The 57135-nt window shown below is 44.2% G+C and carries 64 protein-coding genes, 1 riboswitch and 1 other annotated feature (1 of these 66 only partly in view); of the genes, 45 read left to right on the forward strand and 19 right to left on the reverse strand.

Features of this window, described 5'->3' with window-relative positions:
• The 4 genes from AC07VD_RS06525 to AC07VD_RS06540 all read right to left on the reverse strand — a co-directional run.
• Nucleotides 1-225 carry the beginning of a GNAT family N-acetyltransferase gene (locus AC07VD_RS06525; protein WP_494721654.1) on the reverse strand. Its footprint begins 624 nt before the window's first position, so the window shows 225 of its 849 coding nt (coding positions 1-225); it begins with the start codon at nt 223-225; its stop codon lies off the left edge, out of view.
• 5 nt (nt 226-230) lie between these two features.
• The gene (locus AC07VD_RS06530; RefSeq protein WP_124073124.1) at nt 231-680 is read right to left on the reverse strand and encodes a GNAT family N-acetyltransferase; all 450 of its coding nucleotides are present in this window, start codon (nt 678-680) and stop codon (nt 231-233) included.
• A 90-nt stretch (nt 681-770) separates the two neighbouring features.
• Nucleotides 771-2609 carry a bifunctional homocysteine S-methyltransferase/methylenetetrahydrofolate reductase gene (locus AC07VD_RS06535; RefSeq protein ID WP_003245847.1) on the reverse strand — a complete coding sequence of 613 codons (1839 nt, stop codon included), beginning with the start codon at nt 2607-2609 and terminating at the stop codon, nt 771-773.
• An 89-nt stretch (nt 2610-2698) separates the two neighbouring features.
• Nucleotides 2699-2816, reverse strand: a riboswitch (SAM riboswitch).
• A 106-nt stretch (nt 2817-2922) separates the two neighbouring features.
• Entirely contained in the window at nt 2923-3414 is a 492-nt protein-coding gene (locus AC07VD_RS06540; RefSeq protein WP_024572207.1) for a YajQ family cyclic di-GMP-binding protein, read from the reverse strand.
• Nucleotides 3415-3512: 98 nt separating this feature from the next.
• Here AC07VD_RS06540 and AC07VD_RS06545 point away from each other — a divergent pair, with 98 nt between their 5' ends.
• Nucleotides 3513-4409 (forward strand): CvfB family protein, encoded by an 897-nt coding sequence (locus AC07VD_RS06545; RefSeq protein WP_494721655.1) that lies wholly within the window; start codon nt 3513-3515, stop codon nt 4407-4409.
• 52 nt (nt 4410-4461) lie between these two features.
• Here AC07VD_RS06545 and AC07VD_RS06550 read toward each other — a convergent pair whose 3' ends face one another.
• Genes AC07VD_RS06550 through AC07VD_RS06560 form a run of 3 tightly spaced genes read right to left on the reverse strand, consistent with a single transcriptional unit; the run spans nt 4462 to nt 6493 of the window.
• Nucleotides 4462-5046 carry a sporulation delaying protein family toxin gene (locus tag AC07VD_RS06550; protein ID WP_003244950.1) on the reverse strand — a complete coding sequence of 195 codons (585 nt, stop codon included), beginning with the start codon at nt 5044-5046 and terminating at the stop codon, nt 4462-4464.
• Nucleotides 5043-5972 (reverse strand): sporulation-delaying protein SdpB family protein, encoded by a 930-nt coding sequence (locus AC07VD_RS06555; RefSeq protein WP_124059708.1) that lies wholly within the window; start codon nt 5970-5972, stop codon nt 5043-5045. Before AC07VD_RS06555 ends, AC07VD_RS06550 begins: the two co-directional genes overlap by 4 nt.
• Nucleotides 5957-6493, reverse strand: a complete 537-nt coding sequence (locus AC07VD_RS06560) for an SdpA family antimicrobial peptide system protein (protein ID WP_494721656.1) — start codon at nt 6491-6493, stop codon at nt 5957-5959. The genes AC07VD_RS06555 and AC07VD_RS06560 overlap by 16 nt, the downstream gene beginning before the upstream one ends.
• 177 nt (nt 6494-6670) lie before the next feature.
• Here AC07VD_RS06560 and AC07VD_RS06565 point away from each other — a divergent pair, with 177 nt between their 5' ends.
• The 4 genes from AC07VD_RS06565 (at nt 6671) to nprB (ending at nt 9624) form a co-directional block, all read left to right on the forward strand.
• Nucleotides 6671-7018: a PadR family transcriptional regulator gene (locus AC07VD_RS06565; protein ID WP_494721657.1), complete on the forward strand. Its 348-nt coding sequence runs from the start codon at nt 6671-6673 to the stop codon at nt 7016-7018.
• Nucleotides 7015-7602 carry an HAAS signaling domain-containing protein gene (locus tag AC07VD_RS06570; RefSeq protein ID WP_494721658.1) on the forward strand — a complete coding sequence of 196 codons (588 nt, stop codon included), beginning with the start codon at nt 7015-7017 and terminating at the stop codon, nt 7600-7602. The genes AC07VD_RS06565 and AC07VD_RS06570 overlap by 4 nt, the downstream gene beginning before the upstream one ends.
• A 19-nt stretch (nt 7603-7621) precedes the next feature.
• The gene (locus AC07VD_RS06575) at nt 7622-7915 is read left to right on the forward strand and encodes a DUF3784 domain-containing protein (RefSeq protein WP_003233021.1); all 294 of its coding nucleotides are present in this window, start codon (nt 7622-7624) and stop codon (nt 7913-7915) included.
• A 92-nt stretch (nt 7916-8007) separates the two neighbouring features.
• Complete coding sequence (gene nprB, locus AC07VD_RS06580) at nt 8008-9624, forward strand: neutral protease NprB (RefSeq protein WP_494721659.1); 1617 nt, start codon at nt 8008-8010, stop codon at nt 9622-9624.
• A gap of 46 nt (nt 9625-9670) precedes the next feature.
• Here nprB and AC07VD_RS06585 read toward each other — a convergent pair whose 3' ends face one another.
• Complete coding sequence (locus AC07VD_RS06585) at nt 9671-10522, reverse strand: DegV family protein (RefSeq protein WP_494721660.1); 852 nt, start codon at nt 10520-10522, stop codon at nt 9671-9673.
• A gap of 137 nt (nt 10523-10659) precedes the next feature.
• Between AC07VD_RS06585 and AC07VD_RS06590 the strand changes: the two genes are divergently transcribed.
• Together AC07VD_RS06590 and AC07VD_RS06595 are read left to right on the forward strand one after the other, a co-directional pair.
• Nucleotides 10660-11502, forward strand: coding sequence for a YitT family protein (locus AC07VD_RS06590; RefSeq protein WP_003245017.1), 843 nt, complete (start codon nt 10660-10662; stop codon nt 11500-11502).
• 18 nt (nt 11503-11520) lie between these two features.
• Complete coding sequence (locus tag AC07VD_RS06595) at nt 11521-11976, forward strand: BsuPI-related putative proteinase inhibitor (RefSeq protein ID WP_014479419.1); 456 nt, start codon at nt 11521-11523, stop codon at nt 11974-11976.
• Between the two features lie 30 nt (nt 11977-12006).
• Here AC07VD_RS06595 and AC07VD_RS06600 read toward each other — a convergent pair whose 3' ends face one another.
• The 3 genes from AC07VD_RS06600 to yitU form a co-directional block, all read right to left on the reverse strand.
• Nucleotides 12007-12204, reverse strand: coding sequence for a DUF3813 domain-containing protein (locus tag AC07VD_RS06600; RefSeq protein ID WP_003245613.1), 198 nt, complete (start codon nt 12202-12204; stop codon nt 12007-12009).
• Nucleotides 12205-12357 (reverse strand): hypothetical protein, encoded by a 153-nt coding sequence (locus AC07VD_RS06605; RefSeq protein WP_017695668.1) that lies wholly within the window; start codon nt 12355-12357, stop codon nt 12205-12207.
• A 103-nt stretch (nt 12358-12460) separates the two neighbouring features.
• Nucleotides 12461-13273: a 5-amino-6-(5-phospho-D-ribitylamino)uracil phosphatase YitU gene (yitU, locus tag AC07VD_RS06610; RefSeq protein ID WP_494721661.1), complete on the reverse strand. Its 813-nt coding sequence runs from the start codon at nt 13271-13273 to the stop codon at nt 12461-12463.
• A gap of 120 nt (nt 13274-13393) precedes the next feature.
• On the opposite strand from yitU, the gene AC07VD_RS06615 reads away from it, so the two are divergent.
• The 13 genes from AC07VD_RS06615 (at nt 13394) to AC07VD_RS06675 (ending at nt 26655) form a co-directional block, all read left to right on the forward strand.
• Nucleotides 13394-14161 (forward strand): prolyl oligopeptidase family serine peptidase, encoded by a 768-nt coding sequence (locus tag AC07VD_RS06615; RefSeq protein ID WP_494721662.1) that lies wholly within the window; start codon nt 13394-13396, stop codon nt 14159-14161.
• Between the two features lie 63 nt (nt 14162-14224).
• Nucleotides 14225-14533: a metal-sulfur cluster assembly factor gene (locus AC07VD_RS06620; protein ID WP_124059711.1), complete on the forward strand. Its 309-nt coding sequence runs from the start codon at nt 14225-14227 to the stop codon at nt 14531-14533.
• Between the two features lie 64 nt (nt 14534-14597).
• A complete protein-coding gene (locus tag AC07VD_RS06625) occupies nt 14598-14768 on the forward strand; it encodes a YqaE/Pmp3 family membrane protein (RefSeq protein ID WP_003232996.1) in 171 nt (56 codons plus the stop codon).
• 61 nt (nt 14769-14829) lie between these two features.
• Complete coding sequence (locus AC07VD_RS06630; protein ID WP_227057375.1) at nt 14830-16260, forward strand: FAD-binding oxidoreductase; 1431 nt, start codon at nt 14830-14832, stop codon at nt 16258-16260.
• Nucleotides 16260-16799 (forward strand): MFS transporter, encoded by a 540-nt coding sequence (locus AC07VD_RS06635; protein WP_003232993.1) that lies wholly within the window; start codon nt 16260-16262, stop codon nt 16797-16799. The genes AC07VD_RS06630 and AC07VD_RS06635 overlap by 1 nt, the downstream gene beginning before the upstream one ends.
• Before the next feature lie 205 nt (nt 16800-17004).
• Nucleotides 17005-18042 (forward strand): N-acetyl-gamma-glutamyl-phosphate reductase, encoded by a 1038-nt coding sequence (gene argC, locus AC07VD_RS06640; protein WP_494721663.1) that lies wholly within the window; start codon nt 17005-17007, stop codon nt 18040-18042.
• Between the two features lie 19 nt (nt 18043-18061).
• Complete coding sequence (argJ, locus tag AC07VD_RS06645) at nt 18062-19282, forward strand: bifunctional ornithine acetyltransferase/N-acetylglutamate synthase (protein ID WP_024571947.1); 1221 nt, start codon at nt 18062-18064, stop codon at nt 19280-19282.
• Nucleotides 19283-19296: 14 nt separating this feature from the next.
• Nucleotides 19297-20073 (forward strand): acetylglutamate kinase, encoded by a 777-nt coding sequence (gene argB, locus AC07VD_RS06650; RefSeq protein WP_130572219.1) that lies wholly within the window; start codon nt 19297-19299, stop codon nt 20071-20073.
• Nucleotides 20070-21227, forward strand: coding sequence for an acetylornithine transaminase (gene argD / locus AC07VD_RS06655; protein ID WP_494721664.1), 1158 nt, complete (start codon nt 20070-20072; stop codon nt 21225-21227). Before argB ends, argD begins: the two co-directional genes overlap by 4 nt.
• Nucleotides 21228-21297: 70 nt before the next feature.
• On the forward strand, nt 21298-22359 hold the full coding sequence (locus AC07VD_RS06660) for a carbamoyl phosphate synthase small subunit (RefSeq protein ID WP_029726276.1): 1062 nt from the start codon (nt 21298-21300) through the stop codon (nt 22357-22359).
• Nucleotides 22352-25444, forward strand: coding sequence for a carbamoyl-phosphate synthase (glutamine-hydrolyzing) large subunit (gene carB, locus AC07VD_RS06665; RefSeq protein WP_494721665.1), 3093 nt, complete (start codon nt 22352-22354; stop codon nt 25442-25444). Before AC07VD_RS06660 ends, carB begins: the two co-directional genes overlap by 8 nt.
• Complete coding sequence (gene argF / locus AC07VD_RS06670) at nt 25432-26391, forward strand: ornithine carbamoyltransferase (RefSeq protein ID WP_032721338.1); 960 nt, start codon at nt 25432-25434, stop codon at nt 26389-26391. The genes carB and argF overlap by 13 nt, the downstream gene beginning before the upstream one ends.
• Nucleotides 26392-26475: 84 nt before the next feature.
• Nucleotides 26476-26655 carry a YjzC family protein gene (locus AC07VD_RS06675; protein WP_003245356.1) on the forward strand — a complete coding sequence of 60 codons (180 nt, stop codon included), beginning with the start codon at nt 26476-26478 and terminating at the stop codon, nt 26653-26655.
• A 46-nt stretch (nt 26656-26701) separates the two neighbouring features.
• Here the strand turns inward: AC07VD_RS06675 and AC07VD_RS06680 are convergent, their stop codons facing one another.
• Complete coding sequence (locus AC07VD_RS06680; RefSeq protein ID WP_003245236.1) at nt 26702-26887, reverse strand: YjzD family protein; 186 nt, start codon at nt 26885-26887, stop codon at nt 26702-26704.
• A gap of 249 nt (nt 26888-27136) precedes the next feature.
• Here AC07VD_RS06680 and AC07VD_RS06685 point away from each other — a divergent pair, with 249 nt between their 5' ends.
• The 4 genes from AC07VD_RS06685 to comZ all read left to right on the forward strand — a co-directional run bounded on the left by AC07VD_RS06685 (nt 27137) and on the right by comZ (nt 29760).
• Nucleotides 27137-27871, forward strand: coding sequence for a hypothetical protein (locus tag AC07VD_RS06685; RefSeq protein WP_003245223.1), 735 nt, complete (start codon nt 27137-27139; stop codon nt 27869-27871).
• An 81-nt stretch (nt 27872-27952) separates the two neighbouring features.
• On the forward strand, nt 27953-28510 hold the full coding sequence (locus tag AC07VD_RS06690; RefSeq protein WP_213419343.1) for a hypothetical protein: 558 nt from the start codon (nt 27953-27955) through the stop codon (nt 28508-28510).
• A gap of 90 nt (nt 28511-28600) precedes the next feature.
• Nucleotides 28601-29554 carry a transcriptional regulator Med gene (med, locus tag AC07VD_RS06695; protein WP_014476425.1) on the forward strand — a complete coding sequence of 318 codons (954 nt, stop codon included), beginning with the start codon at nt 28601-28603 and terminating at the stop codon, nt 29552-29554.
• Nucleotides 29555-29568: 14 nt separating this feature from the next.
• Nucleotides 29569-29760, forward strand: a complete 192-nt coding sequence (gene comZ / locus AC07VD_RS06700) for a ComG operon transcriptional repressor ComZ (protein WP_003224559.1) — start codon at nt 29569-29571, stop codon at nt 29758-29760.
• A gap of 29 nt (nt 29761-29789) precedes the next feature.
• On the opposite strand, the gene yjzB is transcribed toward comZ, so the two are convergent.
• Complete coding sequence (gene yjzB / locus AC07VD_RS06705) at nt 29790-30026, reverse strand: spore coat protein YjzB (protein WP_015383342.1); 237 nt, start codon at nt 30024-30026, stop codon at nt 29790-29792.
• 164 nt (nt 30027-30190) lie between these two features.
• Here yjzB and fabH point away from each other — a divergent pair, with 164 nt between their 5' ends.
• The 9 genes from fabH (at nt 30191) to AC07VD_RS06750 (ending at nt 40054) form a co-directional block, all read left to right on the forward strand.
• Complete coding sequence (gene fabH, locus AC07VD_RS06710; protein ID WP_003232971.1) at nt 30191-31129, forward strand: beta-ketoacyl-ACP synthase III; 939 nt, start codon at nt 30191-30193, stop codon at nt 31127-31129.
• Nucleotides 31130-31151: 22 nt separating this feature from the next.
• The gene (fabF, locus tag AC07VD_RS06715; protein WP_003244890.1) at nt 31152-32393 is read left to right on the forward strand and encodes a beta-ketoacyl-ACP synthase II; all 1242 of its coding nucleotides are present in this window, start codon (nt 31152-31154) and stop codon (nt 32391-32393) included.
• Between the two features lie 75 nt (nt 32394-32468).
• Nucleotides 32469-33254: a DUF2268 domain-containing putative Zn-dependent protease gene (locus AC07VD_RS06720; protein WP_024573257.1), complete on the forward strand. Its 786-nt coding sequence runs from the start codon at nt 32469-32471 to the stop codon at nt 33252-33254.
• 191 nt (nt 33255-33445) lie between these two features.
• Nucleotides 33446-34432 (forward strand): oligopeptide ABC transporter ATP-binding protein AppD, encoded by a 987-nt coding sequence (gene appD / locus AC07VD_RS06725; protein WP_003232965.1) that lies wholly within the window; start codon nt 33446-33448, stop codon nt 34430-34432.
• A complete protein-coding gene (gene appF / locus AC07VD_RS06730) occupies nt 34429-35418 on the forward strand; it encodes an oligopeptide ABC transporter ATP-binding protein AppF (RefSeq protein ID WP_003232964.1) in 990 nt (329 codons plus the stop codon). Before appD ends, appF begins: the two co-directional genes overlap by 4 nt.
• A gap of 87 nt (nt 35419-35505) precedes the next feature.
• Complete coding sequence (locus AC07VD_RS06735; RefSeq protein ID WP_029317612.1) at nt 35506-37137, forward strand: peptide-binding protein; 1632 nt, start codon at nt 35506-35508, stop codon at nt 37135-37137.
• Nucleotides 37138-37211: 74 nt separating this feature from the next.
• Complete coding sequence (locus AC07VD_RS06740) at nt 37212-38162, forward strand: ABC transporter permease (protein WP_014476430.1); 951 nt, start codon at nt 37212-37214, stop codon at nt 38160-38162.
• Between the two features lie 16 nt (nt 38163-38178).
• Nucleotides 38179-39090, forward strand: coding sequence for an oligopeptide ABC transporter permease AppC (appC, locus tag AC07VD_RS06745; protein ID WP_003232961.1), 912 nt, complete (start codon nt 38179-38181; stop codon nt 39088-39090).
• Between the two features lie 211 nt (nt 39091-39301).
• Nucleotides 39302-40054 (forward strand): YjbA family protein, encoded by a 753-nt coding sequence (locus AC07VD_RS06750; protein ID WP_003239298.1) that lies wholly within the window; start codon nt 39302-39304, stop codon nt 40052-40054.
• 34 nt (nt 40055-40088) lie between these two features.
• On the opposite strand, the gene trpS is transcribed toward AC07VD_RS06750, so the two are convergent.
• Nucleotides 40089-41081 carry a tryptophan--tRNA ligase gene (gene trpS, locus AC07VD_RS06755; RefSeq protein WP_015483084.1) on the reverse strand — a complete coding sequence of 331 codons (993 nt, stop codon included), beginning with the start codon at nt 41079-41081 and terminating at the stop codon, nt 40089-40091.
• Nucleotides 41082-41139: 58 nt separating this feature from the next.
• Nucleotides 41140-41354 (reverse strand) — a binding site (T-box leader).
• A gap of 470 nt (nt 41355-41824) precedes the next feature.
• Between trpS and oppA the strand changes: the two genes are divergently transcribed.
• The 8 genes from oppA to spx all read left to right on the forward strand — a co-directional run bounded on the left by oppA (nt 41825) and on the right by spx (nt 50070).
• Nucleotides 41825-43462 carry an oligopeptide ABC transporter substrate-binding protein OppA gene (gene oppA, locus AC07VD_RS06760; RefSeq protein ID WP_063335040.1) on the forward strand — a complete coding sequence of 546 codons (1638 nt, stop codon included), beginning with the start codon at nt 41825-41827 and terminating at the stop codon, nt 43460-43462.
• A 107-nt stretch (nt 43463-43569) separates the two neighbouring features.
• Nucleotides 43570-44505, forward strand: coding sequence for an oligopeptide ABC transporter permease OppB (gene oppB, locus AC07VD_RS06765; protein WP_003245554.1), 936 nt, complete (start codon nt 43570-43572; stop codon nt 44503-44505).
• 3 nt (nt 44506-44508) lie between these two features.
• Nucleotides 44509-45426, forward strand: coding sequence for an oligopeptide ABC transporter permease OppC (gene oppC, locus AC07VD_RS06770; protein WP_003232954.1), 918 nt, complete (start codon nt 44509-44511; stop codon nt 45424-45426).
• 4 nt (nt 45427-45430) lie between these two features.
• The gene (gene oppD / locus AC07VD_RS06775; RefSeq protein WP_077670618.1) at nt 45431-46507 is read left to right on the forward strand and encodes an oligopeptide ABC transporter ATP-binding protein OppD; all 1077 of its coding nucleotides are present in this window, start codon (nt 45431-45433) and stop codon (nt 46505-46507) included.
• Nucleotide 46508: 1 nt separating this feature from the next.
• Nucleotides 46509-47426, forward strand: coding sequence for an oligopeptide ABC transporter ATP-binding protein OppF (gene oppF / locus AC07VD_RS06780; protein WP_003245567.1), 918 nt, complete (start codon nt 46509-46511; stop codon nt 47424-47426).
• A gap of 108 nt (nt 47427-47534) precedes the next feature.
• The gene (locus AC07VD_RS06785; RefSeq protein ID WP_121591637.1) at nt 47535-48752 is read left to right on the forward strand and encodes an MFS transporter; all 1218 of its coding nucleotides are present in this window, start codon (nt 47535-47537) and stop codon (nt 48750-48752) included.
• A gap of 163 nt (nt 48753-48915) precedes the next feature.
• Nucleotides 48916-49494, forward strand: a complete 579-nt coding sequence (locus AC07VD_RS06790; protein WP_003224597.1) for a GNAT family N-acetyltransferase — start codon at nt 48916-48918, stop codon at nt 49492-49494.
• A gap of 180 nt (nt 49495-49674) precedes the next feature.
• Nucleotides 49675-50070 (forward strand): transcriptional regulator Spx, encoded by a 396-nt coding sequence (gene spx / locus AC07VD_RS06795; protein ID WP_014476435.1) that lies wholly within the window; start codon nt 49675-49677, stop codon nt 50068-50070.
• 42 nt (nt 50071-50112) lie between these two features.
• Here the strand turns inward: spx and AC07VD_RS06800 are convergent, their stop codons facing one another.
• Nucleotides 50113-50769: a TerC family protein gene (locus AC07VD_RS06800; RefSeq protein WP_327826580.1), complete on the reverse strand. Its 657-nt coding sequence runs from the start codon at nt 50767-50769 to the stop codon at nt 50113-50115.
• A gap of 169 nt (nt 50770-50938) precedes the next feature.
• Between AC07VD_RS06800 and AC07VD_RS06805 the strand changes: the two genes are divergently transcribed.
• Together AC07VD_RS06805 and mecA are read left to right on the forward strand one after the other, a co-directional pair.
• Nucleotides 50939-51079 carry a hypothetical protein gene (locus AC07VD_RS06805; RefSeq protein WP_119122854.1) on the forward strand — a complete coding sequence of 47 codons (141 nt, stop codon included), beginning with the start codon at nt 50939-50941 and terminating at the stop codon, nt 51077-51079.
• Nucleotides 51046-51702, forward strand: a complete 657-nt coding sequence (mecA, locus tag AC07VD_RS06810; RefSeq protein ID WP_003245194.1) for an adaptor protein MecA — start codon at nt 51046-51048, stop codon at nt 51700-51702. Before AC07VD_RS06805 ends, mecA begins: the two co-directional genes overlap by 34 nt.
• On the opposite strand, the gene AC07VD_RS06815 is transcribed toward mecA, so the two are convergent.
• Nucleotides 51697-51819: a hypothetical protein gene (locus tag AC07VD_RS06815; RefSeq protein ID WP_003245684.1), complete on the reverse strand. Its 123-nt coding sequence runs from the start codon at nt 51817-51819 to the stop codon at nt 51697-51699. The genes mecA and AC07VD_RS06815 overlap by 6 nt on opposite strands.
• Before the next feature lie 73 nt (nt 51820-51892).
• Between AC07VD_RS06815 and coiA the strand changes: the two genes are divergently transcribed.
• Both coiA and pepF read left to right on the forward strand, forming a co-directional pair.
• Entirely contained in the window at nt 51893-53014 is a 1122-nt protein-coding gene (coiA, locus tag AC07VD_RS06820) for a competence protein CoiA (protein WP_252152341.1), read from the forward strand.
• A gap of 229 nt (nt 53015-53243) precedes the next feature.
• Nucleotides 53244-55073 (forward strand): oligoendopeptidase F, encoded by a 1830-nt coding sequence (pepF, locus tag AC07VD_RS06825; RefSeq protein ID WP_003245178.1) that lies wholly within the window; start codon nt 53244-53246, stop codon nt 55071-55073.
• 37 nt (nt 55074-55110) lie between these two features.
• On the opposite strand, the gene AC07VD_RS06830 is transcribed toward pepF, so the two are convergent.
• From AC07VD_RS06830 to AC07VD_RS06840, 3 genes are all read right to left on the reverse strand, one after another.
• Complete coding sequence (locus AC07VD_RS06830; RefSeq protein ID WP_003244944.1) at nt 55111-55278, reverse strand: hypothetical protein; 168 nt, start codon at nt 55276-55278, stop codon at nt 55111-55113.
• A 315-nt stretch (nt 55279-55593) separates the two neighbouring features.
• Nucleotides 55594-56493 (reverse strand): protease adaptor protein SpxH, encoded by a 900-nt coding sequence (gene spxH, locus AC07VD_RS06835; RefSeq protein ID WP_024573348.1) that lies wholly within the window; start codon nt 56491-56493, stop codon nt 55594-55596.
• Nucleotides 56490-56888, reverse strand: a complete 399-nt coding sequence (locus AC07VD_RS06840; RefSeq protein WP_003232928.1) for a globin domain-containing protein — start codon at nt 56886-56888, stop codon at nt 56490-56492. The genes spxH and AC07VD_RS06840 overlap by 4 nt, the downstream gene beginning before the upstream one ends.
• Between the last annotated feature and the right edge of the window lie 247 nt (nt 56889-57135).

Here is a 57135-nt window from a genome sequence, read left to right on the forward strand (position 1 = left end):
GTCCACGATAACGAGGCCGATAGAAGCAAGACGGCCAAACAAAAACAAGCCGATGCAGGAAATAATATCACCGCTGACATTTTGATAGCCGAAAAAGCGTCCTTGCTGGACAAGCAGTGCCAGCTCTTGTTCGCCGTAATCCGGCCACCCGGCTTGCCTGCAAAGCCGCAATAGACTAGGGGTATGTTCTTCATGAAGCTTAATCAGCTCATCGATTACCCTCATACAGATCACCTGCTTGTTTCGAGTTTTTTATACATGATGATATGTGTGCCTATGCCGGGAATCTCAAACGGTTCGCCGAGTTCTTCCCAGCCAAGCTTTGAATAGTAGCCTTTCACATGGCTTCTGGCATTGCACCAGACTGCCTGAACGCCGTTCTCCGCCAGTTTCTCTTCCGCGTGTTTGATCAGCGTGCTCCCGCCTTTTTGATCGCGATATCCTTCAAGCGTTGCCATGCCTCTCAGCCGATATGCTGGGGATTCTGTTATTAATGGCTGATTTTGCGGGGAAAAAGAAGCGATGCTGATCAGCTTTCCTTCAAAAAACGCGCCGAGATGAAAGGAGCCTTTTGCATGATCCTCTTCATATTTGCATTGTTCAATGGATTGATGGGGACGCAGAATACGGTGCCGGATTTCATATGTATCTTCCGCGGAAATGGTTTTGACTTCGAGCATAATGTTCCTCCTCATGACTGTTTTTCTATATCGTAACACGAATCCCGTTGAAAAAGACCGCCCGATTGGATCAGACAGTCTTTTAAGGGATTAATGCAAAAAGATATTTTGGCGCTGCTCATCTTTTTGCTGAATATATGAAGTAAGCTCAGCGGTTAAGTCAGATCTGAGGAAAGGCGTTATCAAGTAGATGCCGTTAAACAGCTCGCATGCCGTATCCAGCAGGGAGCGGGCAATCGCAAGGCCTTCCGCCTTTTGCTTTTCTTTATCTTCACCGGCATGGGCCATTTTTTCGCGAATCGTATCAGACAGCTTAATGCCGGGAATTTCATTATGGATGAATTCGGCATTCCGGCTGCTTGTCAACGGCATGATGCCGATATAGATCGGTGTCTTCAGATGTTTTGTTTCGTTATGGATATCGACAAGCTGCTGCTCGGAATAGACAGGCTGAGAAACAAAATAATCTGCGCCGCAATCTATTTTTTTCTCAAGCCGTTTTACCGCTTTATCCAGATGGCGGACGTTAGGATTAAATGCAGCGGCAACTGAGAAATTCGTTTTCTTGCCGAGCGGTTTTCCAGACAGAGACAGACCTTCATTGAATTGTTTGATCAGCCTGATTAAATCAAAAGATGTTAAATCATATACAGACGTCGCACCAGGAAAATCCCCGATTTTAGAAGGGTCACCTGTAATCGCAAGCACGTCATTCAGCCCTAACGTATCAAGGCCCATTAAATGTGACTGTAAGCCGATAATGTTACGGTCACGGCACGTAATATGGACAAGGGAACGCATATCGAGCTGCTGCTTGACAAGGGCGCCGCAGGCAACATTGCTGATCCGCGGGGTCGCCAGAGAATTGTCGGCGAGTGTCAGGGCATCGATTCCCGCTTCTTTTAATTCAGCAGCCGCCGATAGAAATTTGTCAAAGCTTAGTTTTTTCGGCGGGTCCAGTTCTACGATAATAGAGCGTTTTTTCGCTGCGATCTCATCCAGACCGGGCTCGGTTCGCTCGTGATGAACAGAAATGAATTCTTTTGCCCGGGTTTTGACTTCTTTTTCCGTAATCGGAGCCAGCCCGCCAACCGCTTCCGCCATCGCCCTGATGTGATTCGGCGTTGTGCCGCAGCAGCCGCCGATAATCCGCGCACCTTGCTTACGGAATTCTGACGCGCTGTTTTGGAAATACGTGTCGTCTGTTTCATAGACGAGCCGTCCCTCTTCAAGCGAAGGAAGGCTGCTGTTCGGATAAACGGATAAGAATACGTCATCAAAAATCGGCACTTCGCTGAGCGCTTCAATCATGTGATAAGGGCCGAGGCGGCAGTTAATGCCGACAATATCAGCTCCGAGATCCGCAATCGAGCGCAATGCGTCAGAAAGCGGCGTTCCGTCCTGCAATACGCCTTGCTCGTGCATGGAGACATTGAGCATAATCGGAAGATCAGTCTCTTTGCGCGCGATTTTCAGCACTTCACGGGCTTCTTCCAAATCATAATACGTTTCTAACAGCAAGCCATCCGGCTCTTCATGCAGCAGCAGGTACAGCTGCTCGCGGAAGCTGCGCTTAATTTCGTCAAGACTGTACGCGTTTTTATTAAATGTGCGTATGCCGCCCATCGTTCCAAGCACGTATGCATCGCCTGCTGAAGCCCGCGCGATCTTTACGGCCTCCTGATTCATTTTTTTGATGTCATCCTCAAGCCCGTGTCTGGATAATTTAATATAGTTGGCCCCGTACGTATTCGTTTGAATAATGTTGGCTCCCGCTTCAACGTACGCTTTATGTATGCGCTGAATTTCCTCCGGCTTTGAAATATTGAGCTCCTCAAAACACCTGTCAATGCCATAGGAGTAGAGGAGCGTCCCCATGGCGCCGTCACCGATTAACACCTGTCTTTGCAAATCTTCTAAAAGTCCCATTGTCTGCCTCCTTTATTCACATCAGCAAGGAAAAAAGAGAAATAAAAAAAGTCCTCTTAAGAAGAAGACTTTGTCAGTGATTTTGTCTCTTCTTATCTTCCAAGCTGTTCGAGCTTGCTGGATTTAGCACCTTGGTCATGGCTGATCGCCATTACACCGGTTGCTGAAGCTTCGTCGGGCCAGTCCCTCTGCTTCTCTTGATAAGAACGGATATGAAATTTTCGTGTCAGGAAGTGCCAAAAGATACCTGGCGTTTTTCCCTTTCTCCAAATTTACCGAAAATAAAGACAATAATCAATAGGAATCAGAAAATTTATCTGAAATTTATAAATTGAACGTCAACTGGTAAATCTGCTCCCCGCACAGCTGAGATAATCTGCTGCAGGTCATCTTTGTTTTTTCCGGTGACACGCACTTGATCATCCTGCACCTGAGACTTTACTTTCAGTCCGGAGTTTTTGATGATTGTATTGATTTTTTTTGCGTTGTCCTTGTCGATGCCTTGAACAAGCTTTGCACGCTGGCGTACCGTTCCGCCTGACGCGTTTTCAACCTTGCCGTAATCAATGTTTTTTGTCGGAACGTTTCGTTTAATCAATTTGCTGACCAGCACATCTTTCAGCTGGCTTAATTTGAATTCGTCATCGGAAACGAGGACCAGCTCCTCTTTATCTAAAGAAATGTCGCTTTTGCTGCCTTTAAAGTCATATCGGGTACTGATTTCTTTCAGTGCGATTTGGATTGCGTTTTGCACTTCAGGCAATTCCACCTTGGATACAATATCAAATGAACTTTCTTTTGCCATATGAAAACCTCCATAACATTTAACTTATGTGTTGATTATAGTAGAATAAAGAGAAACTTCCAACAGAACAAAGAATCAATTTGTGATGATTGGAAAAAATGTTAACAAAATCCGCAGAGATTAAGCGGAACAGGAAGGACGATAGCATGAGACCAGGGCAGCAATTAACCTTGAGTATAGATCACCAAACCGACTTCGGTTACTTTTTAACCGATGGGGAAGATACGATTCTCTTACATAACAGTGAAATGACTGAGGATATCGAGGACAGAGACGAAGTAGAAGTCTTTATATACGTCGACCAGCAGGAAAGGCTTGCGGCCACGATGAAAATTCCGGTCATCAGCGCGGATGAATATGGCTGGGTTGAAGTGGTGGATAAAGTGGAAGATATGGGCGTATTCGTTGATGTCGGTTTATCGAAGGACGCACTAGTCGCAACTGAGCATTTGCCGCCGTACGAAGATGTCTGGCCGCAAAAAGGGGACAAACTTTACTGTATGCTGAAGGTGACGAACCGGGGGCGCATGTTTGCGAAACCAGCGCCGGAAGATATCATCAGCGAACTGTTTAGCGACGCTTCAGAAGATCTGATGAATAAAGAGCTGACAGGTACGGTGTACAGGCTGATCGCATCGGGTTCATTCGTGATCACGGATGACGGTATCCGCTGTTTTATTCACCCGTCAGAAAGAAAAGAGGAGCCAAGACTCGGTTCAAGAGTCACAGGCCGGGTGATTCAAGTGAAAGAAGACGGTTCAGTCAACTTGTCGCTGCTTCCGAGAAAACAGGATGCAATGTCTGTTGATGCTGAGTGCATTCTAACGTATATGAGAATGAGAAACGGTGCCATGCCGTACAGTGACAAAAGCCAGCCTGACGATATCAGAGAACGTTTTAATATGAGCAAAGCCGCCTTTAAACGCGCGCTGGGCCATTTGATGAAAAACGGAAAAGTGTATCAGGAAAATGGATGGACATACGAGAAAAAATAGCATGAAAACGGCTCGCCTGCAGCAGACTGCGGAGCGAGCCGTTTTTTTATGTCTAGTTTAATTCATCAACCAGCGTTCTGATTGCCATTTCGCGATCCACATTGTCTGAAATCGCAATCGGCGTAATATCAATGGCGAGAATGATCAGAATCAGGGCACCTGCTGCAGCAACATAAGAAACATAATAGAAATAGTTAGCGGTATCAACAGTGTTGACAAGCTCGGCCTGAACTCTGGATGTATCATCCTTGGAAGCGGCGATTTCCTTTGCTGCTTCTACTTTTTCTTCAACGATTTGACCTGCTTTTTTCAGCAGTTCATCCACTTTCAATGCATCTTTGCTGTAAACAGCTTTCTTCAGGTTATCAAAAAAGTCAGCATCCTCTTTTTTAATATCAGCGACAACCTGATTGGCAAAAGCCTTTGCCTGTTTTGTGTTGAGTTTGTCTGTCATCGCTTTATTAAAGACCTCTGGAAGCTGTTTGCCAACTTCCCCTTGGGCAAACACAAAGCCTTTAAAAATTTCCTCACCTGAATACTCAAGCTGCTTTGCCTGTGCCACACTTTCTTGCTGTTTCACCAAAAACACAGTCGTCACCAATACAACCGACAAAAATACTAGAAACGCCTTCTTCAAACTGAAACCTCTCCCTTCTTGTGTTTTTTATTCCACAACAGTCTGCGAATATATGTAAATTGAATCGTGGAATCGATAGGAGTGAGATACAATATCAAAATGCCGGCCATGATAATGGAAAAACTGATAAGGCCTAGCATGATTGCAAAAATCTCATGCATAAAAACAGCGATGATCAAAATCAATCTCCAATGCTTCTTCGGAGCAAACAGCGCCGCGAAGATGACGATTTGAACCAGCAGCGTTCCCCATGTCGGAATCACCACGAACGGACTTGTTACAATTGGCTTCGTTAACGCCTGAAAAAAGCCGTTAAAGCCAATGGTTTTTTCCTGGGCGAAATAATAGACGGCCGTTCCGTCCACCCATTCCTGCTGAGACAGCTTAGCGACGGTAGAGTGAAAATAAAGCACCGCCACTTGGATTCTGATCACAAAATAAGAAATAAAAGCTGTTATTTTTCCAAGTGTTCTTTTGCCCTCTATAGGTCTCGTACTCCAATGCCATTTTCTCGGATCGGTCAGCGTGATGGGAAGCAATAAAAAGGTCATGACGGCTGCTGCCTGCTCGCCTCCGTCGATGACGATCAGCGATGACTGCAGACTGTAACTGACATACCAATGCAGAACCCCGGTGATTCTGGGGCGCCAGCCAATGACAACAAGCACCAGAATGACAATGCAGACCCACCTGAAAAGATTTAACATCATATAGTTATTTTCGCCGAGGCAAAAGAGACTGAGATTCATTTTACAAGCTGGATAGCTGCTGATCCCGCTGGCTGGCTTCATAATGAGGCTCGGGTGATTGATGAGCAGCGTCAGCAGGCTGGATAGCGCAATGATGCTTCGCGCGAGACCGTATACATTTGTCCACGGGTTTCTTTCGTCCCATCTGGTGATGGTCTGTTTTATGTTTTCGAGCATGAGATCACAACCTTGACTATGCTTTTTACCTGATAAGACGAAGGGGTGTATTTAGAATAGCTCCAAGGAACAATATCCTCTTTCGTCAAATAGTAGCTGCCACAAAGCAGCGGGCGGGGAGCGGGTGTTTTTAATTGCACGGTTTTGGCTTTGCTTTTGCATGCGCCGAGGTCCTTTTCTTTACATGCTGTCCACTGTTCCTTGCCGACTTGGCTGTAGATCACGCCCATTTCAACGCCTTGTGACCGCCCATACCGATACAGGCCGAATAGGTTGTCAGCCCTCATATTGGGCCATCTGACCTTGGCGCTGGCATTTTCAGCCTCATATAAGCCGATTGCAGTATCACGCGGATTTTTGCTAAAAAAGCCCCAGCCCTGAGGGAGGATGCTGGACATGAGAAATTTGGAGTCCTTTGTCAGCGGAATCGAGGTTGTCCCCAAGCTGCCAATAATAGAAAACAGAAATAGCGAACCCCAAAGGATTGAAAAAATGACAAAAAATGATATCGATTTCTGCATTCGACTGCTCCTTTTAACCTGAAGAATCGTTTTTACACTTTTCATAATATAAAAACATTTATGTAATAAAAAGGTTAAAAAGTATGAGAAATTCCATTTTTGTTAAAAGAAAAAACAGGACATTTTACACTGCTATATGTGATTGATATATAGTGGTTTTTTCGATATATTTAAACCATGAAAACGAATCAAGTTAATGACCGCTGGATTGTTCAATTTCGAAAAGGGATTTTCGAGCTGGCCATCCTATCCCTACTGCGTTCTAAACCGATGTACGGTTATGAGCTGACGTCATCCTTAAAAACCACCTCGGCTCTGGCTATTTCAGAGGGAGCGATTTATCCGATTTTGAAACGTATGACCGAGAAGGGATGGATCGAATTTTTTGGGGAAGATTCACTGGACGGCCCGAAAAGAAAGTATTACAAAATGACACAAAAAGGAGAAGAAATGTTAAAAGAACGGCTGGAGAAATACCTGGAAACCCATCAAGCCTTACTGTCTTTATCGGGGGATTTGCTATGAATGGACAGCTTATCATTGACCGATACATGGAGGAACTAAATGCAGAGCTGGCGAATATGCCTGATGTAGAGAGAGAAAACGCTATCGACGAATTAAAGGGGCATATCACCGCTTTCGTTCAAGACAGAATCAAAGCCGGCCTTAGTGAAGAGGAACTGCAGGAAGCTGTTGAATCTGAATTTTCTCATCCGAAGGAGCTTGCCGAATTGATGATGGGTGATGGGGGAGAGACGAAAAGGAGGAGGTCTTTATTGGGCAAAAGCTGGCTTTCGGTCCTTCTCATTGTCACGATTATCGCCCTGCCGCTGCTGCCGTCCGACTTCAGACATCTGCCGCTGGCTGTTTATTTAATGGTGCTCGCCGGATATGTATGGAAGCGGAAAAAATTGATGATGTTTGCAGGTGTCAGAAAAAACAAAATGCGCTCTCAAAAGGAGATTGTCAAGATTTCGCGAGTCGGTGCGGTTTATCTGCTGTTTTTAGCAGTGGTGCTTCTTTTGTGCCCGTTCCTCAATGCGCTTGTCGTCCTGCTGCTGATTGCAGTAAGCTGCGCCGCTTTTTTTCTTTTTCTTAACATCAAGTAATCTTGTAGGAGGCTGTAAGATGGAAATCAGCATCAATTATCTATTAATTGTCATCGCGCTTTTATTCTTTGTGGTTGCCTATTTTGTCGGAATCAAAAAACAAACCTGGATGCTGGCTGGGTTTAACGAGGCGCGTATACGGGATAAAGATCGGCTGGCCAGAATAGCAGGCTACTTTTTCTTGAATTCCGGTTTGTTCATATTGCTGAATAGTTTTATCTCATTTCAAGGTCAGGAGCAGCTCATACCTCCGCTTATACTGGCATATGGAGCAGGGGTTATTATTTATGTCAATAAAAAATTAGTAGAGTAGGAAAAGAAGAACGAAGCACCACATACAAGTTTTTGTATTTTTGATAGGATGAAGAAAAATGGTAGATTCCAAAATAGGAAGGAAGTGGTGTTTTGCGCAACCTGACCAAGACATCTCTATTACTGGCCGGCTTATGCACGGCGGCCCAAATGGTTTTTGTAACACATGCCTCAGCTGATCAAAGCATCAAATACGACCATACGTATCAAACCCCTTCATACATCATCGAAAAGTCACCGCAGAAGCCGATACAAAACACAACCCAGAAAGAATCGCTATTTTCCTATCTTGACAAGCATCAAACGCAGTTTAAGCTCAAAGGGAATGCGAACAGCCATTTTCGCGTTTCGAAAACCATAAAGGATCCAAAGACAAAACAAACGTTTTTTAAATTAACGGAGGTTTACAAAGGAATTCCGATTTACGGCTTTGAACAAGCGGTCGCGATGAAGGAAAACAAACAAGTGAAAAGTTTCTTTGGAAAGGTGCATCCGCAAATCAAAGACGTCTCCATTACACCGTCTATTTCTGAGAAAAAAGCAATACATGCAGCAAGGCGTGAGCTCGAGGCTTCCATTGGAAAAATCGAATATCTTGATGGGGAACCAAAAGGCGAATTATATATCTATCCACACGACGGTGAATATGATCTCGCCTACCTTGTGAGACTCTCGACATCTGAACCTGAGCCTGGCTATTGGCATTATTTCATCGATGCCAAAAACGGAAAGGTCATCGAGTCCTTTAATGCCATTCATGAAGCGGCAGGTACAGGAATCGGCGTGTCAGGTGATGAAAAAAGCTTTGACGTCACAGAACAAAATGGGCGCTTTTATTTGGCTGACGAAACAAGGGGAAAAGGGATCAATACATTTGACGCGAAGAACCTGAACGAAACCTTGTTTACGCTTTTGTCTCAACTGATCGGGTATACGGGCAAAGAAATAGTCAGCGGCACGTCCGTATTTAATGAACCTGCGGCTGTAGACGCACACGCAAATGCGCAAGCCGTTTACGATTATTACAGCAAGACATTTGGCCGTAATTCTTTTGATCAAAACGGAGCAAGGATTACGTCTACCGTGCATGTCGGCAAACAATGGAACAATGCTGCGTGGAATGGTGTCCAGATGGTATACGGAGATGGAGACGGTTCGAAATTTAAGCCGCTGTCTGGATCGCTCGACATTGTCGCGCATGAAATCACACACGCGGTCACACAGTATTCCGCCGGTCTTTTATATCAAGGAGAACCCGGTGCATTAAATGAGTCCATTTCTGACATTATGGGCGCGATGGCTGACCGTGATGATTGGGAGATCGGCGAAGATGTCTATACTCCTGATATTGCAGGAGATTCATTGCGGTCATTGGAGGACCCATCTAAGCAGGGAAATCCAGATCATTACTCGAACCGCTACACAGGAACAGAGGATTATGGCGGAGTCCATATCAATTCGTCCATTCACAATAAAGCAGCTTATCTTCTTGCAGAAGGAGGCGTGCACCACGGTGTACAGGTTGAAGGGATTGGGCGTGAAGCAAGTGAACAAATTTACTATCGGGCTTTAACATATTATGTAACGGCATCTACAGATTTCAGCATGATGAAGCAAGCGGCGATTGAAGCTGCCAATGATTTATACGGTGAAGGCTCGAAGCAATCAGCTTCAGTCGAAAAGGCGTATGAGGCTGTCGGCATTCTATGAGCAAACAAAAACAGTCAGGACACAGAGTCTGACTGTTTTTGTTTGCTCATTTTCTTAAAAAGAATATCGCCAATGTACCTGGGCCGGCATGCGAGCCGATTGCTGAACTGATTGGATGCATAATGATTTCTTTCGGCTTGAACGCTTCCTCAATCAGGTGTTTCATGTCCGTGGCTTTTTCTTTGTTCGCGGCGTAGCTGATCCCGACGGTTTGATTGCTCCAATCATCCCCGCGCTCTTTCATAAGCTCGATGATCCGTTTGAAAAGTTTCTTCTGTCCGCGAATTTTTTCCAGAGGCACAAGCTTGCCGTCCTCCATCTGAAGCAGCGGTTTAATATTCAACAGGCCGCCGACAAAAGCGGACGTTTTGGATATCCGGCCGCCCCTCGCGAGATATGTTAAGTCATCAACGGTAAAAATGTGTTCAAGCTGGCTGCAAAAGTTCTTTACAGACGTTTCAATTTCTTGTATTGTATTCCCGTTGATACAGAGATCGGCAGCATGCCGGACAGCCAGACCGTATCCTAATGAAGCGCATTTGGAATCAATGACCCGCAAATCGAAATCGGGGAATTCCTCCTTCACTTCATTGGCGATCATTACAGCTGTCTGATACGTGCCGGAGAGACCTGAGGAAAAGGCAATGTAAAGAGCGGGATCACCTGTTTCGGCATATTGCAAAAACACATTTTTAATCGTTTGCGGTGAGGCTTGGGACGTCTTAGGCGTTTCTCCATTTTGCATCGCTTCAAATATTTGATCCGCATGAATTGTGATTGCATCTTCGAATTCTTTATCGCCGAGAGAAACCCTGAGCGGAATAAAGCCAATGCCTTTTTCTTCAAAATAAGAACGAGGCAAATCAGTGGCGCTGTCAGCGATGAGATGAACTGTCATATTGCTTCCCTTCTTTCCGTTATCGCTCGTTATCATGAGAGTTAAGCCAACTATATCATATTAATTTGCCAAAATCGTGTTCAAATATTTGTTTTAAGGGAAAACATAATAAAGAAGAAAGAGCGGAGGAACATGCCATGGTACTAGATCAAACAAAAAAATTACTCATCGTCATCATCGGCGCTTTACTCAATGCTGCCGGGCTGAACTTATTTTTGATACCTGCAGATGTATATGCCAGCGGATTTACAGGTGTTGCCCAGCTTTTATCAAGCGTCGTTGATCAATATGCCCCCTTTTACATATCGACGGGAACGCTCTTGTTCCTCTTAAACATTCCGGTCGGTATTTTAGGATGGCTGAAGGTCGGCAAATCGTTTACAGTGTACAGCATTTTAAGTGTCGCACTCACTACTCTGTTTATGGGGATCCTGCCGGAAACAAGCCTGTCACATGACATTTTGCTGAACGCGGTGTTCGGCGGCGTCATTTCCGCAGTCGGTATCGGCTTAACATTAAAATACGGAGCTTCGACAGGCGGGCTTGATATCGTCGCCATGGTGCTTGCAAAGTGGAAGGATAAACCCGTCGGCACGTATTTCTTCATTCTGAACGGGATTATCATCTTGACGGCAGGATTATTGCAAGGTTGGGAGAAAGCATTATATACTCTGGTTACGCTGTATGTGACAACAAGGGTGATCGACGCCATTCACACTCGCCACATGAAGCTCACGGCAATGATCGTGACGAAAAAAGCGGACGAAATCAAAGAAGCCATTTACGGAAAAATGGTGCGCGGCATCACAACTGTTCCGGCAAAAGGAGCTTTTACGAACGAACAGAAAGAAATGATGATTATCGTCATCACGAGGTATGAACTGTACGATTTAGAAAAGATCGTCAAAGAAGTTGATCCGAAAGCATTTACGAACATTGTTCAAACGACAGGGATTTTTGGTTTCTTTAGAAAAGACTGACGAAAGCAGGTGGAAGTCGTGAAACGGCTGCTTGTGATGCTCCTCCCCGTGCTGCTTTTGATAGGCTGCGGGAAAGATGAGCAGACAGAACCCGATAAGGAGGTATCAGGCGGAATGGAGAATCAAGAGGTTGTTTTATCTATTGACGCAATTCAGGAGCCTGAACAAATCAAGTTTAACATGTCGCTGAAGAACCAAAGCGAACGTGCTATTGAGTTTCAATTCAGCACAGGGCAAAAATTTGAACTTGTCGTGTATGATTCTGAGCACAAAGAAAGATACCGTTATTCGAAAGACAAAATGTTTACGCAGGCTTTTCAAAATCTGACGCTTGAATCTGGAGAAACATATGATTTCTCTGATGTGTGGAAGGAAGTCCCGGAGCCCGGAACCTATGAGGTAAAGGTGACATTTAAGGGCAGGGCGGAAAATCTCAAGCAGGTTCAGGCTGTTCAGCAGTTTGAAGTCAAATAAGAGGCTATGGCGAGTCGCCATAGCCTTTTTTTATTGGAGTTTGTCCAGCTGATTTTGAAATTGATGCAGCTGTTGACGTTCCGCATCTGTCGAATTGGCATACGCAGAAGATACAGCATTTTTGGCTCTCAGAATCGCTTGCTCCTGATCGCCTTCCTCAAAGCCGTTTGTCACCATGACCGCCTGTTGAACAAATGATTTTGCCTGCTGAAACAGTTCATTTCTCATTTAATATTCAACCTGGCTTTCGGCCGAGTCTCGTGCCGCGGCATGCTGGTGAGCTTCTTCTAAAGTAGACCGATATGGAAATCTTGCGGCGTGTAGCCCGATGGAGTCTTTACCCTGCTGAATAAACCTTCTGGATTTGCTTCGTTTACCCATTTTGAGACTGCCCCCTTCCATACTTTGACGAGATGAGTCGTCTTCAATAGTATGGTGGGGCAAAGTAAGGTTTATGAGTGGGAAAAATTAATACGGACCTTCTTTAAAGTGAGAAATATTCTTTCAAAAACCTTGCAACGCCGTCCTCTTCATTTGTAGCCGTTGTTCGGTTGGCAATCTGCTTGACCGCTTCAATTCCATTTCCCATTGCAACGCCGCAGCCTGCAAATTCAAGCATTTCCAAATCGTTATCCTCATCCCCGAAAGCAATGATCCGCTCCCTCGGCACGCCGTAATAATCGCTGATTTTCTGCAGGCCGACCGCTTTATTCATGCCGCTTTTGATAATTTCAATGACATGCCACGGTGCGGCCCATCTTCTATGGTCGATCACCTCGGCATGCACATCCGATAAATAAGAGCGTATTGCCGGCACATCCTCTTCCTTTGCATGTATGAGTACAGACGTCACATCTTCACCAAGATTTTCCCTCAAGTCTCCGACCGTTACATTTGTTGTGTTCATGTTAAAGGCATCTATCAGGTGCTCATCATGGTAATGAAAGTATACGTCGTCAATCACTTCAGCAAGCACGTTATGTACGTTGTAGCTCTCGCTGATATCCACGAGCTGTTTGACAACATCAAGCGGCAGTGACGTATGATACCGTCCCCAGCTGTCGTCTTGCGGATGATGGACAAATGCTCCGTTAAAATTGACAATTGGCGTTGTCAGCTTCATCTGCTGGTAGTACATGGAACTTGAACGATACGGACGGCCTGTTGAGATGCAGACATAATGCCCGTCATCTTTTAGGCGCTGTATCGTCTGAAGGGTGTTTTCAGATATGGTTTTATCATCCTTTAATAATGTTCCATCTAAATCTAATGCGATTAAATAGGGTTTTGTCTCCATGAAAAGCTCCTTTAACCTTAGATTTTGCTTGTTTTGCCTTACTTACAGTGTAGCTTTTTACCATCTTTATTGTCTACATGTTACACTTATGATTATGGTTATCCTAAGGAGGGGCACATTGTGATACAAATTGAGAATCAAACCGTTTCCGGTATTCCGTTTTTACATATTGTACAGGAAGAGAACAGGCACCGCGCTGTTCCTCTCGTGATCTTTATACATGGTTTTACAAGCGCGAAGGAACACAACCTTCATATTGCTTATCTGCTTGCGGAGAAGGGTTTTAGAGCCGTTCTGCCGGAGGCTTTGCACCATGGGGAACGGGGAGAAGAAATGGCTGTTGAAGAGCTGGCGGGGCATTTTTGGGATATCGTCCTCAACGAGATTGAAGAGATCGGCGTACTTAAAAACCATTTTGAAAAAGAGGGCCTGATAGACGGCGGCCGCATCGGTCTCGCAGGCACGTCAATGGGCGGCATCACAACGCTTGGCGCTTTGACTGCATATGATTGGATAAAAGCCGGCGTCAGCCTGATGGGAAGCCCCAATTACGTGGAGCTGTTTCAGCAGCAGATTGACCATATTCAATCTCAGGGCATTGAAATCGATGTGCCGGAAGAGAAGGTACAGGAGCTGATGAAACGTCTCGAATTGCGGGATCTCAGCCTTCAGCCGGAGAGACTGCAACAGCGCCCGCTTTTATTTTGGCACGGCGCAAAAGATAAGGTCGTGCCTTACGCGCCGACCCGGAAATTTTATGACACGATCAAATCCCATTACAGCGAGCAGCCGGAACGCCTGCAATTTATCGGAGATGAAAACGCTGACCATAAAGTCCCGCGGGCAGCTGTGTTAAAAACGATTGAATGGTTTGAAACGTACTTATAAAGCACGAAGTTATTAACAAGAGCTGAATTTACGTTATACTGTAGAAAAAAGGAGTGAGGGAACGTGGAAGAAGCATTAAGAGAAAACATCATGGGCGCCCTGGAACAGGTTGTCGATCCTGAGCTTGGCGTTGATATCGTGAACCTTGGTTTGGTATACGATGTTGACATGGATGAAGACGGCTTAACGCACGTGACGATGACACTGACATCAATGGGATGCCCTTTAGCGCCGATTATCGTGGATGAGGTGAAAAAAGCATTAGCGGACCTTCCTGAAGTGAAAGACACAGAGGTTCACATTGTATGGAATCCGCCTTGGACTAGGGATAAAATGTCCAGATACGCAAAAATTGCGCTTGGCATTCAATAAAACAAAAAAGGACAGCCTGACATGTGAGGCTGTCCTTTTTTACAGCTGAAAGGAGTGAAAGGAAATGATGTACCTGCTGGCAGTTTTATGCCCGCCGCTTGCTGTTTTGTTTTCGGGAAAACCGTTTCAGGCCTTGCTGAATCTCATATTGACCTGTATCTTTTGGCTGCCGGGCGCGATTCACGCCTGCTTTATCGTCGCCGACCGCCGTGCCGAAAAACGGGCAAGAAGATAATTAGGAAAAATGAGGACGCAGTCATGGTATAATGGTCATAAAAAACAGCAGGGAGAGCACTATGAAAAAGAAATTGCTTGCATTCGCGCTTTGTACTGGCGCGTATGCGGCCCTGTTTGCGTACTCTGTGAACTCAGAGCAAAAAACAGACACAAGCGAGATGACGGATGTCAGCCGCCTGATGCCTGTAAAAATAAAGCAGACAGTGAAAGGGCAGGAAGAGGAAACGCTCATTGACACAGTCAAAGAGGCAAATCGAAAAAACATAAAAATTTCAATCGCCGGGGCCCAGCACTCCATGGGCGGCCATACATATTATGAGGACGGCATCGTTCTCGACATGACGGGCTACAACAAAATCCTGTCACTCGATCAAGAGAAGAAAATCATCAGGGTGCAAAGCGGTGCAACGTGGAATGATATCCAGAAATACGTGAATCCATACGGACTCGCGGTAAAAGTCATGCAGTCACAAAACATTTTTACAATCGGCGGATCTCTCAGCGCAAATGCACACGGACGTGATATTCGCTACGGCTCGCTGATTGATACAGTCAAATCATTTCGGCTTTTAAAAGCTGACGGGACGATTATCACTGTCACTCCAAAAGATGATTTGTTTACGGCGGTCATCGGAGGGTACGGCCTTTTTGGCGTGATTCTTGATGTAACGCTTGAGCTGACAGATGATGAGCTGTATGTCATGAAGACAGAAAAAATGAATTACAGCACATACGCAGACTATTTTTCAAAGCATGTAAAAGGAAATCCAGATGTCCGAATGCATCTGGCGCGAATTTCAACAGCGAAAAAAGGATTTCTGAAAGACATGTATGTCACAAATTACGTATTGGCTGATCATCAGGATCAACTGCCATCATACAGCGATCTCAAAGAAGATGAGTATACGGGAGCCACAAAGTTTGCACTCGGTTTGTCAAGACGGTATGAATGGGGCAGGAATTGGCTGTGGGACACACAGCAATCCTATTTCCTGAGCCAAAACGGCACAGAGATTTCACGCAATAACGTCATGCGGTCCGAATCAAAGTTTCTTGAGTATGAAAACAATGACAACACAGATGTTTTGCAAGAATACTTTGTGCCCGTGAAGGAGTATGGGTCCTATATTGATGACCTGAGACAAACGCTGTCGGACGAAGATCTGAACCTGCTGAACATTACGATCCGCTACGTGCAGAAAAATGAAAAGGCCGACCTTTCCTATGCGAAGGACGATATGTTTTCGCTCGTGCTATTAATAAACGAGGGCTTTTCAAAAGAAGACCAGGCAGATACTGCCCGAATCATCAGGCGCATGACAGACGTTGCCATCAAGCACGGCGGCAGCTATTATCTGCCTTATATGACCTACCAGACAAAAGAGCAAATGAGACAGGCATATCCGAAAAGTGAAGCGTTTTTTCAGAAAAAACGAACCTATGACCCGGATGAGCGCTTTATGAATTACTTTTATCAGAGGTATAAATAATGGGGAAAAACAAATTAAAATGGCTGACATTATCACAAAGCAGCGTGTTTTTCGCAAGCAGCTTAATCTTTCCGTTTTATATTCTGTTTGTGAAAAATATCGGCTCAAGCTACACACAGTTCGGTTTTTCCTACGGATTGTTCGGGTTGAGCGGAGCGCTCATTTACCCGCTCCTCGGACGGCTGTCTGAAAGGTTTGACAGCCGTTATTTTCTGCTTCTGAACTCGTGGGGGATGGCTGTTCTGCTTTTATATGTCCCGCATATCGGAAGCGTCGTTCAAGTGTATATCGTCCAAGTGCTGTTAGGGCTCTTTGGAGCGATGCAAAAGCATGGAGAAAAAGTGCTGATCGCTAATTTTACAGACAGTGGAGAGCGTGGAAAGAAGATTGGAAATTACCATTTTTGGACAGCTGTCTTTTCAGCAGCAGCCATTATGCTCGGGGGCTTTCTCGCTGACTTTTTTACAGTGCAAATGATTTTTTATGCAAGCTCTATTCTATATTTTTTGAGTGGATTGATGATGATGAAAACAGGCTGACGCGGTCAGCCTGTTTTTTTATGCGGCTGAAATGCGGCGCCGCATCAACGTTTTTGTGCTGGAGTTGTGCTGATTTTTTTGAGCGGAATTTCCATTGAACAGAAAATTTATAAATGAATAAAAATATTAAATATACGATTGAATTAATTTTTATTCATGTTATAATGTTAAATAATTTCACAAAGACCAAGAGGGTGAACTTGTTTTGAAAATAGGAATTGTAGGTGCTACAGGATATGGAGGCACCGAACTTGTCAGGATTCTCTCGCATCATCCTTATGCAGAGGAATGCATACTTTATTCATCTAGCGGAGAAGGGAATGTCTATAGCGAGGGTTATCCTCATCTTACCGGCTTAGCGGATCAGAAGCTGAAGCCGATTGATATGAATACGATCAAACACGAAATAGATATCATGTTTCTCGCTGCGCCGCCCGGAGTCTCAAGTGAATTGACTCCAAAGCTGGCAGATGCGGGAATTCCGGTTATTGATCTGTCAGGTGATCTTAGGATACAAGAACCGGCTGAATATGAAAAATGGTATAAACGGACAGCGGCACCGAAGGCGGTGATTCAAGAGGCGGTATACGGTCTGGCAGAACTGAATCAACAGCAAATTCAACAGGCGAAACTCATTGCCAATCCAGGCTGTTTTCCAACAGCTGTTTTGCTTGGCCTCGCACCATTGGCTCAAAAGAAACTGCTCGATGAATCTTTTGTTATCGTTGACGCGAAGACCGGTGTTTCCGGAGCGGGAAGAAAAGCATCCATGGGAACTCATTTTTCTGAGCTGAACGACAATTTTAAAATTTATAAAGTCAATGAACATCAGCACACGCCGGAAATTGAGCAGGCGCTGAATGAATGGCAGCCAGGTCTCGGGCCCATTACATTTTCGGCTCACTTGGTTCCGATGACAAGGGGCATCATGGCGACGATGTATACCAGATTAACCTGTGACCTATCCGCAGATGGCCTGCATGATTTATATTCGGAATTTTACCAAGATTCATATTTTGTGAGAGTGAGGCCAAAAGGTCAGTACCCGCAAACGAAAGAAGTGTACGGCAGCAATTTCTGTGATATCGCCGTGACCCTCGATGAGAGAACGAACAGAGTCACGATCGTCTCGGTAATCGATAATTTAATGAAGGGTGCCGCCGGTCAGGCAGTGCAAAACTTTAATTTGATGAATGGCTGGAATGAAGAAACTGGGCTCACCATCACGCCAATTTATCCATAGAACGGGAGAGAATCGAACCATGATTCAGTTAAGTGAAGATCAAATTGTAAAAGTAACAGGTGATGTATCCTCGCCAAAAGGGTTTCAGGCAAAGGGTGTGCATTGCGGACTGCGCTACTCGAAAAAAGACCTCGGCGTCATTATCAGCGAGACACCGGCCGTGAGTGCAGCGGTTTATACCCAAAGCCACTTTCAGGCTGCTCCGATCAAAGTGACACAAGACAGCTTAAAGCACGGACCGACACTGAAAGCCGTCATCGTCAACAGCGCCATTGCCAACGCCTGCACGGGAGAACAGGGCTTAAAGGACGCATACACAATGCGGGAGAGCTTTGCTTCACAGCTTGGCATTGAGCCGGAGCTTGTCGCTGTTTCATCAACGGGTGTCATCGGCGAGCATTTAGACATGGAAAAAATCCACGCGGGGATCGAGCTGCTGAAAGAAACACCTGCGGGATCAGGCGATTTTGAGGAAGCGATCTTAACAACAGATACGGTGATTAAGCAGACGTGCTATGAGCTGGCAATCGGCGGCAAAACAGTCACGATCGGCGGAGCGGCCAAAGGCTCAGGGATGATACATCCGAACATGGCCACGATGCTGGGATTTGTGACAACTGACGCGGCAATTGAAGAAAAAGCGCTGCAAAAGGCGCTTCGGGAAATCACTGACGTTTCATTTAACCAAATCACAGTTGACGGAGAAACATCCACGAACGACATGGTATTAGTTATGGCGAATGGCTGCGCCGAAAACGAGTGCCTGACAGAAGACCATCCAGACTGGCCGGTCTTTAAAAAAGCGCTCTTGCTCACTTGTGAGGATCTGGCTAAAGAGATTGCCAGAGACGGAGAAGGCGCGACAAAACTAATTGAAGCCCAAGTACAGGGAGCGAAAAACAATCTTGATGCAAACGTCATTGCCAAAAAGATTGTTGGCTCAAATCTTGTAAAAACGGCAGTATACGGAACAGATGCCAACTGGGGGCGGATCATCGGAGCCATCGGACACTCCGCAGCACAGGTGACTGCAGAAGAAGTAGAGGTTTATCTTGGCGGCCAATGCCTGTTTAAGAATAACGAACCTCAGCCATTCTCTGAATCTATCGCCAAGGAATACCTTGAAGGAGATGAAATCACCATTGTCATCAAGATGGATGAAGGGGACGGAAACGGGAGAGCGTGGGGCTGTGACCTGACCTATGACTATATCAAAATTAACGCGAGCTATCGCACGTAATAAAGGGGAGCGAAATGAAGAAAACAATCGTTTTTAAATGTGGGGGAAGTGTCATCCGTGAGCTGTCGGAGGAATTTTTTCAAAATCTGAAAGAGCTGATGGCATCAGGCTGGAAGCTGGCGATCGTACATGGCGGGGGACCGGAAATCACAAATATGCTGAAACGGTTAAATATCAAGACAGAGTTTTCGGGCGGACAGAGGAAAACAACGAAGCCGGTGCTGGAAGTGGCGGAAATGGTTTTATCCGGTTCTGTCAATAAATTTTTCGTTGCTGAGCTTGCCAAACACGGACTGCGAGCCGCAGGCATTTCTGGTAAGGATGGAGGTCTTTTGGAGGCTGATTATCTAGATCCGGAAACATACGGAGAAGTGGGAGAAATCAAAAAAGTCGATGCGTCCATGGTGAACGCGCTGATGGAAAATGGCATCATCCCCGTTATTGCGCCGCTGTCTATGACAAGCGACTGCAAAACGCTGAATGTAAATGCTGATCTGGCTGCTTCAGCAGTCGCCGGAGCGCTTGAAGCCGATAAGCTGATGTTCGTCACGGATGTCGATGGAATCATGAAGGAAAAGCAACGTCTGGACGTCCTGACCCCTAAGGAGATTCAGATACTGATCAAGCAGGAAGTGATCACCGGAGGGATGATCCCGAAGGTCAATTCAGCCTTGTCAGCTTTATCAGATCAGGTGTCTGAAGTCATGATCGTAAACGGAAAAGGTTCATTCTTCGCAGAACAAACCTTTCAAGGGACAAAAATCGTCAAAGCAAAGGAGGCTGTTTCATGAGCAGCTTGTTTCAAACCTACGGCCGTTGGGATATTGACATCAAAAAAGCAAAGGGAACGTACGTTGAGGATCAAAACGGCATAACGTACCTTGATTTCATTCAGGGGATTGCGGTATCAAATCTAGGACACTGCCATGAAGCGGTGACAGAAGCAGTCAAAAAACAGCTTGACAGCGTATGGCACGTATCCAACCTGTTTCAAAACAGTCTCCAAGAGCAAGCAGCGCAGAAGCTGGCGGCGCATAGTGCAGGAGATCTTGTCTTTTTCTGCAACAGCGGCGCGGAGGCGAATGAAGGTGCGATAAAGCTTGCCCGAAAAGCAACTGGAAAAACAAAAATCATCACTTTTCTTCAGTCGTTCCATGGCCGCACGTATGCAGGGATGGCTGCGACCGGACAGAATAAAATCAAAACAGGCTTCGGCCCGATGCTTGAAGGCTTTCACTATCTGCCATACAATGATCCTTCCGTTTTTAAAGCTCTTGGGGAGGAAGGCGATATTGCCGCGGTGATGCTTGAAACAGTGCAGGGAGAAGGAGGAGTCAATCCGGCAAGTGCTGAATTTTTATCAGCCGTACAGTCGTTTTGTAAGGAAAAGCAAGCCCTTCTCATCATTGATGAAATCCAGACCGGCATCGGACGGACGGGAAAAGGCTTCGCATATGAGCACTTCGGACTCTCGCCGGATATCATCACAGTCGCCAAAGGATTGGGAAACGGCTTTCCGGTCGGCGCTGTCATCGGAAAAAAACAGCTTGGAGAAGCGTTTACCCCTGGTTCTCACGGAACGACTTTCGGAGGAAACATGCTGGCGATGGCTGCTGTGAATGCCACATTGCAAATTGTATTCCAGCCTGACTTTTTGCAAGAGGCTGCTGACAAAGGAGCGTTTTTAAAAGGACAGCTTGAGGCAGAGCTAAAGAGCCCTTTTGTTAAACAAATCCGAGGTAAAGGATTAATGCTTGGAATTGAGTGTGATGGCCCGGTTGCTGACATTATTGCTGAATTGCAGACATTAGGCTTGCTTGTATTGCCGGCCGGCCCGAACGTGATTCGGCTGCTGCCGCCGCTCACCGTGACTAAGGATGAAATAGCAGAAGCCGTCAGCAAGCTGAAACAGGCAATCGCTCATCATTCCGCTGTAAACCAGTGATTTTTTTTCGATATAAAGGCATAAAAATTCATTTTTATAATTAATTATTCATCAAGAGGTGGGCTGTTAGATGGAAGGTTATTTAGTGTTAGAAGATGGGACATCGTTCAGCGGCGAGCTGGACGGTCATGAAAACTGTACGGGAGAAGCTGTTTTTTTCACAGGAATGACAGGCTACCAGGAAGTGCTGACAGATCCATCGTATAAGGGACAGATTATTGTATTTACCTACCCGCTGATTGGCAACTACGGCATAAATGAAAAGGATTTTGAAAGCAAGAAACCGCAAGTAAAAGCAGCGGTTGTCTATGAGGCGTGTGATCACTTTTCTCATTATGAAGCGGTATACAGCCTCAAGGAGTATTTACAGAAATGGAACATTCCGCTGTTAACCCATGTTGATACGAGGGCTGTCGTGAAGAAAATCCGGGCAAACGGGACGATGGGTGCAACAGTCACAGCCTCTAAAGAAGGAGCTGAGATGGCCCTTCAGCCAGAGAATGTGGCAGAACAGGCTTCAGCCCAGGAAATCAGCACATTCGGCGACGGGAATAAACATATCGCTCTCATTGATTTTGGCTATAAAAAGTCAATCGCATCATCACTTGTCAAAAGAGGCTGCAAGGTTACTGTGGTGCCATACCAGCAAATGGAGGCCGTATACAACATCAAACCCGATGGCATTGTGCTATCGAACGGACCTGGAGATCCGAAAGCCATTCAGCCATATTTAGGAAAGATCAAAAGCATCATCAGCCGCTTTCCGACTCTCGGCATTTGTCTCGGACATCAGCTGATCGCGCTCGCGTTCGGAGGGAATACTTTTAAGCTGCCATTCGGACACAGGGGAGCTAATCATCCGGTCATCGACCGTGAGACGAAACGGGTCTTTATGACAAGCCAAAACCACAGCTATGTGGTTGATGAACAGTCGATTAATGAAGAAGAGCTCACGATCAGGTTTCATCATGTCAATGATACGTCAGTTGAAGGGCTTGCCCATAAAAAACTGCCTGTCATGAGTGTTCAATTCCACCCGGAAGCCCATCCCGGACCTGCGGAAAGCGAATGGATTTTTGATGATTATTTAAAGAATGTGATACCAGCAAGGAGAGAAATCGCGCATGCCTAAAGACACCAGTATTTCAAGCATATTAGTAATCGGCTCAGGCCCGATCATCATCGGGCAGGCGGCAGAATTTGATTATTCAGGCACTCAAGGGTGCATCGCGCTGAAGGAGGAGGGCTACCGGGTGATTCTCGTCAACAGCAATCCGGCGACAATTATGACTGATGAAGCCTTCGCTGATGAAATTTATTTTGAGCCTCTGACAGCAGAAAGCCTGACAGCCATCATTAAGAAAGAACGGCCTGATGGGCTTCTTGCCAATTTAGGCGGTCAGACCGCGTTGAATTTAGCGGTGGAGCTTGAAGAAACGGGTGTTTTAAAAGAGCACGGCGTCAAACTTCTCGGCACATCCGTTGAAACGATACAAAAAGGAGAAGACCGGGAAAAATTCCGTTCGTTAATGAATGAATTAAAACAGCCCGTGCCGGAGAGTGAAATTGTTGATAACGAGGCCGATGCCCTCCATTTTGCGGAATCCATCGGTTTTCCTGTTATTATCAGACCGGCTTACACATTAGGCGGAAAGGGCGGAGGAATCGCCCCTGATAAAGAAGCCTTTACAGCTATGATTAAGCAGGCGCTATTAGCAAGCCCGATCAATCAATGCCTTGTCGAAAAAAGCATTGCCGGCTTTAAAGAAATTGAATATGAAGTCATGCGTGACAGCAATAACACATGCATTACCGTCTGCAATATGGAAAATATCGATCCGGTCGGCGTGCATACAGGTGACTCTATCGTTGTGGCGCCGTCACAAACATTGACAGACGAAGACTATCAAATGCTGCGGACAGCAAGTCTGACGATCATCTCAGCACTTGATGTCGTAGGCGGCTGCAACATTCAATTCGCGCTTGATCCATTCAGCAAGCAATATTACGTCATTGAAGTGAATCCGCGTGTAAGCCGGTCATCGGCTCTCGCATCTAAAGCGACCGGTTATCCGATTGCGAAGATGGCCGCGAAACTGGCAGTCGGATACACCCTTGACGAGCTGAAAAATCCGCTCACAGGCTCGACTTACGCAAGCTTTGAACCGGCACTGGACTATGTGATCGTCAAATTTCCGCGCTGGCCGTTTGATAAATTCAAAAACGCAGACCGCAAGCTTGGCACAAAAATGAAAGCCACCGGTGAAGTGATGGCGATTGAACGGAATTTAGAAGCGGCGATACAAAAGGCAGCCGTGTCGCTTGAATTAAAAAATATCGGGACACACCTTCCAGAGCTCAGCGGGTTGTCAATTGATACGCTATGGGATTTGGCAATCACTCCGGATGACCGCAGATTTTTCGTTGTCATGGAGCTGTTGAGCCGCAGCGTCTCGATTGATGACATCCATGAAAAAACAAAAATTGATCCGTTTTTCCTTCATACCTTTGACAACATCATCAAATTGGAAAACCGCCTGATGGAAGCAGGGAGCGATCTCTCTTTTGAATTATTGAAGAAAGCAAAGGAAAAGGGATTCTCAGACGCAACGATTGCCTCGCTGATCGGCAAAACAGAAGAAGAGGTGCGCGCGCTTCGCAAGGAGATGGGCATTACGCCTTCCTTTAAAATCGTAGATACATGCGCGGCAGAGTTTGATGCGAAAACAAACTATTTTTACTCCACATATTTCGGAGAAACCGATGGAGACATCAGCCGCAAAGAGAAAAAACGCGCGCTCATTATCGGATCAGGACCGATTCGGATCGGCCAAGGCGTTGAATTTGATTACAGTGCTGTTCACGGTATGCTGACACTGCAAGAGCTTGGGTTCGAAACCATCATGATTAACAATAACCCGGAAACAGTCAGCACCGATTATGAAATTGCGGATCGCCTGTATTTTGAACCGATGACAACGGAGCATATTGTAAACGTGGCGGAGCAGGAAAATATTGATTTTGCAATTGTGCAATTCGGCGGCCAAACTGCAATCAATGCTGCTGAAGCGCTCGAAAAAGCCGGCATTACTCTTCTTGGGACATCATTTCAAACGCTCGACGTGTTAGAGGATCGGGATCAATTCTATCAGCTTCTTGACGAGCTGGGATTGAAGCACGCAAAAGGAGAAATTGCTTATACAAAAGAAGAAGCCGCTTCAAAAGCGAGTGAGATCGGCTATCCGGTGTTAATCCGCCCATCTTACGTTATCGGCGGAATGGGCATGATCATTGTTGACTCGCAAGATCAGCTTACTCAGCTGCTGAATGATGAGGACAGCATGCCATACCCGATTTTAATTGATCAGTATGTGTCTGGAAAGGAAGTCGAAATTGATTTGATTTCCGACGGCGAGGATGTCTTTATCCCAACATATACCGAGCATATTGAACGGGCGGGTGTCCATTCAGGGGACAGCTTTGCTATTCTTCCCGGACCGTCCATCACGAGCGGGCTGCAGCAGGGCATGAAAGATGCGGCACAAAAAATTGCCCGAAAACTTTCATTTAAAGGCATCATGAACATTCAATTTGTGATCGACAATGGAAACATACTCGTTCTTGAAGTGAATCCGAGAGCGAGCCGCACGGTTCCTGTCGTCAGCAAAGTAATGGGCGTTCCGATGATTCCGCTCGCCACACGTCTGCTGGCGGGAGCGTCCTTAAAAGATATAAATCCGGCAGTTCAAAATCATCATGGAGTTGCAGTGAAGTTCCCTGTTTTTTCTTCTCATGCGATCCAGGATGTGGATGTCAAGCTTGGGCCGGAAATGAAATCAACGGGAGAAGGCATGTGTGTCGCATATGATTCTAACAGCGCCTTGAAAAAAATCTATACAAGAGTCTGGAGTCAAAAAGGAAGCATTTATTTGCAAAACGTTCCGGAAGATGTGAAGGAGTTAGCAGAAAACGCAGGTTTTACAATTCATGAAGGGACATTTGCCTCATGGATGGAACAGGAAGGAAAATCGCTCCACATCAATCTGAGCGGTTCTGAAGAAGCACGCAAAGAACGTTTGGAAGCCATGACGCACGGCATCCCCGTCTTTACAGAAGAAGAAACCGTGCGGGCGTTTTTACAAAGCGGTTCAGGCCATCCGCAGCCTGTATCTCTCAAAGACCTCTATAAAAAGGAAGTGGCAACATGCACACAGTGACGCAAACCAGTTTATACGGAAAAGATTTATTAACGTTAAAGGACCTTAGTGAAGAGGATATAAACGCCTTGCTCGCAGAAGCCGGTGAGCTGAAACAAAACAAAATTCAGCCTATATTCCATGGCAAAACCTTGGCGATGATTTTTGAAAAATCATCAACGCGGACACGTGTTTCATTTGAAGCGGGCATGGCGCAGCTTGGCGGGAACGCCCTCTTTCTAAGCCAGAAAGATCTGCAGCTGGGGCGCGGTGAGACTGTCGCTGATACGGCAAAAGTGCTGTCAGGCTATGTGGATGCCATCATGATCCGGACCTTTGAACATGAAAAGGTGGAGGAACTTGCCAAAGAAGCTGACATTCCGGTGATCAATGGACTTACCGATAAATACCACCCATGCCAGGCGCTGGCGGATCTCTTGACGATTAAGGAGATAAAAGGGAAGCTTAAAGGCGTAAAAGTCGCATACATCGGTGACGGAAATAACGTGGCGCACTCCTTGATGATCGGCTGCGCGAAAATGGGCTGTGATATCTCAATCGCTTCGCCAAAAGGATATGAAGTGTTAGATGAAGCAGCTGAAGCGGCAAAAACATATGCACTTCAATCCGGCTCTTCTATCACGCTGACAGATGATCCGATTGAAGCTGTAAAAGACGCGGACGTGATTTATTCTGATGTGTTTACAAGCATGGGGCAGGAAGCGGAAGAGCAAGAACGTCTTGCTGTCTTTGCGCCTTATCAGGTGAATGCGGCGCTAGTCAGCCATGCCAAGCCTGACTATACATTTTTACATTGTCTCCCTGCGCATCGCGAGGAAGAAGTGACTGCGGAGATTATTGACGGGCCGAACTCTGCAGTGTTCCAGCAGGCGGAAAACCGTCTTCATGTGCAAAAAGCACTGCTGAAGGCCATTTTATACAAAGGGGAATCATCAAAAAACTGCTGAGCCAAACTCAGCAGTTTTTTGATGGCAACATATTCACAGCCGCTTAGGCGCATACTACAGCAAAAAGGAAAAGGAGGAAAAACAGTGGGACAGCAGCACCAATTCCGGCCCGGACAGAAAGCGCCTAATAACGGTGTCTACGTAGAAATCGGCGAGACAGGGAGCATGGTTAAAAACCCTCAAAAGGTCCATCTGTCAGCAGGGGAAATGTTCCCCGAAACATCAAACCACAACCGGCTGTGGACCTACAAAAGAAAGCCGTGACCACTAAAAAACCCAAAACAATAAATGTTTTGGGTTTTTTGGCTTTTTAATGCTGGCTTGCATTTTTGTTCATAGGCATGATTTCTGCTAAAACCATGATTAAGACATACAGTACAACAGCAATGACAGATGATGTTTTGAAATTATACGTAACGCTGTTCATGCTTGCAACCAAGTAGCATGCCATATGTGATAAAAGGAACGTCCAAATAAAGGCAATAATATATCGCACGTTTCCACCTCGTCCTTCTCATTCTATTCTAAAAGTTATCATACCATACAAAAAGCGAAGGGGGAATCCAATTTTAGCAGAAAGTGAGGTGACAAAAGAGTCTGATTCGTCACACTTTAATGGTAAAATATAAAAACGTCAATCAGTATAATAGCCAAAAATGTAAAAGGCTAGGACTTTACCTTATTCGTTTCTTTTCTATTTACATAAGATAGCGTGAGATGAAGTGTGAAAGGAGGCGGGCAAGCGATGGGAATAACGGAAAGATACTTTCAACTGGGAACGGAGCATAATGTCATTCATCTGCCCTATCGCCCGAACGGCTTCGGCATCTTTATCTTGGGGGATAGAACCCACTTTGTCGGACATGATTCAAGCTTTTGGCAGCAGCATTATGGCAGAAATCAGCTTCTGAGCATGTTGATGAATGAAGGATATACTCTTTTTAACAGCAATCTGTTCGGAAGGCATTGGGGGGCGGAAAAAGCAGTCACCTATGCCAAACAGCTGATACATTCTGTGCTGAAGCAGGAAATCCTCAATCCGAAGATTCATATTTTAGCAGAAGGCATGGGTGCTCTCGTGGCCGATGAACTGCTTCGTTTTTCCCCGGATCATATCCGCTCAGCCGCAATGTTGAATCCTTGTCTCGATCTTCAGGCACATTATGAATCGGAAAAAGAAAATAAATTTTTCTATAAGCAATTTTTGAAAGAAGTTTCGAAAAGCTACGGAATTTCTGAAAAAGAAGCGGAAGCGATTCGTTATAAAACAATTCAAAGCTACCCGAGCGGCGTACCGGTTCATATATGGCAGCGTATGACCGGAGCTCCATATCCCTACAGTGTACATGCGGAAGTTTTCAAGGAAAAACAGCAAAAGCAAGGCTCACCGGTCGACATGACATTTCATTTATTTGAGCATCCAAGCAGAATTTATGCATCAATTTGCAAATTCTTTCACAGTCATGAAAAAGAATTATAGAGAATATAATGACAACAGCCTTCTCTTTTGCGGAGGCTGTTTTGTTTTGGGAAATGAAAAACCGGAAGGGCGGCAGATGCAATGGAATCAACGCTGATTGTAGGTGCGGACGAATTTTTCGGCCTTTCATTATGTGAGCGAATGATGGATGAAGGCATACATGTTGATGTTGTTCTGGCGGAAACAGAAGATAAAATGAGACAAATGTACTTAGAAGAAAGACTCATGTGGCTTGGGAGAAATGAACTCTTTCGCCAGCTTGAGCACATTGGAGATCAAAAGTATGATACAATTTGTATCCAGTTCGGAAGTTTTTTGCCTTTAGACCAATGTGATTCTCCTTATATTTTAGTATATGAAGAAGACCGAAAAGAATGGGAAAAACGTGAAAAAACAGGCTCGGAAAAAACCGTGATCCTGCCGAAAATGTACGGGCCATGGAAAGAAGAAACAGAGGAAGACGGCTATTATACAAATGACGTCGCTGACGAGTTGCTGAGATTCCTGTTAGAACCAAGCCGTCATAGCAAAGATCAGCTTTTTGAATTGCAAGTCACAGAGAAAACCTCAAAAGAAGAAGCAAAAACAAAAATTATCGAGTGGAAAAGACAATTTTCATCAATTTTCGACAAATATTAAGAAAAACCTTCCATGTTTCGAGTTTTCTAGATACAATAAACGTATAAAAATAATACATGTTATAGCTTGTCAAAAGGAGTTGAACATGACTTGATCACAAGGCTTGTCATGATCTTTTCTGTCCTCCTTTTATTGAGTGGATGTGGACAAACTCCGTTCAAAGGAAAAATTGAGAAGGTCGGCATGCTCTTTCCTGATACGATTAATGACCTCGTATGGGGCACAAAAGGGTATAAAGGATTACTGAATATACAATCCAAATACAATGTGGACGTCTATTATAAAGAAGGCGTTAAAACAGAAGAAGATATCATAAATGCGATTGAGGATTTTCATAAGAGGGGCGTCAATCTGCTCTACGGCCATGGGAGTGAATATGCTGAGGTGTTTAACTTGGTCGGCGAAGATTATCCAGATATGGAATTCGTCATTTCCAATGCGAAAGCGAAAGCTGATAATGTAACGAGTGTCCATTTCAGCGGGGAAGCAATGGGCTTTTTTGGAGGAATGACTGCTGCCCATATGTCGAAAACGAATCAGGTCGGTGTAATTGCTTCCTTTACGTGGCAGCCTGAGGTTGACGGTTTTATCAAAGGGGCCAAGTATGAAAATCCGGATATAGAGGTAAATACGAAATATACGGATCATTGGGATGATGATACAACAGCAGTAAAGCTTTATCAGAAAATGAAGAACGAAGGCGCGGATGTTGTGTATCCCGCCGGAGACGGGTATAATGTCCCTGTTATTCAGCAAATCAAAAAAGACGGTCTTTATGCCATAGGCTATGTCACAGATCAATCGGATCTGGGCGAGAATACCGTATTAACCAGCACGGTGCAAAATGTGGACAAGGCCTATGAAATCATTGCTGAACAATTTAATAAAGGCACCCTTGAGGGCGGCGATCATTACTACGACCTGAACACGGGAGTCGTTGAGATGGGAACATTCAGCCCGCTCGTCGATAAAGACTTTCAGCAAAGAATCGCTAAGCTGATCAAAACATACAACAAAACAGGCGAGCTGCCAAAAAACGAGTAATGGAGTGACGTCACATGCAGCACGAAAAATCACTTGAATTCTTGCAAATTGCCATGAAATATCTCCCTGAAGCGAAAGAACAGCTTGAGAAATCAGGCATTGAGCTCTCAATGGAGGCCATACAGCCGTTTATGAATCTATTTACAACGGTAATGGCGGAAGCTTATGAGCTTGGCAAGTCTGACGCTAAATCTGAAACAGAATAAGAAGAAGCCACTTTTTTGAAAGTGGCTTTTCACATGATTTTCTTTTTAATAGCGGAGAGCATGGGTGCAAGCTCCTTTAAAGCGGGCTTGATTTGATCAAGAGAGTTCATAATTGAACCGATTTGGTCCATAATATGCATGTAATTAATCGTCTCTTCGTCGTTTGTCTGAGAAACCTGAGAAACCTCCTCTTGCTGTTCCTCCTTCTCTTCTGTTGGTTTTGCGGCATCGCCGAACATCATTCTTGAAAACACATCCAACTGCATACGCCTCCTTTCCATATACCATACTCTATGAGTAAGATGAACTGATAGTTTAGACGAATATATTGCCATGTGAAAAAAAATAGGATAGAATTAGTACCTGATACTAATAATTGATCACAACCTGATTGATCTTCTAAATTTAAGATATAAAGGAGTCTTCCCTTATGAAAGCTGGAATACTTGGTGTTGGACGTTACATTCCTGAGAAGGTTTTAACAAATCATGATCTTGAAAAAATGGTTGAAACTTCTGACGAGTGGATTCGTACAAGAACAGGAATAGAAGAAAGAAGAATCGCAGCAGATGATGTGTTTTCATCACATATGGCTGTTGCAGCAGCGAAAAATGCGCTGGAACAAGCTGAAGTGGCTGCTGAGGATCTGGATATGATCTTGGTTGCAACTGTTACACCTGATCAGTCATTTCCTACGGTCTCTTGTATGATTCAAGAACAGCTCGGCGCGAAGAAAGCGTGTGCTATGGATATCAGCGCGGCTTGTGCGGGCTTCATGTACGGGGTTGTAACCGGTAAACAATTTATTGAATCCGGAACCTACAAGCATGTTCTAGTTGTCGGTGTAGAGAAGCTCTCAAGCATTACCGATTGGGAAGACCGCAATACAGCCGTTCTGTTTGGAGACGGAGCAGGCGCTGCGGTAGTCGGGCCAGTCAGTGATGACAGAGGAATCCTTTCATTTGAACTAGGAGCCGACGGCACAGGCGGTCAGCACTTGTATCTGAATGAAAAACGACATACAATCATGAATGGACGAGAAGTTTTCAAATTTGCAGTCCGTCAAATGGGAGAATCATGCGTAAATGTCATTGAAAAAGCCGGACTTTCAAAAGAGGATGTCGACTTTTTGATTCCGCATCAGGCGAACATCCGTATCATGGAAGCTGCTCGCGAGCGTTTAGAGCTTCCTGTCGAAAAGATGTCTAAAACTGTTCATAAATATGGAAATACTTCTGCCGCATCAATTCCGATCTCTCTTGTAGAAGAATTGGAAGCCGGTAAAATCAAAGACGGCGATGTGGTCGTTATGGTAGGGTTCGGCGGAGGACTAACATGGGGCGCCATTGCAATCCGCTGGGGCCGATAAAAAAAGGTGAGGTGCACACAAGATGACTAAAAAAAGAGTAGTTGTTACAGGACTTGGAGCATTATCTCCACTTGGCAACGACGTCGATACAAGTTGGAATAACGCAATCAACGGTGTGTCCGGAATCGGTCCGATCACTCGTGTTGACGCTGAAGAATATCCGGCAAAAGTTGCCGCTGAATTAAAAGATTTTAATGTTGAAGATTATATGGATAAAAAAGAAGCCAGAAAAATGGACCGCTTTACACAATATGCGGTTGTGGCTGCGAAAATGGCGGTTGAAGACGCAGATCTTAACATTACCGATGAGATCGCACCGAGAGTCGGTGTTTGGGTAGGCTCCGGTATCGGAGGACTTGAAACACTAGAGTCTCAATTTGAAATCTTCTTAACAAAAGGCCCAAGACGGGTAAGCCCGTTTTTCGTGCCAATGATGATTCCTGACATGGCGACAGGCCAGATTTCTATTGCATTAGGAGCAAAAGGGGTGAACTCTTGTACGGTTACAGCATGTGCTACAGGAACGAACTCCATCGGTGACGCGTTTAAGGTTATTCAGCGCGGTGATGCAGACGTGATGGTCACAGGCGGAACAGAAGCGCCGCTGACAAGAATGTCATTCGCCGGCTTTAGTGCCAACAAAGCGCTGTCTACTAATCCAGATCCGAAAACAGCGAGCCGCCCGTTTGATAAAAACCGTGATGGCTTTGTCATGGGGGAAGGTGCAGGGATTATCGTTCTTGAAGAACTTGAGCATGCCCTGGCCCGCGGCGCTAAAATTTACGGAGAAATTGTCGGCTACGGCTCAACCGGAGACGCTTATCATATCACAGCGCCGGCCCAAGACGGTGAAGGCGGAGCGAGAGCGATGCAAGAAGCCATTAAAGATGCAGGCATTGCACCTGAAGAAATTGATTACATCAATGCTCACGGGACAAGCACATATTACAACGACAAATACGAAACAATGGCGATTAAGACTGTTTTTGGCGAGCATGCGCATAAACTTGCGGTAAGCTCTACAAAATCGATGACAGGCCACCTCTTAGGAGCAGCCGGCGGTATTGAAGCCATTTTCTCTATCCTGGCCATTAAAGAAGGCGTGATTCCGCCGACAATCAATATTCAAACGCCTGACGAAGAGTGCGATTTGGATTATGTGCCTGATGAAGCCCGCAGACAGGAACTTAATTATGTTCTCAGCAACTCATTAGGATTCGGCGGACACAACGCAACATTAATCTTTAAGAAATATCAATCATAATCAAGCCAAACCGGCTGCCCTTAAAGGGTAGCCGGTTTTTTTTGTGTGCATAGGATTAAAAGAGGAGGCGATCACATGAGTGTAGAACAAACATATAGCTGGCTCAGGAAGGCTGATTCAATAGATGATTTGGCGCATTACATTATCCCGCTTTTTTCAGGTGCGGAGAAAAAGAACTGGAAGGGCATTCTGGGACACCTTCAGCATCATGGGATGTTTAAAAACATAAAAGAGGGTATTCAGACTGTTTCCAAGCTGAAGGAAAAAGGTTTTTACGGACATATCCAAAAGGAAGAACAGTACCTCAAAAACAAATGGCAAGGTCCTGATGTACCAATTGTCACGCTGCCGGTTGATGAACGAAACAGGAGAATCCGTTTAGAATTCGGATCAAAATCAGGACTCGCCTTTCAAGACAAAATGTTCCTTTTTCTTTCGTCAGATTTAGATTTTGGGTCGGTATCTGCCCTTATGACGCATGAGTATCATCACGTTTGCCGGTTAGGTCATCTGACAAAAGAGGAAAAGGATGTCACATTACTTGATACAATCATCATGGAAGGGCTGGCGGAATATGCTGTTTATGAGAGGTTCGGCCGAAGTCAAACGGCTGAGTGGACGACTTGGTATACACCGGAGCAGCTTCAGGCTTTATATGAAAAAAAGATTGCGCCCCATCGGAATATCAAACGGGATAATCGATTATTTCCCCAGCTGTTATTCGGCAAAGGATATCAGCCAAAAATGCTTGGATACGCAGTTGGATTCAATATTGTAAAAAAATATTTAACCGCCAGCAAGGCAAGCGCCGCAGACGGGCTGTCCATTCCTGCTGAAACCTTTTTGGATGCAATGCTTTAAAAGGATAAAATAATGGAATTTCATTAATAATATTACATTTATCCTAAAAAATTCTTGATTTTGCAAAATGATTGTAATAATATACAACTATAAAATTTTTCGATAATTCAATATTATTTATTATTTCTGAATAAAGGGATTGCTTTCTCTTGAAAACGTTTGACAACAAGAGGGGGGAAAGGGGAGCTAGCATGAGCACACTTTTAGAAGTAAATAATTTAAAGACTTATTTTTTCAGGAAAAAGGAGCCGATCCCTGCGGTTGACGGAGTCGATTTTCACATCAGCAAAGGCGAAACCGTCGCGCTTGTAGGTGAATCGGGCTCCGGAAAAAGCATTACTTCTTTATCAATTATGGGCCTCGTCCAAAGCTCTGGCGGAAAAATCATGGACGGCTCTATTAAACTCGAAGACAAAGACCTCACCTCATTCACTGAAAACGATTATTGCAAAATCCGCGGTAACGAAGTATCCATGATCTTTCAGGAACCAATGACCTCCCTTAATCCGGTGTTAACAATCGGAGAACAAATTACCGAAGTGCTGATTTACCATAAAAACATGAAGAAAAAAGAAGCCCGTCAACGAGCTGTTGAACTCTTGCAGATGGTCGGTTTCTCCCGGGCGGAGCAAATTATGAAGGAGTACCCGCATCGGCTGTCCGGCGGTATGAGACAGAGGGTGATGATTGCCATCGCACTGAGCTGTAATCCTAAACTGCTCATTGCCGATGAACCAACGACAGCGCTGGATGTGACAATACAAGCCCAGGTGCTGGAGCTCATGAAAGATCTCTGTCAGAAGTTCAATACATCGATTCTTCTCATCACACACGACTTAGGTGTCGTGTCTGAGGCTGCCGATAGAGTAATTGTCATGTACTGCGGACAAGTCGTAGAAAATGCTACCGTTGATGACTTATTTTTAGAACCGCTTCATCCGTATACAGAAGGCCTGCTTACGTCAATTCCTGTTATAGATGGAGAGATTGATAAATTAAATGCGATTAAAGGCAGTGTGCCTACACCGGATAATCTGCCGCCGGGGTGCCGTTTTGCCCCAAGGTGCCCGAAAGCTATGGATAAGTGCTGGACAAATCAGCCTTCGCTTTTGACACACAAAAGCGGAAGAACGGTGAGATGCTTTTTATATGAGGAAGAGGGTGCCGAACAATCATGACAGCAGCTAATCAAGAAACAATCTTAGAGCTTCGTGACGTAAAAAAATACTTTCCGATCCGGTCAGGCCTTTTTCAAAGAAAAGTCGGTGATGTAAAAGCGGTGGATGGTGTTTCATTTTCGTTAAAAAAAGGAGAAACACTCGGAATCGTTGGAGAGTCGGGCTGCGGAAAATCGACTGCCGGCAGAACGATGATCAGACTGTACAAACCGACAGAGGGCCAAATTCTTTTTAAAGGGCAGGATATTTCCAATCTGTCAGAGGAGAAGCTGCGGAAGAGTGTCCGCAAAAATATTCAAATGGTTTTCCAAGATCCATTTGCTTCGTTAAACCCGAGAAAGACCCTGCGTTCCATCATAAAGGAGCCGTTTAATACGCACAACATGTATACCATGCGTGAACGAAACGAAAAAGTTGAAGAGCTGCTTGCAAGAGTAGGGCTTCACCCGTCGTTTGCCGGCCGTTATCCCCATGAGTTTTCAGGCGGCCAGCGTCAGCGGATCGGCATTGCCAGAGCACTCACTTTGAATCCAGAGCTGATCATTGCAGATGAGCCGGTTTCCGCACTTGATGTATCCATTCAGGCCCAAGTGATTAACTTGATGGAGGAATTACAGGAAGAATTTAATCTTACGTATCTATTTATCTCTCATGATCTGAGTGTCGTCCGCCATATCAGCGACAGAGTCGGAGTAATGTATCTTGGCAAAATGATGGAACTGACCGGCAAGCATGAGCTTTATGACAACCCGCTTCACCCATATACCCAAGCGCTTTTATCCTCCGTTCCGGTTACAAGAAAAAGAGGATCTGTCAAACGTGAACGCATTGTCCTGAAGGGAGAACTGCCTAGTCCGGCCAACCCGCCAAAAGGCTGCGTATTCCACACAAGATGTCCTGTTGCAAAACCGATATGCAAGGAACAAATACCAGAATTTAAAGAAGCTGCTCCCAGCCACTTTGTGGCTTGTCACCTTTATAGCTAATGTTGCCCGCACAGCTTTGAGAGGGGGTATGCACACTACATAAACAACAGCTGAGAAGAACGAACATTTCAAGAGGGGGAATATCTAATGAAAAGACGGAAAACCGCACTGATGATGCTAAGTGTATTGATGGTTCTGGCCATCTTTTTATCAGCCTGCTCGGGATCAAAATCGAGCAACAGCAGCGAGAAAAAATCAGCAGGCAAACCGCAGCAAGGCGGGGATTTGGTTGTTGGTTCAATCGGAGCGCCAACACTTTTCAACTCATTATATTCAACAGATGAATCAAGTACAGATATTGAACAAATGATTTACAGCTTTTTAACGAAAACCGATGAAAACTTAAATGTCAAAATGTCACTGGCGGAAAGTGTGAAAGAGCTGGATGGCGGATTGAAATATGACGTAAAAATCAAAAAAGGCGTTAAGTTCCATGACGGAGAAGAGCTTACTGCCGATGATGTCGTCTTTACGTACAGCATTCCGCTTAACAAGGATTACAAAGGAGAGCGCGGCTCTAACTTTGAAATGCTGAAATCAGTAGAGAAAAAGGGAGATTATGAGGTTTTATTTACGCTGAAATACAAAGACCCTAACTTCTATAACAATACGTTAGACAGCTACGGGATTCTGCCTGAGCACATTTTAAAAGATGTACCGGTTGCAGAGCTTGAAGATAACGAATTTAATAGAAAAAATCCAATCGGCTCGGGGCCTTTCAAATTTAAAGAATGGAAAGACGGACAATACGTGAAGCTTGTTGCTAATGATGACTACTATGACGGCCGTCCGTATTTAGACAGTGTCACGTATAAAATCATTCCTGACGCCAATGCAGCAGTTGCCCAGCTTCAGGCCGGAGATATTGATTTCTTTAACGTGCCGTCAACTGACTATAAGACAGCTGAATCGTTTAATAATGTCAAAGTCGTAACAGATTTAGCGTTAAGCTATACGTATATCGGCTGGAATGAGAAAAATGAGCTGTTTAAAGACAAAAAAGTGCGCCAGGCGCTTACGACAGCTTTAGACCGTGAAACAATGGTGCAAACCGTATTAGATGGGGACGGGAAGGTCGCTTACATCCCTGAAAGCCCGGTTTCATGGAACTATCCGAAAGATATAGAGGTTCCTAAATTTGAATACAACGTCAAAAAAGCGAAGAAGATGCTGAAAGAAGCCGGCTGGGAAGATACTGACGGTGACGGCATACTAGATAAAGACGGTAAAAAATTCGAGTTTACACTGAAAACGAATCAAGGAAATAAAGTTCGTGAAGACATTGCAGTTGTTGTTCAAGAACAATTGAAGAAAGTCGGGATTAAGGTAACGCCGCAAATCGTTGAGTGGAGTGCATTAGTAGAACAGACAAATCCACCTAATTGGGACTATGACGCAATGGTTTTAGGATGGAGTTTATCAACGTTCCCAGACCATTACGATATCTTCCATTCTAGCCAGTCTGAAAAAGGCTTAAATAACATGTGGTACAAAAACCCTGAAGTTGATAAGCTTCTCAAAGATGCAAAATCAATCAGTGACCGTAACGAATACTCAAAAGCTTACGAAAAGATTTACCAAAAACTTGCTGAAGATCAGCCGTATACCTTCCTTTACTATCCGAACAACCATATGGCGATGCCGGCTAACTTAGAGGGTTATGTGTATCATCCAAAACGCGAGTTGTACCAAATTGAAAAATGGTGGCTTGCCCAATAATTTTCCCTTGCAGGGGAGGGAGTGCGTTTCCTTCCCCTTTGAATTTGAAAAAGAACAACGAAGGGGACAAGAATATGGTTACATATATTATTCGAAGAACGTTATCTTCGATTCCTATTCTTTTGGGAATTACAATTTTGTCTTTCATTATTATGAAAGCCGCTCCAGGGGACCCGATGACACTTATGATGGATCCTACGATCAGCCAGGCAGACAGGGCTCAGTTTATTGAAAAGTACGGTCTCAATGACCCTGAGTATGTTCAATATTTAAAATGGCTGGGCAATATGGTTCAAGGTGATTTCGGCACATCCATCATCAGAAAAGGGACGCCTGTTTCAGAACTGATTTTAGCACGGCTGCCCAACACACTCCTCTTGATGCTGGTGTCAACAATTTTGGCGCTGATCATTTCCATCCCATTCGGGGTAATTTCTGCAAAAAAACCTTATTCGAAGCTGGACTACGGCATTACATTTACTTCATTTATCGGTTTGGCAATCCCGAATTTTTGGTTCGGTTTGATTTTAATCATGGTGTTTGCCGTGAATCTCGGCTGGTTTCCAACCGGGGGAGTCGCCACCCTTAACTCAGATTTCAGTATAGTAGACCGGATTCATCATTTGCTTTTACCCGCTTTTGTGCTGGCGACAGCTGATATGGCAGGCTTAACGAGATATACAAGATCCAATATGCTTGATGTTTTAAATCAAGATTATATCCGGACTGCCAGATCAAAAGGTTTCAAAGAGAATCGAGTATTATTTAAGCACGGCTTGCGAAATGCATTATTGCCTGTTATTACGATTTTTGGCTTAATGATTCCTTCCTTTATTGGCGGAGCGGTTGTCGTAGAGCAGATTTTCACTTGGCCGGGATTAGGAAAGCTGTTTGTCGATTCAGCATTCCAGCGCGATTATCCGGTTATCATGGCAATGACTGTGATCTCGGCGGTTCTTGTCGTTGTCGGAAACCTCATTGCAGACATCCTTTACGCGATTGTTGACCCGCGGATCGAATATTAAAAGGAGGGAAACAGAGATGTCAGAGCTGCAAACAACTCCCTCGCCGGAGATCAGGCTGAAAGAAAATATTTCGAAAAAGCCAGAAACAATGACAAAGATTTTCTGGGAAAAATTCTCGAAAAACAAACTGGCCATTTTAGGTGCCGTTATTCTTTTTATCATTATTATGTCGGCTGTTTTCGCCCCTTTAATTGCACCTTATCCCCAAGAGCAGCAAAGCCTGCTTGATAAATATAAGGCGCCGGGCCTTGAACATCTGATGGGAACGGATAAATTTGGACGTGATATTTTCAGCCGGATCCTATATGGAGCGCGTGTCTCTTTATTGGTTGGATTTGCGTCCGTAGTCGGTTCGATTTTGATCGGAACGGTTTTAGGAGCATTAGCCGGATATTTCAGAGGAATAGTGGATGCTGTCATTATGCGTGTAGTTGACATTGTGTTATCCATTCCTGATATTTTCTTGTTGATCACGCTGGTCACCATCTTCAAGCCGGGTGTGGACAAACTGATTTTAATTTTCTGTCTCACAGGATGGACCACAACAGCACGATTAGTAAGGGGAGAATTCTTGTCGCTCCGTTCAAGGGAATATGTTCTTGCTGCTAAAACAATTGGAACAAAAACGCACAAAATTATTTTTTCTCATATCCTGCCCAATGCGTTAGGGCCGATTATTGTGTCAGCTACGCTGAAAGTAGGGTCTGTTATTCTAGCTGAATCGGCGCTAAGCTACTTGGGCTTTGGAATCCAGCCGCCAATCGCTAGCTGGGGGAACATGCTTCAAGACGCACAGAATTTCACAGTAATGATTCAAGCATGGTGGTACCCGTTATTTCCCGGGCTATTTATTTTAATGACCGTTTTATGCTTCAACTTTGTCGGTGATGGCCTGCGGGATGCGCTTGACCCGAAAAATATTAAATGAAAATGAAAATGAATATCATATCTGTGATAAAATATCACCAAATCAGAAAAAAAGCAGGTCTCCTTTTGTCAGAAAATATACAAAGAGATCTGCTTTTTGCGATTCTTACATAAACCCAGTGATTCCAGATTTCCTCAATCTCTTTGGAATAATTTCTCTATCCCTTGCCTATACTGTGGACAACAGTTTTTATAAAAGTGAGGGGTTAGAGATGTTATTTCTTCATGATGTGTGGGTCAATTGGTTTGAAGGGGAAGAAAATGGCTACAATGTATGCCACTTTCACGAATGGCGCAAGGAAGATACGGTTGAGCTTTTGGATCAGGTGCCGTTGCTAAGGGTGCCGTCAGTACTGTTTCATTACATAGAAAACGATTTGTCAGAGCTTCCGAAAGGTTTGCTTGAAGACGTACATCAGAAATCGTACATTCGGAAAAATCATGAGCGGACAAAGCTTGAGTATTGTTTTGTCGTAACAGACGGAATCGGCATTTTAGCTGTCGACACGATCGGCTACACGATCCCTGTCAGAAAAAGCCGTCTGATCCCAAGACAAGAGCAGCTCGTTTATGAAATGGTAAAAGATGTAGAGCCTGAAACATATGAATTTGAGCCAAAGAAGCTGGAATCCTCCAAGGAATATCATATCTTATCATTAGCACCAGAACATGTCAGAGGACTGACTAGAAAAGAACGGCAAATTAAGCAGCTGATGTTTATGGCGCTTGACCAATTAAAAGGGCTGAAAAACCGGGCTGAAATCGGCTACTGGTACACAGAGTGGAATCCGCATATGTATGAACAAATCAAAAGGATGAGCTTTGAAGAGATTTGGGACATGCTGTATAACGAAACAATTGAAGGCTGGTCGGACAAGCACCTAGCTTTTTGCGAAAACCTAATAAAAGGACAGCCTTTTTTCGAAAAGCTATGGGAAATGGAAAACGAATCAAAGGTAAACTGAAAAAAACCGCTCTTTGCAAAGAGCGGTTTTTTGATTAGCGTCTTTTTCTTCCAAGACCCATGGCATTCTCCATTTTTTTCAGCATTTTGTTTGCTGTCCGGTTCGCCCGTTCCGCGCCTTCATCAAGAATCCGGTCTAATTCTTCAGATTCTATCAGCTCATAATAGCGGTCCTGGATCGGTTTTAATGCGTTCACCACGACTTCTGCCAAATCACCTTTAAACTCGCCGTAGCCTTTTCCTTCGTACTTTGCTTCAAGCTCTTCAATTGTCGTATTGCCGAGGATTGAATAAATTGTAAGAAGGTTGGAAACGCCCGGTTTGTTTTCTTTGTCAAATTTCACAATGCCTTCAGAATCTGTCACAGCGCTTTTGATTTTCTTTTCAAGAAGCTTCGGTTCATCCAGCAGGGTAATATAAGCTTTCTGATTTGGATCAGATTTGCTCATTTTCTTCAGCGGATCATTCAGAGACATGATGCGTGCACCGACTTTTGGAATTTTCACTTCCGGAATCGTAAAGATGTCGTTGTATTTTTTGTTGAAGCGTTCTGCAAGATTCCGCGTCAGCTCAAGGTGCTGCTTTTGATCCTCGCCGACAGGTACAAGATCCGTTCCGTACAGCAGAATATCAGCGGCCATCAGCGGCGGATATGTTAACAGGCCGGAGACGACAGCTTCATTGCCTTTGGATTTGTCCTTAAATTGAGTCATCCGCTCAAGCTCGCCGATATAAGCGACACACTGCATCATCCATCCGGCCTGCGCATGCGCGGGAACCTCGGACTGAATAAACAATGTTGCTTTTTCTGGATCAAGTCCGACAGCTAAGTAAAGCGCCGCGAGATTGCGGATATTCTTTCTAAGCTCAAGCCGGTCTTGAGGAACAGTTATCGCATGCTGATCGACGATGCAAAAATAGCTGTTATAATCATGCTGCAGTTCGACAAACTGCTTCATTGCACCGATATAGTTGCCGAGCGTCACTGAGCCGCTTGGCTGAATGCCTGAAAAAATCGTTTGTTTCATGAAAACATCAACCTCATTTCTTAAAACATAATAAAAAAGGCTCATTCTTCCCCTGTAAAAAAGGGACGAATGAACCGTGGTACCACCCTGATTATTCCATTAAAATGGAATCACTCTGACGTTTGTAACGGAGACTGCTCCGGCTGAGCCTACTTTTTTCCAGTTCGGTCAGCTGCTCCAAAGTCCATTCCACATTGCCCGTTATCTGCTCCCAGCACCGCAGACTCTCTTCAAACAGGTGAAATGTGTACTACTCTTTTTCATAGCAAGCTTTTCTTTTGATTGCTTCATTATAAATCAATTATAACCAATTGTCATCATGAAAAAACATTCTTTTTTCCAGTAAAATTGTAATAATATAAATAACACGAGTGCTGTAAAATCCTTAAATGATAACTGCTATCAGCGTAAAAACAGGCAGATATTATATGTAAAAAGCAATATGGGCAGAAAACACATGAAAAAGTTTTTAATCAATTTATGCTTTAAATGGTAGAAGGATATTATGTTCATGGAAGAAAAACTAACGAAGTTTAAATATTTTAAATTGATAAAATAATATTGCAATAAATTATTTGTTTCATTATAATGAACTTGTTCACTCTATTGTTACAGCTTTTTTACAAAAATAATCAGAAAAGACGGAACAGAATAAAAGTTGTGGAAACTCAGGTTCATTTGTCTGATATTTCTGAGGATTTAGCCGTAAGGAGCTGAAAATTATTATTAGGGGGTTTGCGAATATGAAAAAACGTTGGTCGATTGTCACGTTGATGCTCATTTTCACTCTCGTGCTGAGCGCGTGCGGCTTTGGCGGCAGCGGATCAAACGGTGAGGGGAAAAAGGACAGTAAAGGAAAGACGACACTTAACATTAATATTAAAACTGAGCCGTTTTCCTTACATCCGGGATTGGCAAATGATTCAGTATCAGGCGGTGTCATCCGTCAGACTTTTGAAGGATTGACACGTATCAATGCAGATGGTGAGCCTGAAGAAGGCATGGCTTCTAAAATTGAAACGAGCAAGGACGGAAAGACATATACATTTACCATTCGTGATGGTGTGAAATGGTCTAATGGAGACCCTGTAACAGCACAAGATTTTGAATATGCTTGGAAATGGGCGCTTGATCCTAATAACGAATCGCAATACGCTTACCAGCTCTACTACATAAAAGGTGCTGAAGCGGCGAATACCGGCAAAGGCAGCCTAGATGATGTGGCAGTAAAAGCTGTGAATGACAAAACGCTGAAGGTTGAATTAAATAACCCGACTCCATATTTCACTGAATTAACTGCGTTCTATACGTATATGCCGATCAATAAGAAAATTGCAGAGAAAAATAAAAAGTGGAATACAAATGCCGGAGATGATTATGTATCAAACGGGCCGTTCAAAATGACGGCATGGAAACACAGCGGTTCTATTACTCTCGAAAAAAATGACCAGTATTGGGATAAAGACAAAGTCAAACTGAAGAAAATTGATATGGTTATGATCAACAATAACAATACGGAACTGAAAAAATTCCAAGCTGGCGAACTTGATTGGGCCGGTATGCCGCTCGGACAGCTTCCGACAGAATCCCTGCCGACCCTGAAAAAAGACGGTTCTTTACATGTTGAGCCGATTGCAGGTGTGTATTGGTACAAATTCAACACTGAAGCTAAGCCATTAGACAACGTAAATATCCGTAAAGCTTTAACATATTCGCTTGACCGTCAGTCGATTGTTAAAAACGTTACGCAAGGAGAGCAAATCCCGGCAATGGCTGCAGTGCCGCCTACAATGAAGGGATTTGAGGATAACAAAGAAGGCTACTTCAAAGACAATGATGTCAAAACAGCAAAAAAATACCTTGATAAAGGCCTAAAAGAAATGGGCTTAAGCAAGGCATCTGATTTGCCAAAAATCAAATTGTCTTACAACACTGATGACGCACACGCGAAAATCGCTCAAGCAGTACAAGAAATGTGGAAGAAAAATTTAGGCGTTGATGTTGAGCTTGATAACTCAGAGTGGAATGTCTATATTGATAAGCTCCACAGCCAAGATTATCAAATCGGCCGTATGGGCTGGCTCGGCGACTTCAATGATCCTATCAACTTCCTTGAATTGTTCCGTGACAAAAACGGAGGAAATAACGATACAGGCTGGGAAAATCCAGAATTCAAAAAGCTTCTGAATCAGTCACAAACTGAAACAGATAAAACAAAACGTGCAGAGCTGCTGAAAAAAGCAGAAGGTATTTTCATTGATGAAATGCCGGTTGCCCCAATCTATTTCTATACTGATACTTGGGTACAGGATGAAAACCTAAAAGGTGTTATCATGCCAGGTACTGGTGAGGTTTATTTCAGAAACGCATATTTTAAATAAGGCTACGTCTGAAAATAAAAGACCTCAAGGTATATGGGGAGAAAAGCCCCATATACCTTTCTTACTGATGGAGTATAAAAATGTAAAAACCATGGAGGTGTTCCCCCTTGCTAAAATATATCGGAAGACGCTTAGTCTATATGATTATCACACTATTTGTGATTGTAACTGTGACATTCTTCTTAATGCAAGCAGCACCGGGCGGGCCATTTTCAGGTGAGAAAAAGCTTCCGCCTGAAATTGAAGCAAATTTAAATGCGCATTATGGCTTGGACAAGCCGCTGTTTGTACAATATGTCAGTTATTTGAAATCAGTTGCAATGTGGGATTTCGGACCGTCATTTAAATATAAAGGTCAGAGTGTTAACGACCTGATCAGTTCAGGTTTCCCCGTTTCATTTACTCTTGGAGCAGAAGCTATTCTCCTCGCTTTAGCGTTAGGTGTATTGTTTGGGGTCATTGCAGCCCTTTACCATAATAAGTGGCAGGATTATACCGTCGCGATTTTAACGATATTTGGTATTTCGGTTCCGAGCTTTATCATGGCGGCTGTTCTGCAATATGTGTTCTCCATGAAGCTTGGGCTGTTTCCGGTCGCGGGGTGGGATTCCTGGGCATACACCTTTTTGCCTTCAATCGCACTTGCTTCCATGCCGATGGCGTTTATTGCCAGACTTTCCCGTTCAAGCATGATCGAAGTGTTAAACAGTGATTATATCCGCACAGCGAAAGCGAAAGGGCTGTCCCGCCCAGCGGTTACAGTGCGGCACGCCATCCGAAACGCGCTTTTGCCGGTTGTTACATATATGGGCCCGATGGCCGCACAGGTCTTAACGGGGAGCTTCATTATTGAAACCATTTTTGGGATCCCGGGGCTTGGTGCACACTTCGTCAACAGTATTACAAACCGTGATTATACGGTCATTATGGGTGTAACGGTGTTCTTCAGTGTCATCCTGCTATTGTGTGTATTAATCGTAGATGTGTTATACGGCATTATTGATCCAAGAATCAAGCTTTCCAAAGCAAAGAAAGGAGCCTAGGCCATGCAGAACATTCCAAAAAACATGTTTGAACCAGCCGCAGCGAATGCCGGCGATGCAGAAAAAATAAGTAAAAAGAGCCTTTCCCTCTGGAAAGATGCGATGCTTCGCTTCCGCAGCAATAAGCTTGCAATGGTCGGGCTTATCATTATCGTACTTATTATCCTTATGGCAATTTTTGCGCCGATGTTCTCAAGGTATGATTATTCAACTACTAATCTCTTAAATGCGGATAAGCCCCCTTCAAAAGATCACTGGTTCGGAACAGATGATCTTGGGCGGGACATTTTCGTCCGTACATGGGTAGGGGCGCGAATCTCAATCTTTATCGGTGTTGCAGCTGCTGTTCTTGATTTGCTGATCGGCGTCATTTGGGGGAGCATTTCAGGCTTCCGCGGAGGAAGAACGGACGAAATCATGATGCGTATCGCTGACATCCTTTGGGCAGTTCCTTCATTATTAATGGTTATCTTACTGATGGTTGTTCTTCCGAAAGGGCTATTTACGATTATTATTGCCATGACGATTACGGGCTGGATTAACATGGCCAGAATCGTGCGTGGACAAGTGCTGCAGCTGAAGAATCAAGAGTATGTGCTTGCTTCACAGACACTGGGTGCAAAAACATCCCGTCTGCTGTTTAAACATATCGTGCCAAACGCAATGGGTTCTATTTTGGTCACGATGACACTGACAGTTCCTACTGCGATTTTTACAGAAGCCTTTTTAAGCTATTTGGGACTTGGTGTTCCGGCTCCGCTGGCAAGCTGGGGAACGATGGCTTCTGACGGATTGCCTGCATTGACCTATTATCCGTGGCGTTTATTCTTCCCTGCCGGATTTATCTGCATTACAATGTTTGGTTTTAACGTTGTCGGCGACGGATTAAGAGACGCATTGGATCCTAAGTTACGTAAATAAGGGAGTGATACGGGTGACACGCCTATTAGAAGTAAAAGATTTAGCAATTTCATTTAAAACATATGGCGGAGAGGTCCAGGCGATCCGCGGAGTGAATTTCCATCTGGATAAAGGAGAGACGCTGGCCATTGTTGGAGAATCAGGTTCCGGAAAAAGTGTAACCTCTCAAGCGATTATGAAGCTGATTCCAATGCCTCCGGGTTATTTCAAACGCGGTGAGATCCTGTTTGAAGGAAAGGATCTGGTGCCGCTGTCCGAAAAAGAAATGCAAAATGTCCGAGGAAAAGAGATCGGCATGATATTCCAAGATCCGATGACCTCTTTAAATCCAACGATGAAGGTCGGTAAACAAATTACGGAAGTGCTTTTTAAACACGAAAAGATCTCGAAGGAAGCGGCTAAAAAACGCGCGGTTGAACTGCTGGAATTAGTCGGTATCCCAATGCCGGAAAAGCGGGTGAACCAATTTCCGCACGAATTTTCAGGCGGGATGAGGCAGCGGGTTGTCATTGCCATGGCGCTTGCAGCGAATCCGAAGCTTCTGATCGCCGATGAGCCGACAACTGCTCTTGATGTAACGATTCAAGCGCAAATTTTGGAATTAATGAAGGATTTGCAAAAGAAAATTGACACGTCCATCATCTTTATCACACACGATCTTGGTGTTGTGGCTAACGTTGCTGACCGGGTCGCTGTCATGTACGCGGGACAGATTGTAGAAACCGGTACGGTAGACGAAATCTTCTACGATCCGAGACATCCGTACACTTGGGGGCTTCTTGCATCCATGCCGACACTGGAAAGTTCAGGAGAGGAAGAGCTGACTGCCATTCCGGGCACGCCGCCTGATTTGACAAACCCGCCAAAAGGAGATGCTTTTGCCCTGCGGAGCTCTTACGCGATGAAAATCGATTTTGAACAGGAGCCGCCAATGTTTAAGGTATCCGATACACATTATGTAAAATCGTGGCTGCTTCATCCTGACGCGCCAAAGGTAGAGCCGCCTGAAGCGGTAAAAGCGAAAATGCGTAAACTGGCAAATACGTATGAAAAACCTGTCTTAGTGAGAGAAGGTGAATGAATTGACTGAAAAACTATTAGAAATCAAACATTTAAAACAGCACTTTGTCACGCCGAGGGGAACGGTTAAGGCTGTAGATGATTTATCATTTGATATCTATAAAGGTGAAACATTAGGGCTGGTTGGTGAATCTGGCTGCGGTAAATCGACAACAGGCCGAAGCATTATCCGGCTGTACGAAGCAACCGATGGTGAGGTGCTGTTTAACGGTGAAAATGTGCACGGGAGAAAATCGCGGAAAAAGCTGCTGGAATTCAACCGCAAAATGCAGATGATTTTCCAAGACCCCTATGCATCCCTAAATCCGAGAATGACAGTTGCTGATATTATTGCTGAAGGCCTTGATATTCATAAGCTGGCGAAAACGAAAAAAGAGCGGATGCAGCGAGTTCATGAACTATTGGAAACAGTTGGTTTAAACAAGGAACACGCGAACCGCTATCCGCATGAATTTTCCGGCGGCCAGCGCCAAAGAATCGGGATTGCCAGAGCTCTTGCTGTTGATCCGGAATTCATTATCGCGGATGAGCCGATTTCCGCTTTGGATGTATCCATTCAAGCGCAGGTCGTGAATTTAATGAAAGAACTGCAAAAAGAAAAAGGGCTCACATACCTGTTTATTGCCCACGATTTATCGATGGTCAAATACATCAGTGACCGCATTGGAGTCATGTATTTCGGGAAACTGGTTGAGCTTGCGCCGGCAGATGAGCTGTATGAGAATCCGCTTCACCCGTATACAAAATCATTGCTTTCTGCGATTCCGCTTCCTGATCCGGACTATGAGAGAAATCGCGTTCGCCAGAAATATGATCCGTCTGTCCATCAATTAAAGGATGGGGAAACGATGGAATTCCGTGAAGTCAAACCGGGACATTTTGTGATGTGCACGGAAGCCGAATTTAAAGCTTTTTCATGATTTATCAATCCTTCAAGAGAAATCTCTTGAAGGATTTTTTTTACGGCATCATAGAAAGTGAGAATGATGACATTTACAATTAGAGGAAAAAAGCGGAGGCGAAATACAATTCAATTTCTGCATAACAAAAATGTTTTTGCGCTATTGCTGTCTCAATCTTTTCAATCTTTAGCAGGAGTCCTCGTCACAATCGTTTTAATGGTCCGGGTCTATCAAATGACTGACTCCGTTTTTTTGGCAAGCCTTATTTTATCGTTCATGTCGTTTGCGAGTATAGCAGCAAGCTTTTGCGTCTCTCCGGTGCTTCGCATTCTCGGTTTTAAAAAGGTGCTTGCGGGAGCGAATCTGCTGAGAGCGGTCTTTACAATCCTGATGGCATACAGCGTCACTCATCACGGACAGGCATTCTTTTGGATTACGCTGCTGTTTGTGTTTTGTTTTTCCTTCGCGGGCGCTTTTTTTCAGCCGGCAAGATTTGCGCTGCTGCCGATTATTGTTCCAAAGAAGCAATATGTAAAAGCGAATGGTGTGATCTCCCTCTCGAATCAATTGTTCTTAACAGCAGGCTGGGGCCTTGGAGGCCTTCTGACGTACGCCGTCCCTTTTGAACTCGTTGTCGGCGCTGCCATTTGCCTGTTTGTTCTATCGGGAGCTTCCATCAGTGTGCTGCATGTAAATGAAGAAGAGGCTGTAGGAACTGCTGAAACAGCATCTGCCAGAAGTATATGGAAGGATTTAATGATCATCCCTATTGTAAGAGACATTACTGTAATGGACATGATAGAAGCTTTGGCGGGTTCCGTATGGTCATCTGCTATTCTCCTCGCATTTACTGCGGCTGTTTTGCATGAAACAGAGGTGTGGTGGGGGATGTTTAACGCTTCCTATTTTATAGGCGCAATTGTCGGCAGTGTGATTGCCATTCGTTTTTCTTCTTTTTTTGAGCGGAATATGGGCTATGCCATTATGTTCAGCTCGCTTGTAATGTCGGCGCTGACCCTTTTGTTTTCATTTTCTCCAGTCCCATTTTTATGCGCTCTGGCTTGTGCTGCAATGGGGCCTTTTTATCAGGTGCGTGATATTTGCCAGGAAACCATGCTGCAGGAGGTTATTCCCGAGCAGAAACGAATCGGAATCATGGCTGCAAAAAATGCGATTTTGACTCCTTGGTCAGGCGTCACCTACTCCATTATGGGGCTAGTAGCTGATGCTGCTGGTGCGAAAATAGCTTTTATCGCGGCTGCTGCATTATATATCATGACATTTCTGATTGCACTGGCGCAGCCCCGCCTGGTTCATTACAGGCGGGAAAATCGAGTTCAATGAGAAACAATTCAAAATGAACGGAGCAGATGGCTCGGTTTTTGCTGAAAAAAAATGAAACCATGGAGGAAGTTCGCACGTCTTTATAGATGTAAGGCTGTTTAAACAAGAAGAAATGGGGTATATCTAAAAGTATGAAGACAACGAACTCATAAGGAGCAAATCAATGAACTGGTATGAAAAGCTTAGCGAGTACTTTCCAATTGAAGAAATGAAATCAAAAGCGCATATGGAAGCTCTTCTGAAAGAGCGAAGCGATATTTATCATAAAGATGAAGGCAAACATCATATTTTAATGTTTGCGGAATTCGATTCTTTTATCTTCGTTGATTATCTGTATGTGTCTAAGGATGCAAGAGGGCAGGGGCTTGGCGGCAAATTGATCGCGAAGCTGAAAAAGAAAAATAAGCCCATATTGCTCGAGGTGGAACCTGTGGATGAAGATGATACTGATACAGAAAAACGCCTGAGGTTTTATCAAAGAGAGCATTTCAAGCATGCTCAGTCAATTGGGTACCGGCGCCGGTCATTGGCTACGAATGAAGTAAACAAGATGGAGATTCTGTACTGGTCACCAAAAACAGAATCAGAAGAAGAAATTCTTGAAGCCATGAAACAGACATATGAAAACATTCATACTTATAAAGACGAGAAATGGTACGGGGAATCGTACGAAAAAACGGATGAAGTCCTGAAACTCATTGATGAAGAAAAACAAAAAAATATTTTCGATCAGTTAAGCTAATTGAGAATTAGAACATATCATGAACATTAAAAATTTGCTGGATTGACACATTTTTTTCTTAGGATACTGTTCACACTTACTTTTTTATAGTATAATACCTGTAAAGATTCCTTTTTTAGAGTAATTTCAATTTAAGAATAAAATAGATGTTCATCCTACTAATTAGAGGAGTGAAGATGAATGGTTACACTATACACATCACCAAGCTGTACTTCATGCAGAAAGGCGAGAGCGTGGCTCGAGGAGCACGATATTCCATTTGTAGAAAGAAATATTTTCTCTGAACCTTTATCAATTGATGAAATAAAACAAATTCTTCGAATGACTGAGGATGGTACAGATGAAATCATCTCAACCCGTTCAAAAGTATTCCAAAAACTGAATGTGAACGTTGAATCTATGCCGCTGCAAGATTTGTACCGCTTGATCAACGAGCATCCAGGGTTGCTTCGCCGTCCGATCATCATTGACGAAAAACGTTTGCAGGTCGGATATAACGAAGACGAAATCAGACGTTTCCTGCCAAGAAAAGTTCGCTCTTTCCAATTAAGAGAAGCACAGCGTTTGGCAAACTAATAGATCGTATCATCAAAAGAAGGCTGAGTCATCAGCCTTCTTTTATTTTTCAACCTGCTGGTAATAAATGCTCGCAAGGATGACAAACGCAACCGTCAAAATGGGGAGGAGCGTTTCAACTGTGCCGTGCTGCGCCATAAAAAGAGACAGCTTTTTGTCTCTGACAATCATTTCTCCGCCAGTATAAGCAAGCAGCCCGCTTCCCGCGTAAATCAGAAGCGGTATTTTCTCTAGTGCAATATGGATGAGTTTGCTGCCCCAAATAATAACCGGAACCGATACACACAAACCTATAACAACGAGAGAAAACTCACCGTGTGAAGCTCCCGCAACTGCGATGACGTTGTCCAGCGACATAAAGAGATCTGCAAGTACAATCGTTCGTATCGCTCTCCACATGGAGGTGCTGCTTTTAATGTGTTTCGTGTCTTTTTTTTCAATCAGCAGCTGATATCCTAAATACAGCAGGAAAATTCCGCCGGCGCACTGCAAGAACGGAATGTTCAAAAGATATACAGCTGCACTTGTTAATCCGATTCTCATGGCAACGGCAATAAATGTTCCGAGAATAATGGCTTGCTGCCTTTGCTTGTCCGGCAAATGTCTGCTGGCCATGGCAATGACAACCGCGTTATCTCCGCCGAGGATCAGGTCAATCCCAACAATGACAAGCAGAGAAATCAGATAATCATGCTCCATGAAGCGGCACCTCGCTTTCAGTCCTTCGCTTGTACTACTACTATATGAGACAGGTCGTATTTTATGATATCAGCCGCCTGAACTGCCGTTTTTTAGGCAAAGGTGCATTTTTATTTCTTTTGTGACTGTTTTATCATAAAATAGAAATACAAAGGAATTCACACTGGCCTTGGTTAAGGTTAAGATGTGGACGGAATGGGTAAAGTGTAGTAAAGTACAATTAATCGGGAGCTTAGATGTCCCTTCAACATCTTATATAGAAGGGAAGGTTGGCAAATGGAAATTGAAAGAATTAACGAGCATACAGTAAAATTTTATATGTCTTACGGAGATATTGAAGATCGCGGTTTTGACAGAGAAGAAATTTGGTATAACCGTGAGCGCAGTGAAGAACTATTCTGGGAAGTCATGGATGAAGTTCATGAAGAAGAGGAATTCGCTGTGGAAGGCCCACTTTGGATTCAAGTTCAGGCACTGGACAAAGGATTAGAAATCATCGTCACAAAAGCCCAGCTTTCCAAAGACGGACAAAAGCTCGAACTGCCGATTCCTGAGGATAAAAAGCAAGAACCAGCATCTGAGGATCTTGACGCCTTGCTGGATGATTTCCAGAAAGAAGAGCAAGCCGTCAATCAGGAAGAGAAGGAGCAAAAGCTTCAATTTGTCTTGCGATTTGGCGATTTTGAGGATGTTATTTCTCTATCTAAATTGAACGTTAACGGAAGCAAAACGACTTTATATTCGTTTGAGAACCGATATTATTTATATGTAGATTTTTGCAATATGACTGATGAAGAGGTTGAAAATCAGCTAAGCATCCTGCTGGAGTACGCAACTGAATCCTCAATCAGCATACACCGTCTTGAAGAGTACGGCAAGCTGATTATTTCAGAGCATGCTCTAGAAACGATAAAAAAACACTTTGCATCATAGCAAACCGATTTCCTTCCGGAAATCGGTTTTTTTTATGCACGAAAATGCCATTTTAGAGATGTGAAAAATCAAAAACATATAGACAAGCAGAAAATACAGCGAACAGGAGTTGATCATCTTTTCCAGAAAGTATACTTCATCTGGAAAGGAGAGATGACAATTGTTTAGTGCTGTGACTGAAGACGGCCAAATGTTTCACCTTCTAGGCGCTCAGCAAAACCAGAAATTAAAGCGGAGACGGTTCTTCTGTCCGGTATGCGGAGGAGAGCTAGCTGTGAAGCTCGGACTTCAAAAAGCGCCGCATTTTGCCCATAAACAGAACAAGTCCTGCTCCATAGACATCGAACCGGAAAGCGCCTACCACTTAGAAGGAAAAAGACAGCTGTATGTATGGCTGAAAACACAACGGGCTTCACCAATATTGGAGCCGTATATAAGGACAATCAACCAAAGACCGGACGTCATGGCAAGAATCAAGGAGCATATGCTTGCTGTTGAATATCAATGCGCCACTATCGCTCCAGATGTCTTTCAAAAGCGGACAGAGGGCTTCAAACAAGAAGGAATCATCCCGCAGTGGATTATGGGATACAGCCGCTTAAAACGGACTGCTTCGTCCTTTTATCAGCTTTCAGCTTTTCATTGGCAGTTTATCAATGCAAGTCCATACAGAGAGCTGATATGTTATTGTCCTGAAAGGCGTTCTTTTCTCCGGCTCAGCCACATCATTCCATTCTACACAAACCATTCTTATTCCTCAGTCCAAACGATCCCTATCCATCGGGCAGGTGCAGACGATCTTTTTTTCACTGAACCGAAACCCTCAATTCAATATTCAGGCTGGACGAAAGCGATTCACCGTTTTCGCCATAAACCTCATCGGTTTAACTCAAAGGAAATAAATCGCCTTAGGCTGCTGTTTTATGAGAAGCGGCAGACGCCTTTTTCTTTTCTGCCGACTGAAGTGTTTGTTCCTGTTAGAAAAGGGGCAGTTTTTAAGAGTCCGGTTTTTGTGTGGCAGGGGTTTCTTTATTTGTTTATGACGGATCTTGGAGATAAACGTGCGCCAATTCGTTTTTCAGCCGTTTTGCAGCAGTGCAAACTGCACATTCATAATAAGAACATTGCACTCAGGTTCGAATGCAGCGAAGAGTGTCTTTCAGAAGCGGTTAAACAGTATATTGATTTTTTGTGCAAGAAGGGATTTTTAAGGGAGACTCAGAAAGAAGTATATGTGCTGAATCAGCCTGCAGGTGGCATACACTCCATGCAGGATCTTATAGAAAGAGACCGCAGCTGTTTTATAGAATGAGTTTGTCTTATTTGGCTCACCCTAAGACAAAGGTGGTGGGCAGGCTGTGAATGGCACAAAAGGAAAGGTTTTTCGTGTTTTTACTGCTTTTTTGGCATTCGTTCTCTTCATTACTGCATATGATTTGACAAAAGGCAGTGAAAAACCGGAAGATATTCACAACACAAGTTTATTGAGAAACAGCTGTTTTTTCAATTGGCTTGAATCAAAGAAGACGAGGGGGATCACCATGGCTGAGGAAAAAAAAGCAAACCAACTGCCTGACAGAAGTGAGGTAAAGGCAGAAGACACATGGAGACTTGAGGATATTTTTCCTAGTGATGAGGCCTGGAATAAAGAATTTCAAGCTGTAAAAGAATTAATTCCGAATTTATCTAAGTATAAAGGAAAGCTGGCAGATTCAGCTGATCATTTATACGAGGCTCTTACGTATCAAGATAAAGTGATGGAGCGGCTGGGTAGGCTGTACACATATGCGCATATGCGCTCTGACCAGGATACTGGGAACTCCTTTTACCAGGGGCTGAATGACAAGGCGGGAAACCTGTATACACAGGCCGCAAGCGCGACAGCTTATTTGGTTCCGGAGATTTTATCCATAGAAGAAGACAAACTGCAGCAGTTCATTCTTGAAAAAGAAGAATTGAAGCTGTACTCTCATGCGATTGAGGAGATTACAAAGGAACGTCCGCATGTGCTGAGCGAGAAGGAAGAGGCGCTGCTTGCTGAAGCCTCCGAGGTACTGGGGTCATCTTCAAATACATTCAGCGTGTTAAATAACGCAGATATTACGTTTCCGTCCATTAAAGACGAAGATGGGAATGAGAAACAGATCACTCACGGCAACTTTATTAATTTCTTGGAAAGTGAAAACCGTGAAGTCCGCAAAAATGCGTTTGACGCAGTGTATAAAACGTACGGACAATATAAAAATACAATGGCCACGACGCTTAGCGGCACTGTGAAAAAGGACAACTTCTACGCGAGAGTGAAAAAGTACAAGTCCGCGCGTGAGGCTGCGCTTTCTAACAACAGTATTCCTGAGGAAGTATACGATAACCTTGTTAAGACGATTAATAAGCATTTGCCGCTCCTGCACCGCTATATTGCGCTAAGAAAGAAAGTGCTTGAGCTTGATGAAGTGCATATCTATGACCTGTATACACCGCTTGTGAAAGATGCTGGGATGAAGGTGACATACGAGGAAGCCAAAGATTACATGCTGAAAGGCCTTGCACCTTTAGGGGAAGAATATGCCTCTATCCTAAAAGAAGGACTGGAAAACCGCTGGGTGGACGTTTACGAAAATAAAGGCAAACGCAATGGGGCTTATTCATCAGGAGCTTACGGCACGAATCCGTATATTTTGATGAACTGGCATAATAACGTCAATAATCTCTTTACGCTCGTGCACGAGTTTGGACATTCCGTACACAGCTACTATACGAGAAAGCACCAGCCTTATCCATATGGCAATTACAGCATCTTTGTCGCGGAAGTTGCCTCTACGACAAATGAAGCGCTCCTTGGCGAATATCTGCTGAACAATTTAGAGGATGAAAAACAGCGCTTATATATTCTCAACCATATGCTTGAGGGCTTCAGGGGAACGGTTTTCAGACAAACGATGTTCGCTGAATTTGAACATCTGATCCATACAAAGGCGCAAGAAGGCGAGCCGCTTACACCTGAGCTTCTGACAAATGTCTATTACGACCTGAATAAAAAGTATTTTGGAGACGGCATGGTGATTGATAAGGAAATCGGCCTTGAATGGTCGCGAATTCCGCACTTCTATTACAATTACTATGTGTATCAGTATGCGACAGGGTACAGCGCTGCCCAAGCATTAAGCAGCCAGATTTTGAAGGAAGGAAAGCCGGCGGTTGACCGTTATATTGACTTCCTGAAAGCGGGAAGCTCACAATACCCGATTGATGTCCTGAAAAAAGCGGGTGTTGATATGACGTCTCCAGAGCCAATCGAAGCCGCGTGCAAAATGTTTGAAGAAAAACTTGATGAAATGGAAGAGCTGCTGATGAAAGTCAAGCAGTCTTAAAAAAGTAAGCCTGTGCGGAAATGACGCACAGGCTTTTTTAAAACCCTTTAAAGGTTTTCCGGTGATTCAAGCGGTAGAGGGTAAACAAAATAGACAGAAACAGCAGAGGAGAGGTAATATAAAGCGGCAGCATATGCATCATGCCTAAGATATTCAGACAGAAAAAAACGGCAATGCACACAATTGAGATCAAAGTAGACATCATGGCGGTCCTCCTCGTCCTTTTTCCTTATAAGGATATGAGTGAATGCACTTCGTTATGTTTTGTGACAAAAATATGAACATTAAGCATAGAGGTTGTCAAAAGTCGACATCTTTTGTTATCATAAGGATGTGAAATTGATCACAAACAAACATTACCCCTTTGTTTGACCGTGAAAAATTTCTCCCATCCCCTTTGTTGTCGTTAAGACATATGAAACCGCGCTTATCCCGGCGCGGTTTCTTTAGCGCTAAAAACAGAACATACGTTTGATTCAGGGCGTAAAAAAAACAGCCTCAAGCATATGCACGCCTGCGGCTATTTTTCACATGATTGATATTCATCAGAATAAGTGCTGAGAGACTTCCAAAACATTCCGTGTTTGGCTTCCACTTTGGCAACCTTTTTAGCAAACGCCAGTTTTTTCATTTCTTTTTCTACCTCTTCCAAGCTCAGGTCATATACAAGAGCAATTTCCTTCGAGGCAACGAAGCGGAAATATTCAATAAAACATTCTAAAGGCGGTGTTTCCGACGGCTTCGGCTCGTCGCCAAGCATCTCAAATAAAATTTCTTCATATACATCATATGAGTAGCTGCCAGGAACTTTAAGCCCTTCATCCTCATGCTGCGTATTAAAAAACGTCAGTGTCGGATTAACAGAAACATCCATCTCAGCAGCAATTTTCATGTCACATTGAAGCGCCTTGACCGCGCTTTGAGAATGCAGATCTTTTTTGAATTCTTCAAGATCGAGACTTGTATTTTCAGCAATCTCCAAAAGCACGTTTTCATCCGTAATATTTTTCTTTGAAACAAATAGGCTCTCCTGCATATTTCTGAGAAATTGCATGCCGGCTTTTCGTCCTTGCAATTCGGCTGCTTTAAAAGCGAGAGCAGCCATATAAGGCGATGAAAGCGGCTGTTCCTGTTCGAACCAGACATTGCCGTCACATGACATGCCAGAGCGGCTCGCGATCTTTTCCCATGCTTCTGCGAGAAGATGCTTTTTTCGCTTTTTATTTAAAGCGGTAAGGCTTGCGGAAGCGATAATGCGTAAGGTGAAAAAACGTCCGTATCTGATTTTCAGCTTTTTGATGACGGGCTCTAAGGACCAGCATTCAGGACATAAAGGGTCTACAAACATATAAATTTCAAGCGGTTTTTTTGGATGACCGTGGCAATGGGCGAAGTATAGCTCATGCTGATAGTTTGTCAAGATGATCGATCCTCCGCTTCCGTTTGATTCACCATATGCCTTGCTGTCAACTCCAGCCGGCCAAACAAAAACTCACGAATTTCGCCCTCCAGCCCTACATGGTCCATTGCGTCCTTCATACAGCTGAGCCACGCATCAGCTCTCTCGTTTGTAATTGGAAAGGGAAGATGCCTTGCTCTGAGCATAGGATGGCCGTGTTCCTCAGTATAAAGAGGAGGCCCGCCTAAATACTGAGTTAAGAATTGCTTCTGTTTCCTGGCGGTTTCTGTCAAATCGCTTGGAAAAATCGGCTTCAGCAAAGGATGAGACGCGACACGCTCATAAAAAGTATCAACAAGTTGCGATAGAAGTTCCTCTCCAATCGCTTCATAAGGTGCGTTAAACGATTGTCCCATGTTGACTACTCCTTTAAATATGGCTAATAGGAATCATAAATCCTATTGCAAAAAGTAATTTTCTGTATTTCATTGTTTCATCTAGGTTTATTTTAGCAACAAGGCATCATTTCTACAAACAAACTGCCTTTTTTGCGTATGATGACTCATTTCGGCTGACAGCCGGGGTTTGTATTTCATATCATATCACATAAAAATCAGGAATGCGTAAGATTTCACTTCGCAAAAAAACCAGAGGGGAAGCCCT

Source organism: Bacillus sp. GW821-FHT01G09 (assembly GCF_059422205.1).

Coding starts and splice junctions, on each gene's coding strand:
- AC07VD_RS06740 (WP_014476430.1), top strand. CDS start 37,212: ATGGTTACATATATTATTCGAAGAACGTTATCTTCGATTCCTATTCTT.
- AC07VD_RS06635 (WP_003232993.1), top strand. CDS start 16,260: ATGGGGAAAAACAAATTAAAATGGCTGACATTATCACAAAGCAGCGTG.
- AC07VD_RS06530 (WP_124073124.1), bottom strand. CDS start 680: ATGCTCGAAGTCAAAACCATTTCCGCGGAAGATACATATGAAATCCGG.
- AC07VD_RS06720 (WP_024573257.1), top strand. CDS start 32,469: ATGAGTGTAGAACAAACATATAGCTGGCTCAGGAAGGCTGATTCAATA.
- AC07VD_RS06840 (WP_003232928.1), bottom strand. CDS start 56,888: ATGGGACAATCGTTTAACGCACCTTATGAAGCGATTGGAGAGGAACTT.
- AC07VD_RS06750 (WP_003239298.1), top strand. CDS start 39,302: ATGTTATTTCTTCATGATGTGTGGGTCAATTGGTTTGAAGGGGAAGAA.
- fabH (WP_003232971.1), top strand. CDS start 30,191: ATGAAAGCTGGAATACTTGGTGTTGGACGTTACATTCCTGAGAAGGTT.
- trpS (WP_015483084.1), bottom strand. CDS start 41,081: ATGAAACAAACGATTTTTTCAGGCATTCAGCCAAGCGGCTCAGTGACG.
- oppA (WP_063335040.1), top strand. CDS start 41,825: ATGAAAAAACGTTGGTCGATTGTCACGTTGATGCTCATTTTCACTCTC.
- AC07VD_RS06545 (WP_494721655.1), top strand. CDS start 3,513: ATGTTAACAAAATCCGCAGAGATTAAGCGGAACAGGAAGGACGATAGC.
- AC07VD_RS06735 (WP_029317612.1), top strand. CDS start 35,506: ATGAAAAGACGGAAAACCGCACTGATGATGCTAAGTGTATTGATGGTT.
- argB (WP_130572219.1), top strand. CDS start 19,297: ATGAAGAAAACAATCGTTTTTAAATGTGGGGGAAGTGTCATCCGTGAG.
- appD (WP_003232965.1), top strand. CDS start 33,446: ATGAGCACACTTTTAGAAGTAAATAATTTAAAGACTTATTTTTTCAGG.
- mecA (WP_003245194.1), top strand. CDS start 51,046: ATGGAAATTGAAAGAATTAACGAGCATACAGTAAAATTTTATATGTCT.
- AC07VD_RS06585 (WP_494721660.1), bottom strand. CDS start 10,522: ATGACAGTTCATCTCATCGCTGACAGCGCCACTGATTTGCCTCGTTCT.
- coiA (WP_252152341.1), top strand. CDS start 51,893: ATGTTTCACCTTCTAGGCGCTCAGCAAAACCAGAAATTAAAGCGGAGA.
- yitU (WP_494721661.1), bottom strand. CDS start 13,273: ATGGAGACAAAACCCTATTTAATCGCATTAGATTTAGATGGAACATTA.
- AC07VD_RS06685 (WP_003245223.1), top strand. CDS start 27,137: ATGGGAATAACGGAAAGATACTTTCAACTGGGAACGGAGCATAATGTC.
- comZ (WP_003224559.1), top strand. CDS start 29,569: ATGCAGCACGAAAAATCACTTGAATTCTTGCAAATTGCCATGAAATAT.
- AC07VD_RS06800 (WP_327826580.1), bottom strand. CDS start 50,769: ATGGAGCATGATTATCTGATTTCTCTGCTTGTCATTGTTGGGATTGAC.
- argF (WP_032721338.1), top strand. CDS start 25,432: ATGCACACAGTGACGCAAACCAGTTTATACGGAAAAGATTTATTAACG.
- AC07VD_RS06815 (WP_003245684.1), bottom strand. CDS start 51,819: ATGATCAACTCCTGTTCGCTGTATTTTCTGCTTGTCTATATGTTTTTG.
- appF (WP_003232964.1), top strand. CDS start 34,429: ATGACAGCAGCTAATCAAGAAACAATCTTAGAGCTTCGTGACGTAAAA.
- AC07VD_RS06690 (WP_213419343.1), top strand. CDS start 27,953: ATGGAATCAACGCTGATTGTAGGTGCGGACGAATTTTTCGGCCTTTCA.
- argD (WP_494721664.1), top strand. CDS start 20,070: ATGAGCAGCTTGTTTCAAACCTACGGCCGTTGGGATATTGACATCAAA.
- AC07VD_RS06790 (WP_003224597.1), top strand. CDS start 48,916: ATGAACTGGTATGAAAAGCTTAGCGAGTACTTTCCAATTGAAGAAATG.
- AC07VD_RS06560 (WP_494721656.1), bottom strand. CDS start 6,493: ATGCAGAAATCGATATCATTTTTTGTCATTTTTTCAATCCTTTGGGGT.
- yjzB (WP_015383342.1), bottom strand. CDS start 30,026: ATGCAGTTGGATGTGTTTTCAAGAATGATGTTCGGCGATGCCGCAAAA.
- carB (WP_494721665.1), top strand. CDS start 22,352: ATGCCTAAAGACACCAGTATTTCAAGCATATTAGTAATCGGCTCAGGC.
- argJ (WP_024571947.1), top strand. CDS start 18,062: ATGATTCAGTTAAGTGAAGATCAAATTGTAAAAGTAACAGGTGATGTA.
- AC07VD_RS06630 (WP_227057375.1), top strand. CDS start 14,830: ATGAAAAAGAAATTGCTTGCATTCGCGCTTTGTACTGGCGCGTATGCG.
- AC07VD_RS06555 (WP_124059708.1), bottom strand. CDS start 5,972: ATGCTCGAAAACATAAAACAGACCATCACCAGATGGGACGAAAGAAAC.
- AC07VD_RS06575 (WP_003233021.1), top strand. CDS start 7,622: ATGGAAATCAGCATCAATTATCTATTAATTGTCATCGCGCTTTTATTC.
- AC07VD_RS06605 (WP_017695668.1), bottom strand. CDS start 12,357: ATGGGTAAACGAAGCAAATCCAGAAGGTTTATTCAGCAGGGTAAAGAC.
- AC07VD_RS06540 (WP_024572207.1), bottom strand. CDS start 3,414: ATGGCAAAAGAAAGTTCATTTGATATTGTATCCAAGGTGGAATTGCCT.
- spx (WP_014476435.1), top strand. CDS start 49,675: ATGGTTACACTATACACATCACCAAGCTGTACTTCATGCAGAAAGGCG.
- pepF (WP_003245178.1), top strand. CDS start 53,244: ATGGCTGAGGAAAAAAAAGCAAACCAACTGCCTGACAGAAGTGAGGTA.
- AC07VD_RS06830 (WP_003244944.1), bottom strand. CDS start 55,278: ATGATGTCTACTTTGATCTCAATTGTGTGCATTGCCGTTTTTTTCTGT.
- AC07VD_RS06600 (WP_003245613.1), bottom strand. CDS start 12,204: ATGAGAAATGAACTGTTTCAGCAGGCAAAATCATTTGTTCAACAGGCG.
- appC (WP_003232961.1), top strand. CDS start 38,179: ATGTCAGAGCTGCAAACAACTCCCTCGCCGGAGATCAGGCTGAAAGAA.
- AC07VD_RS06625 (WP_003232996.1), top strand. CDS start 14,598: ATGATGTACCTGCTGGCAGTTTTATGCCCGCCGCTTGCTGTTTTGTTT.
- AC07VD_RS06590 (WP_003245017.1), top strand. CDS start 10,660: ATGGTACTAGATCAAACAAAAAAATTACTCATCGTCATCATCGGCGCT.
- AC07VD_RS06660 (WP_029726276.1), top strand. CDS start 21,298: ATGGAAGGTTATTTAGTGTTAGAAGATGGGACATCGTTCAGCGGCGAG.
- AC07VD_RS06570 (WP_494721658.1), top strand. CDS start 7,015: ATGAATGGACAGCTTATCATTGACCGATACATGGAGGAACTAAATGCA.
- AC07VD_RS06535 (WP_003245847.1), bottom strand. CDS start 2,609: ATGGGACTTTTAGAAGATTTGCAAAGACAGGTGTTAATCGGTGACGGC.
- AC07VD_RS06565 (WP_494721657.1), top strand. CDS start 6,671: ATGAAAACGAATCAAGTTAATGACCGCTGGATTGTTCAATTTCGAAAA.
- oppC (WP_003232954.1), top strand. CDS start 44,509: ATGCAGAACATTCCAAAAAACATGTTTGAACCAGCCGCAGCGAATGCC.
- fabF (WP_003244890.1), top strand. CDS start 31,152: ATGACTAAAAAAAGAGTAGTTGTTACAGGACTTGGAGCATTATCTCCA.